We start from the raw sequence: 57,671 nt of genomic DNA on the forward strand, positions 1-57,671 counted from the left end.
ACAGTGTTTTGAGCAACCTGCGGCTAGCTTTCTAGTTTGCTCTTTGATTTTCATTGAGTATTACATATCCTTTATCATACCATATTTCAGAGAAAGTCGCTAATAGCTATTTCAATTGATTAGGGTATAGTTTTATCTTATAGCAAATTTCCTACTAAAAACTCTGGTTATTACCTAGTAGGTGCATTTTTTCTTGAAAAAAGGTATGATAGTTACATCATGAAAAAGTAGGTTTTATTATGAAAATTATCCTTGTCGGAGGGGGAAAAGTTGGTTTTGCCCTCTGTCGCTCCTTGGTTGCAGAAAAGCATGATGTTTTGCTGATTGAGCAAGACGAATCCGTCCTCAATCATATTGTCAATCGCTTTGATATCATGGGTATCCTTGGTAACGGGGCTGATTTTACCATCCTTGAGCAAGCCAGTGTCCAAGATTGTGATATCTTTATCGCCCTGACTGAGTACGATGAAGTGAATATGATCGCAGCAGTTCTAGCTAAGAAAATGGGAGCTAAAGAAACCATCGTTCGGGTGCGGAATCCTGAATACTCTAACTCTTATTTCAAAGAAAAGAATATTCTCGGTTTTTCTCTTATCGTTAATCCTGAACTTTTGGCTGCTCGTGCTATCGCCAATATCATTGACTTCCCAAACGCCCTATCTGTCGAACGCTTTGCTGGTGGACGCGTTAGTCTCATGGAATTTGTCGTCAAATCCACTAGCGGTCTTTGCCAAATGCCCATTTCTGATTTTCGGAAAAAATTTGGCAACATCATTGTCTGTGCTATAGAGAGGGATCATCAAATTATCATCCCAAGTGGTGACATGACCATACAGGATAAAGATAGAATCTTTGTCACTGGTAACCGTGTTGATATGATGCTCTTCCATAATTATTTCAAATCTCGTGCTGTAAAAAGCCTTCTCATTGTTGGAGCAGGTAGAATTGCTTATTATCTTCTAGGTATTCTCAAAGACAGTCGTATCGATACCAAAGTCATCGAGATTAACCCTGAAAGGGCACGTTTCTTTAGTGAGAAATTCCCTAATCTCTATATTGTCCAAGGAGATGGTACCGCAAAAGATATCTTACTAGAAGAAAGTGCTCAAAACTATGATGCAGTAGCAACACTAACAGGAGTTGACGAAGAGAATATTATTACCTCTATGTTTCTAGATAGTGTCGGGGTACAAAAAAATATTAGTAAGGTTAACAGAACTAGTCTCCTTGAAATTATCCATGCGCCTGATTTCTCAAGCATTATCACTCCTAAAATCATCGCTGTAGATACGATTATGCACTTTATTCGTGGTCGAGTTAATGCCCAGTATTCAGACCTTCAAGCCATGCACCATCTAGCAAATGGGCAAATCGAAACCCTGCAATTCCATATCAAAGAAGCCAATAAAATGACTGCCAAACCTCTTTCTCAATTGAAACTGAAAAAAGGGGTTCTTATTGCAGCTATCATTCGAAAAGGAAAGACTATTTTCCCTACTGGGGAGAATACGCTTGAAGTCGGAGATAAGCTCCTAGTAATAACCTTATTACCAAACATCACCAAGATTTATGATTTGATTGCGAGGTAAGAAATGAATAAAAGTATGATTCGTTACCTCCTTTCAAAGTTACTTTTGATTGAATCTGTTCTTCTCTTGGTTCCTGTTGCGATTGCTGTCTATTACCGTGAGTCGAGCCCAGTCTTTACAGCTCTCTTTTCTACCATAGGGATTCTCGTATTCCTAGGCGGTTTAGGAATTTTACAAAAACCAAAAAATCAACGGATTTACGCCAAGGAGGGAATCTTGATTGTTGCCCTCTGTTGGATCCTTTGGTCTTTCTTTGGTGGTCTCCCCTTTGTCTTTGCTGGCCAAATTCCCAGCCTTATCGATGCCTTTTTTGAAATCAGTTCTGGCTTTACAACTACTGGAGCAACTATTCTGAACGACGTTTCTGTTCTCAGTCGTTCCCTCCTCTTCTGGCGAAGTTTTACCCACTTGATTGGAGGGATGGGAGTGCTTGTTTTTGCACTTGCTATTATGGATAATGCCAAGAATAGCCACCTAGAGGTCATGAAGGCTGAGGTCCCAGGTCCTGTTTTTGGCAAGGTTGTATCCAAACTAAAAAACACTGCCCAGATTCTCTATCTCCTTTATCTAGCTCTCTTTTCCCTCTTTGTCATCATCTATTATCTAGCTGGTATGCCCCTATTTGATAGTTTTGTTATAGCTATGGGTACTGCGGGTACAGGAGGATTTACCGTCTATAACGACGGAATTGCCCACTATGGTAGCTCTCTAATTACCTATCTAGTTAGTATCGGAGTTCTAGTTTTTGGAGTAAACTTCAACCTCTACTACTATCTCATGCTCCGTCGCGTCAAGGCCTTCTTTGGAGATGAAGAACTTAGGGCTTACTTAGTCATCGTTCTAATTTCTACAGGCTTGATTAGCCTTAATACACTCTATCTCTACCCGGGATTTTCAAAGAGTTTTGAAATGGCCTTCTTCCAGGTTTCCAACATCATTACAACAACTGGTTTTGGATATGGGGACATTACCAACTGGCCCCTCTTCTCCCAGTTTATCCTCCTCTTCCTCATGGGAATCGGTGGTTCTGCTGGTTCAACCGCAGGTGGACTCAAGGTTATTCGAGGCCTCATCCTTTCAAAAATTGCTAAAAATCAAATTTTATCAATCTTATCTCCCCACCGTGTTTTGACCCTCCATGTTAATAAAACAGTGATTGATAAGGATACCCAGCATAAGATTCTCAAGTACTTTGTCATCTATGCTATGATTTTGCTAGCACTTATCTTTATTGTCAGCCTAGATAGCAATGATTTTCTAGTTGTGACCAGCGCTGTCTTCAGCTGTTTCAATAATATCGGGCCTATTCTAGGAACAACTTCTAGCTTCTCAATCTTTAGTCCTATCTCAAAAATTCTCCTCTCCTTTGCAATGATTGCAGGACGTTTGGAGATTTATCCAATCCTACTTCTCTTTATGAAGAGGACTTGGTCTAAGAGATAAAATACAACCACACCTTGTTTCCTTACAAAGTGTGGTGTTTTTATTTCAGACCACCTTCCAGAATTCAACGAACTCTTTTTATACTCAATGAAAATCAAAGAGCAAACTTGGAAGTAAGCCACAGGCTGTACTTGAGTACGGCAAGGTGAACCTGACGTGATTTGAAGAGATTTTCGAAGAGTATTAAACAAAGTGAGACACTTCAAGGACTGACTAAAGGTTTGCACTCAATAAAAAAACAAAGAGCAAACTAGGAAGCAAGTCGCAGAGTTCTCAAAACTCCTGCTTTAAGTCAGCAGATAAAACTAGTGTGGTTTGAAGAGATTTTGTCAGAGTATAAGAGTCCAAAAAACAACCCTCAGTCGTTTGACCGAGGGTTCCTTTTCATTATTTAAGAACTTGATTAGCTCAATGCGTCATCCATTGAAAGAACTTCGTGGAAGACACGTTGTGTCAATTCAGTTTTTTGTTCTGGAGTGAGGTATTTAGTGTTTACACAGTATCCAGAGATACGTACGATAACGTCTTCACCTGACATGATCTTTTCGTAAACATCGTTCAAGTCCATAACGTTCAAGTTAACGTGTTGTCCACCGTTTTCAAAGTAACCATCAAGGATTGTTACCAAGTTATCAACTTGTTCGTCACGAGTCTTACCAAGAGCGCGAGGTGATACTTGTGTAGTCAATGAGATACCATCAGCTGCATAACTAAAGTCAAGGCTAGAAAGTGAGTTCAAGTTTTGCAACCAACCACCTTTAGCTTTGTTAGATGGGTTAGCACCTGGTGAGAAGAATTCAAGTTTAGACAAGTTCACAGAACCATCTTCGTTGAGGTATACACCTTTGTGGACTGGTGAGTTACCAGTTTGTTTAGAGTAAGCAACGTTAGATGTGATAGTCAAAAGTGATACTGTAGCTTCAGCGTCTTTGTAAAGTTTGTGGCTACGTAGACGAGTTGTGTAAGCTTCGATCAACCATTCTGCCAATTCGTTTGAACGTGGGTCATCTTCACCCCAACGTGGGTATTCACCGATTGTTTCGTAATCGTAGATGTAGCCATTTTCGTCACGGATTGGTTTAACTGTAGCGTATTTGATAGCTGACAATGTATCAACAGTGTTAGCAAATCCACAGATACCGAATCCCATGTTTGCACGTTGTTTAGTTGGCAAGAAGGCCATTTGAACAGCTTCGTAGTTGTACTTATCAGTCATGTAGTGGATGATATTCAAAGCATCTACATAAGTGTCAGTCAACCAGTCAAGAGATTTTTCAAAGTTAGCTTTAACTGATTCGAATTCAAGAACTTCGTCACGGATTGGTTCGATGTCAAATACTTTGTAGTCTTTGTGAACATCGTCGTAACCACCGTTCAAACCAGTAAGAAGGGCTTTCAATACGTTTACACGCGCACCGAAGTACTGGATGTTGTGGCGTTGTTCTTCATTTTCTGGGTCAAGTGGAGACACACAGCATGAGATACAGCTCATTTCACCATATCCGTCTTTAGCCATTGTTGTCACACCTTCGTATTGGATAGAAGAGTGTTTGTGACTCATGTGCATACAGTAGCGACGGAAGTTGTATGGCAATTTGTCAGTCCAAAGAACTGTCAAGTTTGGTTCTGGTGAGTTACCGATGTTATCAAGAGTGTTCAAGAAACGGTAGTCCATCTTAGTAACACGGTGACGACCGTCGTTACCCATACCAGCCATAGAAGTTGTGATGAAAGTTGGGTCACCTGAGTACAATTGGTCGTAAGCTTTTGTACGAGCAAATTTAACTGTACGAAGTTTCATAACGAAATCATCAACGAATTCTTGGATTTCTGATTCAGTAAATGTACCACGAGCAAGGTCACGTTCTGCAAAGATGTCCAATACGATTGGCACACGACCTAGAGATGTAGCAGCACCGTTGATAACACGGCAGACAGACATGAAAGCGATATTAACCCATTGGATAGCTTCTTTAACGTTCATCGCTGGTTTGCGAACATCAACTCCGTAAAGGTCACCCAAGCGAACAACTTGTTGCAATGCTTGGTATTGAAGGTTGATTTCTTCACGAAGACGGATTGTTTCTTCATCGATTTCTTCGATTGCATTCCAGTCGTTTACTTTTTCTTGCATCAAGTAGTCTGCACCGTAAAGAGCAAGACGTGCGTAAACACCGATGATACGTCCGCGTGAGTATGCATCTGGAAGACCAGTTACAGTGTGAGCGTGACGAGCGCGACGGATGTTTGAAGTGTAAGCACGGAAGATACCGTCGTTAACTGTTGTTACGTATTTAGTAAAGATTTCGTGAACAGCTGGATCTGGTTCGTATCCATTTTCTTTCAAAGTAGTTTCAGCCATACGGATACCACCTTTTGGCATGAAATTCAATTTGAAGAGTTCATCGTTTTGGATACCGAAGATAACTTCATTTTCTTTATCGATAAATCCTGCTGGAATGTCAGCAATAGATGTTGGACGAGTGTCCATTGGGAAACGAGTTTCTTCGTAGTGTGCCTTAGTTTCTTCTACAATTTTTTTGATGTGAAGTGAACGTTCTGTTGGTCCTGCAAGGAAGCTTTCGTCTCCATCGTAAGGTGTGTAGTTAGCTTGTACAAAGCGTGATACACTTGCTTTTTCTTTCCAATCTACGCCTTTGAAGCCTTCCCAAGCTTTGTCAAAAATATCTTGTGCTTCAACAACTGTCTTAACAACCATGTTAATGTCCTCTTTTTTCTTTCTAGTAACAGCCATCTGTTACATTCATGAGATAAGTATACCATACAGTAATCGTTTTCAACAAGTGGTAAATCCCTATTTTTACACTTTCTTTTCTAAAACAGTCTGCGTTTTATCCCAAACTGTAGTATATTTTTGAAAAAATAAAGTCCTTTTTTCTTTTTTTCAGAAAAAAGGGTATAATAAAAGAAAATAAGCGGTAAAAAGGGGGCTAGGCATGTTGATTTTTCCTTTGTTAAATGATTTGTCAAGAAAAATCATCCATATTGACATGGATGCCTTTTTTGCTGCGGTGGAAATCAGAGATAATCCTAAACTCAGAGGAAAACCTGTCATTATCGGAAGCGACCCTCGGCAAACAGGTGGACGTGGTGTCGTTTCTACTTGTAGCTATGAGGCGCGAGCTTTTGGTGTCCATTCTGCTATGAGTTCTAAAGAAGCCTATGAACGTTGTCCCCAGGCCGTCTTTATCTCAGGAAATTATGAAAAATATAAAGCTGTGGGACTCCAAATTCGAACTATTTTTAAGCGCTATACAGATTTAATAGAACCTATGAGCATTGACGAAGCCTATTTGGATGTAACAGAAAATAAACTCGGTATCAGGTCAGCGGTCAAAATTGCTCGCCTCATTCAAGAGGATATCTGGCAAGAACTCCATCTGACTGCTTCTGCCGGTGTTTCTTATAACAAATTCTTAGCTAAAATGGCCAGTGATTATCAAAAACCACATGGTCTGACAGTGATTCTACCTGACCAAGCTGAGGATTTTCTCAAACAAATGGATATTGCTAAATTTCATGGAGTGGGGAAAAAGACGGTAGAACGTCTGCATCAAATGGGTATTTTTACTGGCGCTGACCTGCTTGAAGTCCCTGAAGTAACCCTAATAGACCGCTTTGGCAGACTGGGCTATGACCTGTATCGAAAGGCTCGAGGTATCCACAATTCCCCCGTCAAATCCAATCGCATCCGTAAATCAATCGGGAAGGAGAAAACCTATGGGAAGATTCTCCGTGCTGAGGAAGACATCAAAAAAGAGCTGACTCTCCTATCAGAAAGGGTCGCTCTCAATCTCAATCAGAAAGAAAAAGCTGGAAAAATTGTCATTTTGAAAATCCGCTACGAGGACTTTTCAACTCTTACTAAACGAAAAAGTCTTGCTCAAAAAACACAGGATGCTAGCCAGATAAGCCAAATAGCCCTACAACTCTATGAAGAATTAAGCGAGAAAGAAAGAGGTGTCCGCCTGCTAGGGATTACCGTGACTGGATTTTAAAACCTTGAAGAGTTGCCCCTTCAAGGTTTTTCTTATACAAATAAACGGACAAAACTGTAAAGTAGCAAAACACTACCGAGTACGATGCGGTATTTACCAAAAAGGGTAAAGTCATGTTTTTTCACATAGCTGGTCAAGAAGCGAATAGCGACCATGCTGACTGCAAAAGCGACTCCCATTGCAACCAAGAGCAAGAACAATTGCCCAAAGTTCAAGAGTTGTCCTGCTTTTATAAATTTGAAAATCTTTAATGCACTGGCTCCAAACATAACAGGAATCCCTAAATAGAAGGTAAATTCTGTTACAACAGAACGACTAGTTCCATTCAACAAACCACCGACAATCGTTGCTCCAGAACGACTGGTTCCTGGTAAAAGGGCAAGAACTTGGAAGAGGCCGATATAGAAGGCTGTCGTATAAGGAAGCTTGTCCAACTCTGTTACACTTGGCTCGATAGCACGCGCTTTATTGCGCTTTTCCAAATAGATAAAGGCAATCCCGTAGATAATCAACATGAGAGCAACAGAAACCATATTATGGAAGTGGGTATCAAACCAATCATCAAATTTAAAGACGGCAAGCAAAGGTAAAGTGGCAACCAAGACCTTCAACCACAGTCTCCAAGTCTTACGAACTTCCTGCTTATCCTTAGTCGATTTAAAAGGATTGAGCTTGTTAAAGTAAATGACCATAACCGCCAAAATCGCACCCAGCTGAATCACGACATTAAACATGGACATAAAGGCTTCATTCTGATTTTGGTATTGGATAAACTCCTCTGCTAAAATCAAGTGACCTGTACTGGAAATCGGCAACCATTCCGTAATTCCTTCAACAATACCGAAGAAGATAGATTTTAAAATTTCAATAAGATACATAGATTACTCCTTTTTCTATCTTCCATTATAGCATATTTTTTCAGCCAGTGATAGCTCTCTTTAAAAGGCGCCGATACTGCCGCCACCTCCGCCTCCAGAGAAGCCACCACCAGAACTTCCACTTCCAGAAGATACAGAGTAGGTACTTGCTGTATTTGCGACATTGGCATAATGACTCATTTGCGCGCTTGAATGATAAAACATACTGTGCCAGCCATAAGCTACATAGAGATTGATATCTGGATTTTCTACCTGGATGTGATGAACCTTCATCAAATGACTAACCTTGTCCGCATAGCCAAATAAGGTCGCATAGACCAAGAGGCGATTCCAGACCACAATACTTTCCAATTCAGCCTGATCCAATCGTGCAATCTCACGCAACATATTTTCAAAACTGGTCCAGAGATAGTAGACTTCTGCCCCTGCTTCATTTAGGACACCATCACGATTATCTAGTCGAAGCTTCCAATAATAGAAAACAGCCAAAACCAAACCTAGAAAACCAAGTATTGGCAAGAGGAGGTAAAGATAGCCATAAACATCCAAATTGTACAAGAACAAACCAAATCCGATAAATAGAGGCAGGATAGTCAAGGCACCCATACCCACTTGCAAAGCCTTTTCCCCACCAGTTAAAGGACGATAATAATCCGGAAGTCCCCAGAAGGAAACTCGACTTCTCACTCCTTCTTGTATCTGACTCAATACTTCTTCAAAAGAAGATTTGAGCTGACGCCCCTTTGCTTGAATCCGTTTTTCATCAGAAACTTTTGCTCTACGATAAAGACTATCAGATACCTTGTAATCCGCAAACAAATTGGAAAGAGTTTCTTCTTTTTTGCCTGAAAAAGCCAGATTTAGACAGTCCTTCTCAAAGCTTGACAAACCATCTTCTTTTACTAGCCTCAAACCAACTGCATCTCCTTCTGAAATAATAGAAACATTCCCACGGTCTATCACATCTAGCAAGGTAGCTTGAATAAGTTGGTCAAAGGTAAATTTACCTGCTCCTTTGGTTAGAGGACTCACTTCCTCCAAGGAGGTCGAGTAGACAGTCTCTGATAAAACCATAGGCTCTAATTCCATTGGTGGTTCATAGAGACGATGATTTTTGGCATATTTGACTGAAGGAGTGGTCTTTCTTCTATAGATAAAATAGAAGCAGACGCTCAATAACAAGGAGATAGAAAGTATCGAAGGAAAGACCCAAGTAACGAGTTGTTTACTTTGCTCTTTTTCTTTAACAATCGAGTCTTCTATCTTATTAAACTCTTCTAAACGATTCCCTTTCAATCCCTGATCCGTAGCATTAGCAAAATCGGTCCGAGGCCAATAGGCATGCAACTCAACTCCACGCTTAGGCGGAAGATTGTCTAAACGGATAGTATAATCAAGGTTACTCTTTTCAACCGTTCCCTCTCTAAAAAGTTTCCCTGTATGGAAAAAGAGTTTTTCAGCCCCCTTGTCTCCCCTTACATGAAATTCAAACTTCCCAATAGCCCCTGAACTATCTGTCAGAGGTTGCCAATTTAATTCAGCGATGTCATCATATAGGAAAAGCAAATTCTTTAAGTTCCAGACAAGGTCAACTTCAACTGTGTCGCCATCTTGACCTGGATTATAAACTTTAACAGTATAACCATCTGCTCCTTCTATCACTTCGCTCGTAACATCTGTCAGTGCAGCACCGTTTTTCGCGGCCTGAACCTTTGGTTGAGGATCTATCTCAAATCCGCTAGGCATCTTGCCAGCACGTCCAAGTCCCACGATTTGGCCCTTAAAGTCCTCCTCAAACTGATAAACTATCTTTTGTCTAAATTCTGCTGTATTGTCTGCATGAATATACAAATCCCCTTGATAAGAGTTTATCTTGAAATCAATGGCAAAAACAGAGAATGGCAGAAGGCAAAATAAGCCTAACACTAGTAAGAAAAAAGTTTTTTTCATCAAACAAGCCCCCTTTTTATCTTTGCTATCATTATATCATTTTTTCTCAAGTAAGGGCTTACCTATATTGAAAAATAGAGTTTTTTTCGATAAAATAGGAGACAGTTATTTTTTAATAGATTAGAAATAGGAGAAATCATGAGAAAAATATACTTATCTATTTTCACAAGTCTCTTGCTGATGCTGGGACTTGTCAATGTTGCCCAAGCCGATGAATATTTACGCATCGGGATGGAAGCAGCATATGCTCCCTTTAACTGGACCCAGGATGATGATAGCAACGGAGCTGTCAAAATCGATGGGACTAACCAGTATGCTAACGGATACGATGTTCAAATCGCCAAGAAAATCGCTAAGGACTTAGGTAAAGAACCTTTGGTTGTTAAAACCAAGTGGGAAGGTCTAGTCCCTGCCCTTACTTCTGGTAAGATTGACATGATTATCGCAGGTATGAGTCCAACTGCCGAACGCAAACAAGAAATTGCCTTTTCAAGCAGTTACTACACTAGCGAACCAGTTCTACTAGTCAAAAAAGATTCTACTTATGCCAATGCCAAGTCTTTAGATGACTTTAATGGTGCAAAAATCACTTCTCAACAAGGTGTCTATCTTTATGACTTGATTGCACAAATCACAGGTGCTAAAAAAGAAACTGCCATGGGAGACTTCGCTCAAATGCGCCAAGCACTTGAGGCTGGTGTCATTGATGCCTATGTTTCTGAACGCCCTGAAGCTCTGACTGCCGAAGCTGCTAACTCTAAATTCAAGATGGTTCAAGTAGAACCAGGTTTCAAAACTGGAGAAGAAGACACGGCTATCGCCATTGGACTTCGTAAAGATGACAATCGTATTAGCCAAATCAATGCCAGCATCGAAACCATTTCTAAAGATGACCAAGTTACCTTAATGGATCGTATGATCAAGGAACAACCTGCCGAAGCTACAACAACTGAAGAGACTAGCAGTAGTTTCTTTAGCCAAGTCGCTAAAATTCTCTCTGAAAACTGGCAACAACTCTTGCGTGGTGCTGGTATCACTCTTTTAATCTCTATTGTCGGAACCATCATAGGTCTCATTATCGGTCTTGCCATTGGTGTCTTCCGTACTGCCCCTCTCTCTGAAAACAAAGCCATTTATGGCCTACAAAAACTAGTCGGATGGATCCTCAATGTCTACATTGAAATTTTCCGTGGTACGCCAATGATCGTTCAATCGATGGTTATCTACTATGGAACTGCCCAAGCTTTCGGTATCAATCTTGACCGTACACTGGCTGCTATCTTCATCGTTTCGATTAACACTGGTGCCTACATGACTGAAATCGTACGTGGCGGTATCCTAGCGGTTGACAAGGGACAATTTGAAGCCGCGACTGCTCTTGGTATGACTCATAACCAAACCATGCGTAAGATTGTCCTACCTCAGGTTGTCCGTAATATCCTACCAGCAACTGGTAACGAATTTGTCATCAATATCAAAGATACATCTGTATTGAACGTTATCTCTGTTGTCGAACTTTATTTCTCAGGAAATACCGTGGCAACCCAAACTTATCAATACTTCCAGACATTTACAATCATCGCCGTGATTTACTTTGTCCTCACCTTCACCGTAACACGTATCCTACGCTTCATCGAACGCCGCATGGACATGGATACCTATACTACAGGTGCTAACCAAATGCAAACGGAGGATTTGAAATAATGACACAAGCAATCCTTGAAATTAAACACCTCAAAAAATCCTATGGACAAAACGAAGTGCTAAAAGACATTTCTCTGACTGTCCACAAGGGAGAGGTAATCTCTATCATCGGAAGCTCTGGAAGCGGGAAATCAACCTTCCTACGCTCCATTAACCTACTTGAAACACCAACTGATGGACAAATCCTTTATCATGGACAAAACGTCCTCGAAAAAGGCTATGACCTCACGCAATACCGTGAAAAGTTAGGAATGGTTTTCCAATCCTTTAACCTCTTTGAAAATCTCAACGTGCTTGAAAATACAATCGTCGCTCAAACAACTGTCCTAAAACGTGAACGTACAGAAGCTGAAAAGATTGCCAAAGAAAACTTGGAAAAGGTCGGCATGGGTGAACGCTATTGGCAAGCCAAACCAAAACAACTCTCAGGTGGTCAAAAACAACGTGTGGCCATCGCTCGCGCCCTCTCCATGAATCCAGACGCCATTCTATTTGATGAACCAACATCAGCTCTCGATCCAGAAATGGTTGGAGAGGTCCTCAAAATCATGCAAGAACTAGCCCAAGAAGGCTTGACTATGATTGTCGTGACCCACGAAATGGAATTCGCCCGTGATGTCTCTCACCGTGTTATCTTTATGGATAAGGGAGTCATTGCTGAAGAAGGCAAACCAGAAGACCTCTTCACCAATCCTAAAGAAGACCGTACAAAAGAGTTCCTTCAACGTTATCTCATACTCAATGAAAATCAAAGAGCAAACTAGGAAACTAGCCGCAGGCTGCTCAAAACAGTGTTTTGAGGTTGTGGATAGAGCTGACGAAGTCAGCAACATATACCTACGGCAAGGCGACGTTGACGTGGTTTGAAGAGATTTTCAAAGAGTATCAAATAAAAAGAAAAGGCTGCATCAATCGTGCAGTCTTTTTGCTGTCCAAAATGAAAAGGCAGATCCTCTATCTCTACTACTTGAGTGTCAAGAATCCGCCATTATCCAAAGATTAATCTTCAAATTTTTCATGATTTTTTTCATAGAAATCAATTAAACCTAGAGCTGTTTCAAATGAAATATTTTTTACTTTTGCACGACCCTGCGCTAGAGCAATGATAGACATTTCACGCGCATTCGTTTCTTTAGAGATACGGTAGCCTGTGATCTTCTTATCACGAACCCAGCCAACAACTGATTCTACTTTTTCAAAGTTTGACTTAGCCATGTCCTTCTCCTATTTTCTTCTTTACGTTATTTAATTGTATACGTTTTTATGCTTTTTGTCAATAAAAAAACATATATTCAATAAAATTAATGGTTTATTTTTCTGTTACTATCTTATTAAAGCCGATAATATATAGGTTTTTACTTACTATAAACCATTAGTAAATACCTTTAAAATAATTGCATTATTAAACCTATAATATGTAAGAATATCCATATAAACTACATACCAGCTACTCAATAGGATAGACAGGAGTCATATTCAAGTAATTCTATACATTCCTTTAAAATTATTAAAGCTATCAAAGATAATATTTTCCTCTGATTACCTCTTAACTATCTCTTTCCTTTCTCTTTATCTAAGATCCCTTCCTGTCATTATTTAAATATTATTTTCTTTTTCAACTGGTACAATGAACTTATTTCATCAGATTTTACATATTCTTTTCAAACACCACTTCATAGTCAGCATCTAGAATATGACTTCCTAATGTCACAAACTTTTCTACTATTCTCATTTTACAAGTATCAGACCAATTTTATCAATTAATACTCTTCGAAAATCTCTTCAAACCACGTCAACGTCTCCTTACCGTAGGTATATGTTACTGACTTCGTCAGTCTTATTTACAACCTCAAAGCAGTGCTTTGAGCAACCTGAGGCTAGTTTCCTAGTTTGCTCTTTGATTTTCATTGAGTCTAAAATCACTAAATCTGTCTCATAAATACTGATTATTTTTTCTAATCCCTATTATATTTAGTTAAATCTCAGATTTCCTATATATAAAATAGTAGATTTCAAAAAACTCCTTCTATATAACAAGTAATTTTACTCCCTTACTATAAACTGAATCAAAAAATAATAGGTGCTATAGTGAGTTGTAGTAGAAATAGCACGATAGATTTCCTAAGTCCATAGGAATCGCCCCCTTTCTTCACCCTCATTATAACACCTATACATCAGTTGTGCAAATAATATGATATTTTTTTATTAGTCCTCAGACAAGCATATTATAGAGCGTTTCATTACCATTTAAGTTAATATAAGCTGGATCAAAACCTTCCATTCGACGAATCAATCCTGCATAATCATGCTTATCTGCCAAAGCAATCCCAATTAATACTGGACCTGTTCCCTTACTAGCTCGTTTGATATACTCAAAACGTGTGATATCATCGTTTGGTCCCAAAATATCATTTACAAATTCACGCAAAGCTCCTGGACGCTGTGGAAAGTTGACCACAAAGTAATGCTTAATCCCATCATAAATCAAGGCACGCTCTTCCATTTCTGGCATACGGTTGATATCATTATTTCCTCCAGAAATGATACAACAAATGGTTTTCCCCTTGATATATTCAGCTAAAACTTCTAAAGAAGCAATACTAGCCGCTCCAGCAGGTTCTGCGACAATCCCTTGCTTAGAGTAAAGATCAATCAAGGTTTCAGAAATCAATCCCTCATCGACACCTACCAAAGTTTGAACATGTTGGCGAGTTGCTTCATAGGTCAATTGACCTACCTTTTGTACAGCAATCCCATCCGCAAATTTGTCAATTTCTTTAAGTTTGACTGGACCACCAGCTTCAAAGGCAGCCTTCATGGAACGCGCTCCATTAGCCTCTACCCCAATGACTTCAATTTCTGGACTTGTTTCCTTGATATAGGTAGAAACCCCGGCAATGAGACCGCCACCACCAACAGGAACCAAGACAGCATCAAAATCAATCGATTCTTTTCGAGCTTCTTCTAAAATCTCATAAGCAACTGTCCCTTGACCAGCTTGAACATGGGCATCATCAAAGGGATCAATAAAGGTACGATTTTCAGAGACTGTAAATTCTTGAGCTGCCTTAGCAGAAGCATCAAAGGTATCTCCAACTAGTTTAATGGTTACGAAGTCTCCACCAAAAAAGCGAACTTGACCAATCTTTTGTTGCGGAGTAGTAATAGGCATAAAGATAGTAGCAGGAATGTTCATCTCATTACAAGTATAGGCTACTCCCTGCGCATGATTTCCCGCAGAGGCACAGACTACCCCACGTTCACGCTCTTCCTTGCTGAGTTGGGAAATGGCATAATAAGCACCACGAATTTTAAAAGAACGAACACGTTGGGCATTTTCCTTTTTCAAATAAATCTTAGCATCGTACTTCTCCGATAAATAATGGTCATAATCAAGCGGTGTATTAACGACCACACCATTCAAGACCTTATGAGCCTTGATTATATCTTTTGAACTTAACATCATTTTCTCCTAGACTATTTCATACTTATCGCAATCCATCCTCTTAAAAGTGAGATGAATTGATTATAAAAGCGAGTTAGTCCCCCAACTCGCCTTCACCTTAATTTCTATCAATTAGTTATAGATTTTGAATGCATCGTCGTCGTTTTTACCAACGAATGGCATTGCTTTACGCAATTCTGCACCAACTTTTTCAATTTCAAGGTTAGCTGCTTGTTCACGGTAAGCAGTCAATTTTGGACGTCCAGCTTTATAGTCATTTACAAAGTCATTTGCAAATTTACCATTTTGGATGTCTGCCAAGACAGCCTTCATGTTTTCTTTAACTTGTTCAGTGATTACACGTGGACCTGATACATAGTCACCGTATTCAGCAGTGTTTGAAATAGATTGACGCATTTTCTTGAATCCACCTTCGTAGATCAAGTCAACGATCAATTTCATTTCGTGAAGAACTTCAAAGTAAGCCAATTCTGGAGCGTAACCTGCTTCTGTCAAGACTTCGAAACCTGCTTCGATAAGGGCAGTCAAACCACCACAAAGTACAGCTTGTTCACCAAACAAATCTTCTTCAGTTTCTTCTTTATAAGTTGTTTCAAGAAGACCTACACGAGCTGCCCCAACACCTTTACACCAGTCCATGGCAATGTTTTTCGCATTTCCTGTCGCATCTTGGTAAACTGCATAAAGAGCTGGAACACCAAATCCTTCTTCATAAGTACGACGTACCAAGTGTCCTGGTCCTTTAGGAGCACACATGAAGACATCTACATCCGCAGGAACTTTGATAAACTCAAAGTGGATGTTGAAACCATGGGCAAATCCAACTGCATTTCCAGCTTCCAAGTTTGGAGCGATTTCTGCTTCGTACAATTCTTGTTGGATTTCGTCTGGTGCCAAAATCATGATAACATCAGCCAATTTAGTTGCTTCTGCTACTGTGTAAGTGTCAAATCCGTCTTCTTTTGCTTTGTCAAAAGATTTACCTGGACGTACACCGATGATGACATCGCGACCTGAATCACGCAAGTTTTGCGCATGCGCATGTCCTTGTGAACCATAACCGATAACGGCGATTTTTTTACCGTCAAGTGCTGCTACTTTAACATCTTTTTCGTATTCCATTTGAACTGCCATAGTTTTTTCTCTCTTTTCTACTATTTATTGCCTTTTAGGCTGGTTTAACAAATTTAAAATATTTTTATACTCAATGAAAATCAAAGAGCAAATTAGGAAGCTAGCCGCAGGCTGTACTTGAGTACGGCAAGGCAAAGCTGACGTGATTTGAATTTGATTTTCGAAGAGTATTAATCGCGGGTAAATCCAGTTGCACCCGTTCGAGCAATATTGCGAATACCGTATGGTCGAATGACTCGCAACAGGGCTTCGCTCTTTTCTGCATTTCCTGTCATCTGAATGGTAATCGAGCTTGGCGCTACGTCTACTACCGTTGCACGGAAAGGTTGAATAATGGCTAGAATCTCAGCTCGCTTCTCAGCTGGCGCTGACATCTTAACCAAAATCACCTCGCGCTCCAAATGAGGCTTGTCTGTAATATCACGAATGCGAATCACATCAATCTGACGATTGAGTTGCTTAATGATTTGCTCCACCTCATCATGTGAAGCAACATCAATAATAATAGTGATACGCGATACATTCGGATCTTCTGTTGCTCCAACAGAGATACTTTCGATATTAACCTGACGACGAGACAGGACACCAGTAAAGCGATTGAGGACTCCTGAACGATTTTGTAGTTTTGCTGTTAACATTCTACGCATGGAACTTCACCCCCAACATCTCATGATTACTCTTACCAGCTGGTACCATTGGTAACACCTGTTCCTTACGAGAAATATCTACCTCGATTAGCATAGGAACATCCTCAGTGATGACTTCAAGGTCTTGAGCCAAGGTCTCAGGATTGTCAAACTTATAGTTTTTAATGCCATAAGCTTGTGCCATCAATTGGAAATCAGGAAGAGTGTCAAAGACTGATTCTGATGTTCTACCTTCATAGAAGGATTCCTGCCACTGGCGAACCATTCCAAGTGAGTGATTGTTCAGCATAACCACCTTGATTGGCACCTTGTAAATGTTCAAAATAGCCAATTCCTGGTTAGTCATTTGGAAACCACCATCCCCAACAAACAAGACTACTTCCTTATCTGGGTTAGCAATTTTAGCACCGATTGCTGCTGGAATTCCGAATCCCATCGTTCCCAAACCACCTGAAGTCACTAACTGACGTTCATTTTGGTAGGGATAATACTGAGCTGTCCACATTTGATGTTGTCCTACGTCGGTGACAACAATGGCATCTCCATTCGTCAATTCACCAATTCGTTCAATAACAGCTTGCGGTTGGACCACACGCTCTTTCTTATCATAAGAACGAACACGGTTCTTGTCTTTAGTGACTTTTTCAATCCATTTCTCAGTATTGTTATGAACTGTCGGTTCTGCCAGCAACATTTGCAAGGCTTTCTTAGCATCTCCAACTACTGGAATATCTGTACTGATAATCTTGCCAATCTCGGCTGGGTCAATATCAATGTGGGCAACCTTAGCATTCTTAGCGAAAGTCTTAGGATTCCCCGTCAGGCGGTCATCAAAACGGCAACCAATACTAATCATAAAGTCAGCTTCTGTCATAGCAATATTAGCTGCAAATGACCCGTGCATTCCTCCCATCCCAAGGAAGAGTGGATGACTCGTTGCAATCGTTCCTTGCCCCAAAAGGCTGGTTACAACTGGAATTTGATAGCGCTCTACAAATTCATTTAATTCTGCCGCAGCCTCAGCATAGCTAATCCCACCACCAGCTAGCAAGACTGGTTTTTTAGCCTTGGACAATTGCTTCAAGATTTTCTTAATTTGCATATCATTTGGCTCAAGAGTCGGTTGATAGCTTGGTAGATTCACTTCTGGTGAATAGATGAAGTCTGTTTCCAAAGCTGAAACGTCTTTAGGTAGGTCAATGACGACTGGCCCTGGTCGACCTGTAGTTGCGATATGGACAGCTTCCGTAATAATACGAGGAATATCAGCTGTCTCTCGAACTTGGTAATTGTACTTAGTGATTGGCATGGTAATTCCCACGATGTCTGCCTCCTGAAAGGCATCCTTACCAATTCCTGCTCGCGCCACCTGACCTGTAAAGACCAAAAGGGGAACACTGTCGCTCATTGCATCCGCAATCCCTGTAATGGCATTTGTTGCTCCCGGTCCGCTAGTGACGACGGCAACACCCAACTTTCCAGTTGATTTGGCATAACCTTCAGCTTCATGCAAACAACCTTGCTCATGGCGTCCTAGAATGTGACGAATGCCTTTAAAATTATATATCGCATCATAAAAAGGCAAGACCGCACCACCAGGATAGCCAAAGATGGTATCAATTCCTAAATCACGAAGTGTTTCCAAAACTAGGTCCGACCCCGTTTTAGGAGATTCTAAACTGATTTTCTCCATTGTTCCCCTTTCTCTTCTCTTAAAAATAACTTGTTACTATCATACCATTTTTTCAAAATTTTTCAAGACAAAAGAAGAAATTTTCTGAATTTTCTATTTTAACGTTTATTTATGAATATTATTTTTGTTTTTATTAAAAAGATACCGATTTCATTTGCTAAAAAAGAAAAAAGAACTGATTTCTCAGTCCTTTATTAATCTTATTCTACACTAAATAGGTATGGGTAAACAGGTTGTTGGCCTTGGTGAATCTCAACTTCAACGTCTTCGAATTCTTCTGCGATTTCTTGAGCAATTTCATTGGCAAGTTCTTCGCTTCCGTCTTCACCGACATAGAAGGTTACGATTTCACTATCTTCATCCAACATATGTTTCAATGTTTCAGTCAAGGTTTGGTGCATATCAGGGTTTGACACGAGGATTTTCCCATCCACCATACCTAGATTATCGTTTTCATGGATTTCTAAGCCATCAATGGTTGTATCACGAACGGCTGTTGTGACGCTTCCGCTAACGACATCACTAAGAGCAGCAGTCATACGCTCTTGGTTTTCTTCAATGGACTTGCTTGGATCAAAGGCAAGAAGACTTGTCAAACCTTGAGGAAGAGTACGAGCCTCTACCACTACTGCTGGTTGCTCCAAAACTTCTGCTGCAGATTGAGCTGCCATGAAGATGTTCTTGTTGTTTGGTAGGAAGATGATGTTACGAGCGTTGACCTGTTCAACAGCCTTGATAAAGTCTTCTGTTGAAGGGTTCATAGTTTGACCGCCTTCGATAACATAATCTACACCTTGAGAACGGAAGATATCTGCTAGACCTTTACCAGCCACCACAGCAATCAAAGCATACTCTTTTTCTTCAGCTGGTTTGCTAACTTGAGCAGCTTCTTTCTCAACCTGTGCTTCGTGTTGGTTACGCATATTGTCAACTTTCACCTTGACTAAGCTACCATATTTGAGACCTTCTTGCATAACAAGTCCTGGATCTTCTGTATGGACATGGACTTTGACAATTTCATCATCATTAACAACGAGGAGAGAGTCTCCAAGTTCATTCAAGTAGTTACGGAATTCGTCGTAGTCAAAGTCTTTGGCATAGGTTGGACCTTGCTTAAGAGCTACCATAATTTCAGTACAGTAACCAAAGGTGATATCCTCAGTCGCTACGTGACCAGCTACAGACTTGTGATGTTCTGCATTGATCATTTCACTCATGTTAGCAGGAGTCGCTACAAAGTCCTCAGATGCAATATATTCGCCAGTAAGAGCTGAAAGGAAACCTTCGTAGATGAAAACCAATCCTTGACCACCTGAGTCCACAACACCAACTTCTTTCAATACTGGAAGCATGTCTGGCGTTTTAGCTAGAGCTGTTTTAGCACCTTCCAAGGCTGCGCGCATCACTTCAACAGCGTCATCTGTTTGCTCAGCTTTTTTCTTAGCACCGATAGCAGCCCCACGAGAAACTGTCAAAATCGTTCCTTCAACTGGTTTCATCACTGCCTTATAGGCGACTTCCACACCTGACTGGAAGGCAAGGGCCAAGTCTTGACCTGTTAACTCGTCTTTATCCTTGATAGCTTGTGAAAATCCACGGAAAAGCTGAGAGGTAATAACACCTGAGTTACCACGCGCACCCATCAAAAGACCTTTGGCAAGAATGATCGCTACCTCACCAACTGTAGAAGCTGGCTTGTCTGCAACTTCTTTCGCACCATTTTCAATGGTCATTCCCATGTTTGTTCCAGTATCTCCATCCGGAACTGGAAAGACGTTTAATGAATTGACATATTCAGCTTGCTTATTCAAGCGAGTTGATGCAGCTTGCACCATTTCTTGAAATAAGCTAGTAGTAATTTTTGACACGGTTATTCTCCTACAACTTTGATATTTTGAATGTAGACATTTACAGTCTGAGCAGTCATTCCAAGCTGGTTTTCCAAGCTAAAACGAACACGCTCTTGAATGTTTTTTGACACTTCGCTAATCTTTGTTCCGTAGCTCAACACGGTATATACATCAACTGCAATACTGCCATCTTCGGCCGCTTTTACGACGACACCTTTGGAATAATTTTCCTTACCTAGAAGAGCTTGGAAATTATCTTTGAGGGCATTTTTACTAGCCATACCGACCACACCAAAAATCTCAGTTGTTGCTCCACCTACGACGGTTGCAATCACTTCATCCGTTAGTTCGATTTGACCATCTTTTGTATTAATTTTTACAGTCATCCTTTTTACCTCAACTAGTTGATACTCTATTTTATCATATTTCAGCCCAAGTGTAAAAGCAGAATACTGTATCAGCGGATATTTACTCTATTTTTCAAATGATGTCATACCCACAATAAAAGAAAAAAGACCCTAAGGTCTCCTTTACTTTTATATATTAAACGCGTTCAACTTTACCTGATTTCAAAGCACGAGCTGAAGCCCAAACTTTTTTAGGTTTACCATCGATAAGAACAGTAACTTTTTGAAGGTTTGGTTTTACGGCACGTTTTGTTTGGTTCATCGCGTGTGAACGGTTGTTCCCTGATACAGTCTTACGACCTGTAAAGTAACATACTTTAGCCATTGTGTTTTCCTCCTATTAGATCTAATATAGCGGATGTGCTAGCACCACATACCGTACTATGTTATCACACTTTCTTCATTTTTGCAAGGGAATTGGAAGATTTTTTTATTTAACGTAGACAATTCCCAACTTCCCAAAGGCCACATCTCCACGAATAATCAGAGTTTTGCTGGTTGGAGCTAGAGGTGCATCTGCCTTGGCTGCTCCACAGAAAGTTTCCACCTTCAGATCCACTCTCCAGTGTTGAGGCACGTAGATAACTGCATTCCCAAAACCGACTTCGATATTCAGAGTGGCAAAATCACCTAACATCTCTGCATTGTCATAATAAATCTTGGCATTCCCAAAACCAACTTCTACTTGATCCTCTACCAATTCTTGGTCTTGCTTGTAAAATGTACCTGTCCCAAAAGCGACTTCCTTATCTAAAAGAATGGTCTTTTCACCATCGAACCACCATTTTTTCCCATTCCATGTTCTGTTAGAGTGAGTCAAAGAACTAACTCCAAGTACAATTAGAATACTAGCCCAGAACAGTGACTGATTTGGAATCGGTAAAATGTCATAAAAATGATTGGCAATCATGAGGGCTACTAGGGCTGTAAAAGAGGCTGAAGTAAAATGATGACGAAGCAAAGCTCCAACTGATTGATAGGCAAAAAAGCCAATACCAATCAAGGGCCAAATTTTCCCTTCAAGTGAAGGGATTCCAAAATTCCCCTGCAACAATACTAAAGCTGCCAATACTAGCAACACAATACCAAATACTTTCTTTTTCATGTTCTTACCTCATGTTTCTTAGATTTTCTTTTAGGAGGGATTGGTAGTGCCGTGACACATGAACCTCCTTGTGGGTCTGATAAAAGGAAATAGTGCCTGTCCCTGAGAAGGACTTATCCACCGAGTAGACCTGCCGAAGATTGGCAATGGTCGACTTGGATACCCGACTGAAATAGCGGGGCAGGATGGACTCTAACTCATAAAGCTTGAGTCGAACTTCGTAGGCTTCTTTCTGGGTATGGGCGTAAATCTTGTTCCCTTCCGTCTCAAAAAAGAGAATTTCTGACAAGTCTAAGTAGTATTCGCCCGTCCCCTTATAAAAAATTAGCCTAGGAGACTTGGTTTCTTGCAAAAGTCGTTGCAAATCAGCTATTTCATCTGTCAGGGCTGCAGCCTTGATGACAATCTCTGTCTCAGTTAATTCACTATCAATCTCGATTCGTAACTTCATCCTATCTCCTTTCTGCATCTACTATACCAAAGCCCAGAAGACTTTACAAGGGCAAAAAAGCAAGTGGTCATTTTTGCCCCGTAAGTGGTTACGAGGCCAAGCCCACTTGCTTTGCTTTTTACAAAATAAAGAAAAGAATTCCCCAGAGGAGGCCACAGGCGTAGCCAACTAGAACATCCTTGGAATAATGAACACCCCCTAAAACTCGCACAAGACCGAGAAGAGCTGAAAAAACCAACAAAACCAACCCCAAAGGCAAATTTGCATGTAAACAAGCCATGGAGATAATGGTTGCTGAAAAGACATGACGACTGGGCATTGAATGACCAGAACTGTCCTTGTCTAGTAGCGGGACAATTTCCCAAGTCTCATAAGGCCGAGGTTGATTGATCCACTTACGAACGAGCGTCAATAGGACAAACCCCAAAGCTGGCACCAAAATATAAGCATAAAGATTTTGCCCCAAGCCCTTGCTTATAAAGCTTGTTCCCAACAAGGTCATGTAAACTAGGGTCATCAGGACTGTCATCAGGCGATTAAAAATTCGCATCAATTGCAAAAGTTGTGGATGTCGAAGGAGACTTGATTTCCTCTTATCGTACCACTCTTGATAATCTTTCATTTCTATTTCTCATACTTTTCTATGACCTGCTGGGCTGTTTTCCCCTTGGCAAGCCAGTCCACTAATTTGTCCAGACGACGGATTTCCTGCATCAGAGGATCATCAATTTCCTCAATACGAACACCACAAATCTTTCCTGTTATCGTAATCCGTTCAGGAGCATAAGACGGTGCCTGTCGAAAAAAATTTCCATAAGTAAGGTCTTTATTCAGACAAGTGAGGATATCACTCACTTCATAACCTGTCAGCCAACTGGTCACTTGGTGAACGGATTCTGCCCTTCCCCCCTTTCGCTCAACCTTTGCGATCAAAGCTTGATAGACCGCAGAAAATTTCATATTGTATAATTTTTGACTCATACTTCCCTCTCTCTATTATACCAGTATAGAGAAGAAAAAGAAGGCCGTCAAGCCTTCTTAGATTTATTCTTCTTCTTCGTCTTCTGTAAACTGACTGTTGTAGAGGTCAGCGTAGAAGCCTGCTTGCGCCATTAGCTCATCATGATTGCCTTGCTCGATGATATTCCCATCTTTCATGACGAGAATCAAATCAGCATTTCGGATAGTAGACAAGCGGTGGGCGATGACAAAGGAAGTTCTGCCCTCCATCAAACGGTCCATGGCTTTCTGAATCAATTCCTCAGTACGAGTATCAACCGAAGATGTCGCCTCATCCAAAATCAAGAGTGGCGCATCTTTCAGCAAAGCACGAGCGATAGTCAATAGTTGTTTTTGTCCGACAGACAAGGTCACTGTATCGTCCAAGACAGTATCGTAAGCATCTGGTAGGGTCATAATAAAGTGGTGAATCCCTACAGCCTTGCTGGCTTCAATCACGCGCTCATCACTAATACCCTTTTGGTTATAGATGAGATTATCTCGGATAGTTCCTTCAAAGAGCCAGGTGTCTTGCAAGACCATTGAAAAGGCATCATGTACTTCCGAACGCTTCATCTCCTTGGCATCGACACCGTCGATACGGATGCTTCCCTTATCAATCTCATAAAACTTCATCAAAAGATTGACAATGGTTGTCTTACCAGCTCCGGTTGGCCCGACGATGGCAACCTTTTGACCCGCATGAGCAGTCGCCGAAAAGTCATGAATGATGGTTCTCTCAGGAGTATAGCCAAATGAAACTCGGTCAAAGACAACTTGCCCTTTCATATCGCTCAATTGTCTTTCTTTATGAGATTCATCTTCCATTTCCTCTTCAGCTAGGAATTCGAAGACACGTCCCATGGCTGCGCTAGCCTGCTGAAGACTGGTAATCCCTTGAGCGATTTGGGAAAGGGGCTGAGAAAAGATACGAACATAGGCCATAAAGGCAACTATAATCCCGATACTAATCTGCCCATTCAGAGCTAAGGCTGCACCAACGATAATCACCAAGGCATAGCTAAAGTTCCCAATAAACATCATAATCGGCATCATAATCCCTGAAATAAACTGAGATTTCCAGATACTGTCATACAGACGATGGTTTAATTTCGCAAACTCTTCTTTCGTGCTCTCGATAGCATTGTAACTGGTCACTACATTATGGCCAGAGTACATTTCTTCCACATAGCCATTGACAGCTGCCAAATCCTGTTGCTGACTCTTAAAGAAGCCCTGCGATTTGCCCATAAAGACAGACACGAAAGCAAAACCGATAAGGGTTGAAACAACCGTCACCAAGGCTAAAATCCAGTTCATCCCAAACATGGTTACTAAGACTGCTAAAACTAATAAACTAGATGAAAGAACTGTTCCTAGACTTTGATTAAGGGACTGGGCTGCAGTGTCAACGTCATTGGTTACACGAGACAAGGTATCCCCTTGAGAGTGTCCATCAAAATATCTCAATGGTAGGCGATTGATTTTCTCTGCAATGGCTGTTCTCAAACGCTCTGAAAATCGTTGAATAGCTGTTGTAAACAGAAAGGCCTGTAAATAATTTGATAGAAGTCCGATCACATAAATCACGGCCAAAAAACCACCAATAGCTGCAACCGCCGCGACATCCACACTTGTTTCCAGACCACTGGCAATGATATTGGTCATTTCCTTGATGCGGGTTGGACCATATACAGTAATGATATTGGATAGGATTGTTGCTAGAAAGGCGATTAGAAGGGCAAACTGGAGGCCTGCAAGATAGGGTTTACTCTGTTTCCAAAGAGACATTTTCTTATTTTCCATGTTCCAATTCCTCCTTCGATAGTTGTGAATAAGCAATTTCTTGGTAAACTTCATTACTTGCTAGAAGTTCCCTGTGGGTACCTTGTCCCACGACTTTTCCTTGATCCAAGACCAAAATCAAATCTGCATCCATAATCGTTGAAATACGCTGTGCAACGATAAGCTTGGTCATAGACTTGGTTTTCTCTGCTAGCTCTTGGCGTAGGACACGGTCTGTCTTGTAGTCCAAGGCTGAGAAGGAGTCATCAAAGATGAGGATTTCTGGCTTCCGAGCTAAGACACGCGCAATTGCCAGACGCTGTCTTTGACCACCTGAGAAATTGGTTCCTCCTTGGGCTACTTCTGACTCTAAACCCGCTTCCTTGTCTTCGATAAAGTTCTTAGACTGGGCCAATTCCAAGGCTTGCCACATAGCTTGTTCATTCAGTGGTGTTTCTTGACTCTGTCCAAAGTCTAGATTACCCTTGACATCACCTGAAAAGAGAACCGCTTTCTGAGGAATATAACCAACCTTGTTGCGCAAATCATTCAAGTCATAGTCTTGAACATTGACACCGTCTACAAGAATCTCTCCTGCTGACACATCGTAGAATCGTGGAATAAGATTGACCAGAGTTGATTTACCAGAACCTGTTGACCCAATAAAGGCCACTGTTTGACCCACTTCTGCTTTAAAGCTAACATGCTCGATAACCGCCTCCGAATTTGCCGCATAGCGGAAGGTCACATCCTTAAATTCGACCTGACCTTTGAGGTTTTCATCAGCCAGCTGCACTTGAGCAAGATTTTGGATAGAAGAATGCAAATCTAAAACTTGATTAATCCGCTTGGCAGATACCATAGTTCGGGGAAGAACGATGAAGAGTGCTCCCATGAGAAGGAAGCCCATGACAACCTGCATGGCATAAGACATGAAAACAATCATGTCACTAAAGAGAGGCAGACGTGCTATCGGAGCAGCATCGTTAATCACATAGGCCCCAATCCAGTAAATCGCCACACTCAAACCACTTGAAATCCCCATCATGATAGGGTTCAAAATAGCCATAAGACGGTTGACAAACAAATTCAAGCGTGTCAATTCATCATTTGCTGCTGCAAATTTTGCATTTTGGTATTCTTCAGCATTGTAGGCGCGAACGACACGAATACCTGTTAAACTCTCACGAGTGATACTGTTTAGTTTATCAGTCAGCCCCTGAATCAAGGACTGTTTTGGAAAGGCTAGCGTCATCAAAACTGTCGTCATCAAAACGTTGACAATCACCGCCACAAGTACGGCCCAGAGCCAGTATTCTGAATGTCCTAAAATCTTCCCGATAGCCCAGATAGCCATAATCGGACCACGCGTTACCACTTGCAAGCCCATGGTAATCAACATTTGAACTTGAGTAATGTCATTGGTGGTACGCGTCAAGAGACTAGGAATAGAAAATTTCTTAATCTCTATCTGCGAGTAATCCAAAACTCGGTTAAAAATATCACTTCTCAGCCTACTAGTATAAGAAGCCGCCACTCGGGATGCAAAAAAACCAACTGCAACTGCGGATAAGAAGGCTAGAAAGGACATTCCCACCATCATGCTTGCCGGCTGCCATAACTCATCCAAGTTGGTTCCCTGAGTTCCTAGTAAATCAGTGATTTTAGAGATATAGGTCGGCACTTCCAACTCTAGATAAACCGAAAAGCAGGTAAAGAGAATGGCTAGTAAAATCATCCCCCATTCTTTTCCACTAATTCGTTTGGCTAATTTCTTCATTATCTCCTCCTATTCTCTTGATATTTTCCTGTAGTTGAGCAAGGACTTTCTCAAAAATCAGTAATTCATCTTCATCAATGTCTTCCATCAACTGCTTGTCTATGCGTTCAAAAAAGGCCTTAACCTGCTGCATCTGAGAACGTGCTTTGTCCGTCAAACGAACAAATTTTGCCCGCTTATCAACAGGACTCGCCTCCAATTCCACCAAACCATTTTGCACCATACGCTTGACCAAATTACTCGCAACAGATTTGGTAATATTGAGTTCCTGCTCGATATCTTTAATCAAGACCAAGTCTTGGTTTTTCTCACGATTATCCAAAAAACGTACAACCTGACCTTGAGGCCCACCCATAAATTCAATACCACAACGTTTGGCTTCCTTTTGCACCATCAGGTGAATCTGATGACCAAAACGCTTAAAAACTAACATCGGTTTATCCATACTAACTCCTTTCTAACTATCACATTTAGTTCTCCTAGGAACTAAATAAGTTTTCATGAGAACTATTTTATCATTTTCAGAAAAGATGTCAAGACAAAAGTTTCCATGAGAACTATTTTCTTGATTCAAAAAATCCTAAGTGATTTTTTCACTTAGGATCATATTCTCTAGGTTAAATTAGAACCCGTCTACGTTTGTGTAGATTTTTTGTACGTCTTCGTCGTCTTCAAGGACGCTGTAAAGTTTTTCAAAAGTTTCAAGATCATCGCCTGACAATTCCACTTCAGACTGAGGAATCATTTCCAATTCTGTCACTTGGAATTCTTCAATTCCAGACTCACGCAAAGCAACGATAGCCTTGTGAAGGTCAGTTGGAGCTGTGTAAACAGTGATTGTTCCTTCTTCTGCTTCTACATCATCCACATCAACATCTGCTTCCAGCAAGAGTTCAAAGATAGCATCCGCATCTTCGCCAGCAAATACGATCACACCTTTGTTGTCGAAGAGGTATGAAACCGAACCTGAAGCACCCATGTTTCCGCCATTTTTACCAAAAGCTGCACGGACATTGGCTGCTGTACGGTTAACGTTAGAAGTCAAAGTATCAACGATCAGCATAGAACCATTTGGTCCAAAGCCTTCGTAGCGGCCTTCTGTAAAGGTTTCGTCTGTGTTTCCTTTTGCCTTGTCCAACGCTTTATCGATAACGTGTTTTGGCACTTGAGCTTGTTTAGCACGGTCGATAACGAATTTCAAAGCTGAGTTTGATTCTGGATCTGGATCACCTTTTTTAGCTGCTACATAGATTTCTACGCCAAATTTTGCATATACTTTAGAGTTAGCTCCATCTTTAGCCGTTTTCTTGGCTACGATATTGGCCCATTTACGTCCCATTAGGAATCTCCTTTTTTCACATTTTAATCTTTCTTATTATAACACAAGTTTTTTCTATTTTCACTAGAGGAAATGGATTTTATTTTATACTCAATGAAAATCAAAGAGTAAACTAGGAAGCTAACCGCAGGCTGCTCAAAACACTGTTTTGAGGTTGTGGATGGAACTGACAGAGACAGTATCATATACCTACGGCAAGGCTAAGCTGACACGGTTTGAAGAGATTTTCGAAGAGTATTAGCAAATACCGCTAGGAAAGCACTTTGATTGCCAAGATTTCCTTGCCTTCTTTTATCAAGGGGTGACGGAAAAGCGAAAAGTACAGTTGGATGGTCATGGCAACCCAGATAAGGGGTTCGCAAAGGATAACTCCCTTATAGCCTGCCCAAGGGATAATCAAGATTACAAAAGCGATTTTCCCGATTAGTTCTATAAAGCTAGAAACCAGCGGAAGGACTTTTTGCCCCAAACCCTGCAAGCAATTGCGATAAATCAGCAAAAGACTCAAAATAGGATAAAAGGCTGAACTGATTTGCAAGTAGAGACTACCATTTTCTACCAAGTAACCATCCGTCGAACTAGCCAAAAAGGAAACCAAGGCTGGACTGGCAAAAAAGAGGAAGACACAAACAAAAACTGCCCAGGATATACTTAAACGGCTGCCGATTCGAAGACCTTGAACAATGCGGTCTGGGCGCTTAGCTCCTAGATTCTGAGAAACAAAGGTCGTCATCGACGCAGAAATAGCGGTCATAGGAAGAAGGGCGAAAGCCATAATGCGTCGAGCTGCCGTCTGGGCACTAATAATCACTGCACCAAAGGTATTAACAGAAGACTGTAAAATCACACTACCGATGGACACAATTGAACTCATCAAGCCCATAGCCAAACCTTGCTCCAAGAGATCCGCATATAAAGCCTTATTCCACTTAAAGTGTTTGAGCTGAGGAAGTAGCTCAGGTACACTCTTTCGGATATAGTAGAAACAGAGTACCGCTGATAAGCCTTGCGAAATGATGGTAGCAAGTCCCGCGGATTGGACTCCAAGATGCAATTGCGTAATAAAATAGAGATCCAAAACCACATTAACCAAGGCAGAGAAAACCAGAAAGCCAAGCGCAGCCAGACTATCACCAATGGATCTCAACAAACCTGCAAAGAGATTATAGGCAAAGCTGACACCGACACAGGTCACAATCATAGAAATATATTGATAGGACTGAGGAAGGATTTCAGCAGGGGTATCTAGGTACTGTAAAAGAGGATACAAACCAAGAAAGCCCAGCAACATAACCACAATACTCAACAGAGCACCTAAGATCCAGGTAGCTGCTACTGCTTCCTTGATTTTTGTGAAATTCCGAGCCCCGTAATAACGGGCAATAACAATCCCCATGCCATTTCCAACACCAAGAGTAAAACCTACAATCAGGTCAAAAATCGCTGTCGTCGCCCCTACCGCAGCCAAGGATTCTTGACCAAGAAAACGCCCAACAATCAAGACATCAGCAGTGTTATAGAGCTGTTGAAAAATATTTGATAGCAAGATTGGAAAGGCGAAGCTTAAGAGCGAGGGGAGAATCGGACCATGTATCAGGTCCACTGTTCGTTTTTTATTCATAAGGCTATTATATCAGCTTTCTAGAGGAGGAACAAGAAACAGCAAACTATAGTTAATACTCTTCGAAAATCTCTTCAAACTGCGTCAGCGTCGCCTTACCGTAGGTATATGATACTGACTCTGTCAGTTCCATCCACAACCTCAAAACAGTGGTTTGAGCAGCCTGCGGCTAGTTTCCTAGTTTGCTCTTTGATTTTCATTGAGTATAATCTAAAAATTTGAACAAAAAAACGAAAAAGCAGTGGTTTTTCTCCACTACTTTAACAACTTATTCTTCAATTTCGATTTCAAGCTCATCGCCTAGATCAAGCGTTACTTCTTCATTCACAGAATCTGTTTGAACTGCTTCATCTTTTTTGCTTTCAGCAGCTTCTACAGAAGCTTCTTCTCCATCAATCAAACCAAATTGAACACGGACTTGATGGTCAATCTCATCAAAGACTTCTGGGTGATCTGCCAAGTATTTCTTAGCATTTTCAGAACCTTGCCCAATTTTCTCATCCTTGTAAGAGTACCAAGCTCCTGCTTTTTTGATGATATCCAAATCACTTGCAATCTTCAAAAGCTCACCAGTCTTAGAAATCCCTTCTCCGTACATGATTTCAACGAAGGCTTCCTTAAATGGTGGAGCCACCTTGTTTTTCACGACTTTAATTTTAGTTTCTTTACCGACATTGGTATCTTTTTGGTCACCAGTTCCCTTGATTTGTGTGCTTCCACGAACATCCAAGCGAACTGAAGCATAGAATTTCAGAGCACGTCCACCAGGAGTTGTTTCTGGATTTCCAAACATGACCCCAACTTTTTCACGCAATTGGTTGATAAAGATGGCAATTGTTTTGGTTTTATTGATAGAAGCACCAAGTTTACGCATGGCCTGGCTCATCATACGAGCCTGCAAACCAACGTGGCTATCTCCGATATCTCCATCAATTTCCGCACGAGGTACAAGAGCAGCAACTGAGTCGACCACGACAAGATCTACAGCACCTGAGTCAATCAATTTTCCTGCAATTTCAAGACCTTGCTCTCCTGAGTCTGGTTGAGACAAGAGCAATTCGTCAATGTTGACACCAAGAGCCGCAGCATAAGCCGGATCGAGGGCATGTTCCGCATCGATAAAGGCCGCAATCCCACCTTCTTTTTGCGCTTGTGCAACTGCATGAAGGGCAACTGTTGTCTTACCAGATGATTCAGGCCCATAGATTTCGATGATACGTCCCTTAGGATAACCACCTGAACCAAGGGCAATGTCAAGAGCCAAGGAACCTGAGCTCATCACTTGCACCTTTTGCTCGGCACGTTCACCCAAACGCATGATTGATCCTTTACCAAAGTCTTTCTCAATCAATTTAAGAGCATCATTCAAGGCTTTTTCACGTTCAGCCCCGAATTTTTTTGAAATTTCATCTAATTTTTTTGGTTTTTTCGCCATTCTATTCTCCTACATTCTAATAGTCCTCAGACCTGTCTACTATTATATCAAAAGTTAGTCACTTAATAAAGCCTTGCGAACTAGGTTAAAGGCATGCATAACCGCAATGTGACGTACATCTGCTCGGCTTCTGCCTCCAATATTGACCTTGATGACCTCAGTTCCTTGCTCCTGAGCCAAGCCTATGAAGACTGTCCCAGCTGGGTGCCCTTCTAGGCTATCTGGTCCTGCCACGCCAGTCAAACTAATTCCAAAATCAGACTGGGTCTTGATTCGTGCCTGCTCAGCCATCTTCTGAGCTGTAAATTCAGATACCACACCATGTTCTTCCAAATCCTTGGTAGGAATATCCAACATCCTTGATTTTTCCTCCAAGCTATAGGTCACAAAACCACCTTTAAATATACTTGAAGCACCCGGAAAATCCGCTACGCTAGCTTGAAAAAACCCTGCCGTCAAACTCTCTGCAGCCGTGATGGTTTTTCCTTGCCTTTTCAGTTCTTCTACCACAATGCTAGCTAAACTAGTTTCTTCCCCATAGCCATAACAAAGATCTCGTAAAGAAAGTCCTTCAAAGGTTTGGCGATTCAAGATTTGCATTTCCAAGATATCCAGCACTTGATTCGCCTCTTCTTGATTGCTAGCTTTTGTTGACAGACGTAGAGTTACCTCTCCTGTCTTGGCATAAGGTGCCAAGGTCGGATCTGTTTGATTATCAATCAAATCAGCCAAAATCGTAACTAGCTGGCTCTCACCAATTCCAAAGAAACGAAGAACTCTGGAATAGAGCTTTCTCCCTGTCATTAACTTGGGTAGAAGTTGGTTTAAAACCATAGCTTTCAATTCACTTGGTGGACCTGGAAGGACGACGTAGGTCACTCCATTGACTTCCAAAATGCCTCCCACAGCCAGTCCTGTTTCGTTTGGCAGTGGAGTCGCTCCTTCTACAATTTGAGCTTGTCTTTCGTTATTCGGTGTTCGGGCATAGTCTGGTCTCTGGGCAAAAAAGACATCCAACTTCTCCTGTGCCTGAGGATCGAAGACTAATTCTTTCCCTAAAAATTTAGCTAGAGTTTGTTTGGTCAAATCATCCTCAGTCGGTCCCAAACCACCTGTCAAAATCACCAGACTGCTACGTTGACTGGCAATCTCAAGCAGGGATAAAAGACGAGCTTCATTGTCTCCTACAGACGTCTGAAAATATACATCTACCCCAATCTCTGCTAGTTTTTCCGATAAAAACTGGGCATTAGTGTTGACAATCTGTCCTGTCAAAATTTCTGTTCCAACAGCAATGATTTCTGCTTTCATGTTTCCTCCCACCTATCTATTCGTATTTTTTTGAAAAAATCGCAGGAAATTTCCCACGATTGATTTTTTTATTTATAGTAAGAAAGTTAGTTGTCTACGTCACCAACAGGCACCCGTCCAAATAAATCTTCAAATAAGACAACATTTGTTTCAAGCTGAGTGACTTCTTCTTGTTCCAAAGAACGTCTCAAAAGATTCTGCATTTCCAACATGTGGTTTCTCGTAACAATTTGATAAGAAACACCTTGAAGCATCTCTCCTTCACCCTTCAACTGTTGTGTTTCAATAGTTTTAAATGAATCTTTGTAGCCCAATAAGCTTGGAATACTTTTCGCAGATAGATCAATATTAGTCTGCATATTAGTACTTAGGGCTTTTAAGATAGACTGATAGTGACTGACACTATTCAAACTAAGAACCTTTTCAACAACTTTTTGAATGACTTCACGCTGACGCTTTTGACGACCATAGTCTCCTTCTGGGTCTTGATAACGCATACGTGAATAAACAAGCGCTTCTTCTCCATTTATTGTCTGCTCTCCAACACCGATAGAAATGGTGTTAAATTCTTCTTGGTCACTGATAGAGATTGGGAAACCTAGTGTATTATTAACCGTAATACCTCCAACTGCATCTACCAATTGTTGCAATCCTTGCATATTAACCATAATGTAGCGATCAATATGGAGGTTCATCATCTTTTGAATTGTTTCTATCGCAAGTTCTGCTCCACCACCAGCATAGGCAGCGTTTAGCTTCGCTTCTTCAATACTACCATCTTTATGTTGAATTTTAGTCAGGATATCACGTTCCAAACTCATCATCGTCGTTCTCTTTGTGTGAGGGTTAACAGTCAACAGAATCATGGAATCACTATTTCCAGCCCATTGATCTGTACGCTCTACGTTCCCAGTATCAACCCCCATCAAAAGAATAGTTAATGGTTCAGTCGCCTCAATAACATTGGTTTCTTCTCCTATTTTTTTATAGGTTTTTGCCAAAGTCTCTGTACCTTGCTGATAAATAGTATAAGCAAAAACACCGACACCCAAAACTGTCACAGCTAGAAAAGCTAGCACCATTCCAATAATTTTTTTAACCATATTTCTACTAATCTATCAGTTTACCCATCAAGTAAACGTCGATAAAGTCCCCTTCTTCTATGTACGCACCGCGCTCTTGTCTACCTTCAATTACAAAACCATATTTTTGATACAGATGAACTGCAGCTTGATTACGAATTTGGACAGTCAGTTGGAGACGACGCAGAATACCACTAGTCTGCGCCCACTCTATCGCTTCTTCTAGCAAAAAACTTCCCAAGCCATTATTCCAATATCTTTTTCCAATCACAATGAAGAGATCTCCAATATGACGGACTCTCTTGCGCTGGTCAGCTGTAATATTTACAATACCAGCAATTTTATCATTTAAAAATGCAAGTAAGGTTATCTGATTGTTCGAACTAGCTTGCTTGTTGAGGAATATTTCCATCTCCTCACTGGTCAAGAGAATACCATCTCTGTCCAGGCTGGTAAAATCTGTTTCTACACTGACACGATTTAAAAATGTCACTAATTCAGCAGCATCTTTAGGCTCTGCTTCCCTAATGAGCAATTCATACTCCATGTTGAAGCTCCTCTAACAATTTCTCAGCACGCAATCCCTTTGCCTGAAAATTTAAACGGCGTCCGTCTCCTTCTTTTAGAATTTCCAATTCTAAATAATCATCTGGCAAGGCATCTCCTAAGAGATTGCCCCACTCAATAACAGTCGCGCCTCCACCAAAGAGAAACTCATCCAAATCAATAGAATCAGCATCCCCCTCAATACGATAAACATCTAAATGATAAAGCGGAAGACGTCCCTCATATTCTCTCACGATAGTATAGGTTGGACTTTTAATCATCTGAGAAATCTGTAAGCCTTTTGCAAGTCCTTTAGTAAAGGTCGTTTTACCTGCGCCCAGTTCTCCAGTTAAGATTAAAACATCATTCTTTTCTAATAAATAACCCAAACGCTCCCCTAAGGACTGTAACTCTTCTTCGTTTTTAGTGTACATATTTCTATTATACCAAAAAGTTTTATTTTGTGTCTATTTTCCTGCTAAACTTACCATCATAACATCCATAAAAACAGGCTTTCCCTAAAAGAAAATGAGCGTAGCAATGACCAATACAAGATCTCGGAAAATATGACCATAAAAGGAAACTTCCTTTTTAACAGAATTTGGGACAAGATAGGCTGCAAAAAACAAACCCAGTCCAATATAAATCAGAAGTGAGACAATAGTCATTGGATTTCTTAAGAAGAGAAGTGTTGCTAAAATAGTCACCAAAACTGTCTTTTTTCTATCTAGCATAGCAAGCAAATCGCGCATGTATTTTTTCAAGGGTAAAAAAATCAGCAAATCTAGTCCAAATAGGAAAAAGAAGGATGGCAATAAAAAGTCAACTAATTCTTGCTGCAGCGTATTTTTGATGAACAAGTTATCTGACAAGACAAGAACAGCTCCTAACAAATTAATTAAGAGCAGGATACTGTAAAAAAGCTTCACTGACTGCTTACTGGCTAGGACACTATGGACTTCTTGCTTACGAGTATAAAGATAATTTACTCCAGCACAGATTCCTGAAACGAAGACCATACTTCCGATGAAAAAAGCTGTACTTTGTTTAAAGGACAAGATGCATTCTTTCCATAGGAAACAGCTACTCAAACTGATTTGAATTAAAGCTAACAAAAATAAGATTCTCATTGATTTCATCTTTTCTCTCCCTTCCTACCAATCATTATACTAGGAGAAAAGAGAGAACTGTTTCCAATCTTCTCAAATGTCTCTTTAAGACGCTAAACAAACACCAGAGACTAATACTCAATGAAAACCAAAGAGCAACCTGCAGCTAGAGCTGACGTGGTTTGAAGAGATTTTAGAAGAATATAAACTTGAAATAAGACTGATAGTATTAATTTCACTATCAGCCTTACAGGTTATTTAACGTTTCAGAAAAACTATAATATCAAGATTAACTAAACAGTATCTAATTCCTTCAAATAATTTTCTATCTTCATCAACATTAAAGGATTGTTATAAATCTTACATAACTCTCTTGCTTCTAAATAATAATTTTTGACTTGTTCTTTGTCTAGAAATTTGGCTCCAGCATTTCCTATAAGAATAAGTAGGGGAGCCAGTTGGTAGCTTGTCTGTCTTTGTTTACAGAGTTCAATCGTCTCAAGAGCTTCTTGGATGGCTTCGTTATATTTTTCCTTTGACACTAGGTAGTGAGCGTAGTTGTAACGAACTCTGATGTAGCCAAATAAAAACTCTTGATGCTCAAAATTTTTTGTCTGATATAACTCCATCAAATGAGAGTAGTTTGCCTCATATTCTTGTTCACGACCCACTAAGGAATAGAAATTAGATAGAGTATTCAACGCCTTTAAATAAATCAGAGTATTTGAGGAGACTTTTAATAATATATTTTCCAATGAAGAAATTGCCTCACACTTACTGTCATATTGATAGAAGTCAATAATAGCTTTAATCCATTCAAGGTAAGTTCGGTCTTCTAGTGTTAGAAAAGTACTTCGTTCAATCTCTATTCTATAAATATATTCCAAATCGTCATAATTTCTATCATCTAATAGACGAGCAGATAATTGCTTGAAATTAGAGAGGTTAGATTTAATTTCAATTTGTTCATTAAAAAAATAATCTAATGGCACTTCGAGTCGTTGTGAGAGTTTGAACAAAAGGTCTGCGGATGGAATGAAATGCCCTCTCTCAATTTTACTAATCTGACTTTGTTCACAAATTCCTTCTGCAAGAGTTTGTTGGGAGAGACCTAACTCTTTTCTTTTCAATCTGAATTTCTCTGCGAGTGTATTCATTAAAGATAATAATCCTTCCTATTTGCTTAATTTCATTATAAAATTTTTAGTTCAAAATAGCAAGTTAAAGGAATAAAAAAATTCTTCATGGTAATAAACTGTAAAAAAAGTCAAAAATTACATAAAAATGCTTGGCTAAATAAAATATATCTGTTAAAATAATGATAATGAAAAAGAAAAGGGTTTCACGAATGAAGAAAAATTGTGGAATTCAAAAATTAGCTATATTAGCATTACTATGTGTTTTTACATTTAGTAACACAATTCCTTACCAACAGTTTATTCAGAAGAATAAACAATTGGAGATTCGAGTGCAATCGCAAAAGAAGTCCAATGGTCTTGATGTTGGGAAGGCAGATTGATTTCGTATTACTTTAAAATTCAACTATTTAGAGAAAGGTATTCTGATGAGAGCTTGTAACAATACCAGATAGATATAAGAAGGGAGATGTTTGATAAAATGCTTTCATAGCTAACCAACTGTTGAAAATTATGAGTTACAAAATCTAAAGTATTTAAGATTAGTTTATAAAATTAGGTCTCTGCCTGTAGAAAGGAACGTGCAGTTAGAAAGGAGGAAAAAATAGGATACTATAATTCAGACTGAGATTTCTAATTAAAATATGTAGTTGCATCATCCCTTGCCGTTTTGGCATTTAGTTTGGCTCTTCCTGTTTTGGTAGCTTCTCACCGTGGTGGCGAGTGGACCTATGGAGGCTATCATGATCCAAATAATTGGGGAGCAAGTTACATTTGATGCGGGATGGTAAAGAATAATTGAAGAAGATTCTTTTATCAATAGTTTAGTAAGCTTGTTAGTTTATAGAGGGCAGGGGTATTTCTGCCCGCTGTTTTAGAATAAGGAATGCACTATGAAAAAATTATTTATACTCATATCCAACCTGCTTGCTAGTTTGTTCTTTGTTTGGGTATTTACCATTTGGACTGATACATATGTCTCCTATTATTACCCCAACGTTGTTGTACGTGATTCTTCCCCTGAAACAACTTTTCAGCATGTTGCTACACGCTTGGAAAAACTAGCAGAAGAAACGGATAGCTTTATTGCGATTCAACACCAGGATCCTAACTCAGAAGGTACTCCAGTGTTTTCTTATACGACCTTTGGGGACGGAAAGTTGCCTGATGGGCTACAGGAAAAAAATCTAGAAGATGCTCAAAGTAGTAGTGTTGAAACAAACTATTTTGTATTCGATGGGAACCTAGATATTCACTTGCTAAGGGAGGAGCTAAGTCAACTTGGCTTGACTAACATGCACCTGACAATTCCATCTAAACTATCTACGTTAATGGCTATCTTTAGTAACGGATTTCAGTTAATCAGTTTATTGATTTTCATCTTAACCTTTGGAGCACTGACTTTAATTAGTCAAATTAGCCAATTACGGTCGTCGGGCATTCGCCTCATTTCAGGAGAGAAACGGTGGTCCATTTTCCTTAGACCAGTTGGTGAGGATTTGAAAGGGATAGCTGTTGGTTTCAGTTTAGCTGGCGTGCTCGCCATTCTTATGCAAAAAATTCTGTCGCTTCCAACGCAATCCCTAATGACCATAGGAGAAGGCTTGCTCAGTTATAATCTCATCTTGTTGTTGATCTCCCTGTTTTTCGCTCAACTCTTCGCAGTTGGGATAAAAAAGATACACCTGATGCAGATTATAAAAGGGCAAGTGCCTGTCAGAGGAATCATTAGTTTGATTTTAATCGGTCAACTATTAGCGATTATTATTGTAACGCTGGGAATAGGGAGTAGCTTAAAGTATTCCCAAGCCTGGCAACAGCATCGGATTGGACAAGAGGCTTGGAGCCAGGAAAGGCAACTGATTACCCTATCATTCAGCCGTGAAGGAACGAGTCCTGGTTTTGATGAACAAGCTCAAAGGAAACTCAGAACTTGGTATCAATTGATGGATCTGGCTGTTTCAGAAAAAAAGGCTTTCTTATCTAGACACCAGTTAATTGACCGTTCTTTGCAAAATGGCATGGCTTCCTCCAAAAACTTTATAACCTCTACAGAATGGCACGATTACAACCCGAATGGCAATGTCCTTATCGTCACACCGCAATACTTGGAGCGTCAAAACATTCCTGTAGATACAACTATTGAGCAAAAGATGAATCACCTTGATGTAGGGGAGTTTGTCTTATTGCTGCCTGAACACCTCCGTTCAGAGGAAGAACATTATAAATCTGTTTTTGAAGACGACTTAACCAGTCGCATGTCTAGTAAAGATGAACGACAGCAAATGACTGCTACGGTAGGTTATTTGGAATCAGGTCAGGATCGTTTTGTGTATAATACGACCCCTATTTCTTACCAGCAGTTTTTGAAAGATCCAATCATCATTGTTATAACACCCCAATCAGCTGGTCCACAGTCCGTTTTGTTTTGGGTAGACGCAGTACAGAACTACGTTCTCTTTAATCAATTGTCTGATGCCCAGGAGCTTATCCAGAGACAAGGCACTGAAAATTGGGTCTCAGAAATGCAAACAGGTTACCACAACTACATCACATTATTGGATAATATCCAGAGGGAACGTTGGGTAATGCTAGCAGGAGCTGTGCTTGGGATTGCAACTTCAATCTTGTTGTTTAACACTATGAATAGGCTCTACTTTGAAGAATTTAGACGTGCCATTTTTATCAAACGCATTGCAGGTCTCAGGTTCTTAGAAATCCATCGCACTTATCTCTTTGCTCAACTGGGTGTGTTTTTACTTGGATTTATTGCGAGTGTATTTCTTATGGTAGAGATAGTAGTTGCTTTCTTAGTCTCGTTACTCTTTACTGGTCTATCTCTTTTACAGTTACATGTCCAAATGCAGAAAGAAAACAAGATGTCCATGCTTGTTTTGAAGGGAGGTTAATATGATTGAACTTAAACAGGTGAGTAAATCATTTGGAGAACGAGAGTTATTTTCGAATCTTTCAATGACATTTGAGGCTGGAAAAGTCTATGCCTTAATTGGTTCAAGTGGTAGCGGAAAAACAACCTTGATGAACATGATTGGGAAATTAGAATCTTATGATGGGACGATTTTTTACCGAGGTAAAGACTTGGCCAATTATAAATCGAGTGATTTTTTCCGTCAAGAATTGGGCTACCTCTTCCAGAACTTTGGCTTAATTGAAAACCAAAGTATTGAAGAAAACCTTAAGCTAGGTCTCATTGGTCAAAAGTTGAGTCGGTCGGAACAGCGGTTGAGGCAAAAGCAGGCTTTAGAACAGGTCGGCCTGGCTTATCTTGACCTAGATAAGCGCATCTTTGAGTTATCGGGCGGAGAATCGCAACGGGTTGCCTTGGCAAAAGTTATCTTAAAGAATCCACCCCTTATTCTGGCAGATGAGCCAACAGCTTCAATAGACCCAGCAACCTCTCAGTTGATTATGGAGATTTTGCTATCTCTTCGAGATGATAATAGGCTAATCATTATCGCAACACATAATCCGGCAATTTGGGAGATGGCTGATGAAGTGTTCACGATGGATCGTCTGAAATAAAAATCCTTGTTTTTAATTGCACGATGAGTTACTGAAATATTATCATGAATCAATAATTGGAGTTAATTTAGAATTGTACTTTATTAATATTGAGGTAACTTTTTCTTGATAAAGGAAGAAATAGTGGAGAGAAAGTTAGAATGAAAAAATTCGACAATTATATTATTGAGAAGCCTTGCGATTCTAATTCAGATAAACTGCAAAAATCTTAATAATTGAAAGTTTGGTAGATGATATTTTGCAATTTTCTCTCAGAATCAATAATAGTGTAGGAGAGATTTTCCTCCTACAACCGTTTCAAAAGAAAACTATCTTTATTCCATGTTATTTTGAGGAAGATATTGTGAAAGTCAAAGATGATGATGAAGTTGAGTGGGATTTGTTAGAATTTCAAAAATTTAGAGCATTTTTGGCTTAGTAATCTGTGTTGAAGGTTCAAAACCTATGGTAAAAAAGTAGCTTTGAAAACGTATTGCCTCCAAAGATTTAGTTAAATAATGATTTAACACAAAAAGAAATTATTGAAGGTCTGGAAAGATGTTGTTTCAGTATTGAGAAAAGGTGGGAAAAACTTGCGATTTTCACAGAGAAAGGAAGAAAAAGTATAGAAATATAATCAATTGAAACAAGAACAGGACAACAGAACCTTTTGTGCCATATTTTTCTCCTTTCGCTTTACAATTGGCTTGAACACCTTTATTGTATCGCGTTTGGAGTTTTTTTGGTATAACCTTCGACGCGCACCCGCATAGCGGGTGTTTTTTTGTCTCGCACCTAACGGAGCGAGATGAACTAATAGTCACTTAATCAAAAAACGCACCATATCAAAGACTAAAAAGTTTGATATCATGCGTCATGTCTTAAAATACTTGACTATACTTTCTATCCAAATGAACTTTTAACCAATCTCTTTGGCCAATCCACTCTTAAAACCAAAGAGCAATTTCTCGCTTAGCTGACTCTTCTGAATCTGAACCATGTACAACATTTTGGATAACCTCATTTTCTCCAGCAGCTTTTGCAAAATCACCTCGAATCGTTCCTGGTAAAGCTTCTTCTGGACGAGTTGCCCCCATCATAGTTCGCCAAGTTTCAATTACTTTGGGACCAGAAATGATACCTACAAGAACCGGTCCTGAAGTCATAAATTCACGAATCGGTGGGTAAAAACTCTGACCAACCAAGTCCTGATAGTGCTGATCAATCAACTCTTCTGAAACCTTTGTACGCAACTCCAATTTTTCGATTGTAAATCCACGTTGTTCGATGCGTTTCAACACTTCACCTACTAGTCCTCTTTTTACACCATCTGGTTTAATGATAAAAAATGTTTGTTCCATACCCGTCTCCTTTGTCAGCTTTTTTCTTTTATTTTACCACATTTCATGGAAAAATGGAGAAAGTTTTCAGAAAAGAGAAAGAGAACCCGAAGGCTCTCTCATCTGCTTTTATTCTACTGTTTCTTCCACAGTTTCAACGGCAGTATCCACAACTACTTCTGTTGTTTCTTCATTTCCTTCTTCCTCTACTGGAGGATTAAGGTATTCTTCTTCGTTGATAGCATGTGGTTCAAGGTTGCGGTAACGAGCCATACCAGTACCTGCTGGGATGATCTTACCGATGATAACATTTTCTTTAAGTCCAAGGAGATGGTCTTTCTTACCGCGGATAGCTGCATCTGTAAGGACACGAGTTGTTTCCTGGAAGGAAGCAGCTGACAAGAAACTATTTGTTTCAAGTGAGGCTTTGGTAATTCCCATAAGGACTGGACGACCAGTCGCTGGAACTCCACCTGCGATAAGGACATCTTTGTTGGCATCTGTAAAGTCATTGATATCCATGAGAGTACCCATGAGAAGATCTGTGTCACCTGGATCCATGACACGGACTTTACGGATCATTTGACGAACCATTACCTCGATGTGTTTGTCACCGATTTCTACCCCTTGGCTACGGTAAACTTTTTGTACTTCACCGAGAAGATAAGTTTCAACTGACAAGACATCACGGACTGCAAGGAGACGTTTTGGTTGGATAGAACCTTCCGTAAGAGCAGCACCACGCGCTACTTGGTCTCCAACTTCAACACGCATACGAGCTGTAAATGGAACAACATATTCACCTTCGCCAGTTTCACCCTTAACAAAGACTTTCTTGGTACGAGTTGATGCATCTTCTTCGATAGCGGTAACTTGTCCTTTAACCTCTGTGATAACCGCTTCCCCTTTAGGATTGCGGGCTTCAAAGATTTCTTGGACACGAGGAAGACCCTGAGTGATATCGGTATTTGAGGCAACCCCACCCGTGTGGAAGGTACGCATTGTAAGCTGTGTACCAGGTTCCCCGATAGATTGGGCAGCGATTGTACCAACTGCTTCACCAACTTCAACTGCATCACCAGTCGCCAAGTTGATACCATAACAGTGACGGCAGACACCGTGACGAGTGTTACATGTAAATACAGAGCGAATAGTTACTTCTTCCACACCAGCATTAACAATTTCACGCGCTTTGTCTTCTGTAATCAACTCATTTGGACCGATAATCACTGCACCAGTTTCTGGATGTTTAACAGTTTTCTTAGTGTAACGACCATTGAGACGTTCTTCTAGAGACTCGATCATCTCTTTTCCTTCCGCGATAGAACGGATCAAGAGACCACGGTCTGTTCCACAGTCATCCTCACGGATGATAACGTCTTGGGCAACGTCAACCAAACGACGAGTCAAGTAACCTGAGTCGGCTGTCTTAAGGGCCGTATCGGTCATACCTTTACGCGCACCGTGAGTTGAGAAGAACATTTCCAATACCGACAAACCTTCGCGGAAGTTTGAAAGGATTGGCAATTCCATGATACGTCCGTTCGGAGCTGCCATCAGACCACGCATACCGGCAAGCTGTGAGAAGTTTGAGATGTTACCACGGGCTCCAGAGTCCATCATCATAACGATTGGGTTCTTAGGATCTTGGTTGGCAATCAAGCGTTTCTCAAGTTTTTCACGGGCAGCACGCCATTCAGCTGTAACGGCATTGTAACGCTCGTCGTCTGTAATCATACCACGACGGAATTGTTTGGTGATTTGTTCTACACGTTTGTGTGATTCTTCAATGATTTCAGCCTTGTCATCAACGACTGGGATATCGGCAATACCCACTGTCAATCCTGCAAGAGTTGAGTGGTGGTAACCGAGGTTTTTCATACGGTCAAGTAGGGCAGAAGTTTCTGTCGTACGGAAACGTTTGAAGATTTCAGCGATGATATTTCCAAGGTTTTTCTTCTTGAATGGAGGGTTGAGTTCAAGTTTGCTGATTGCTTCCTTGATATCTCCACCAAGTGGCAAGAAGTATTTGGCTGGAACGCCTTCTGTCAAGTTGGCATTGTTTGGTTCTTGCAAGTATGGTAGGCCCTCTGGCATGATGTCGTTGAAGAGGATTTTACCAACTGTTGTAAGCAAGACCTTGTGTTTTTGCTCTTCTGTCCAAGGCTTGTTGAGGCTGTCTGTTGCGATACCAACACGTGAGTGAAGGTGAACATAACCATTACGGTAAGCCATAACCGCTTCGTCACGGTCTTTGAAGACCATTCCTTCACCTTCACGACCAGCTTCTTCCATAGTCAAGTAGTAGTTACCCAAAACCATGTCCTGAGATGGAGTAACAACTGGTTTACCATCTTTCGGGTTCAAGATGTGCTCAGCAGCGAGCATCAAGATACGAGCTTCTGCTTGAGCTTCTTCTGAAAGCGGTACGTGGATGGCCATTTGGTCTCCGTCAAAGTCGGCATTGTAGGCTTCACAGACAAGCGGGTGCAAGCGAAGGGCCTTACCATCAATCAAGACTGGCTCGAAGGCTTGGATACCCAAACGGTGAAGGGTCGGTGCGCGGTTCAAAAGTACTGGGTGTTCTTTGATCACTTCTTCAAGGATATCCCAGATACGCTCGTCTCCGCGTTCCACCAAGCGTTTAGCTGCTTTGACGTTTTGTACAATATCACGGGCAACGATTTCACGCATAACGAATGGTTTAAAGAGCTCGATCGCCATTTCACGTGGCACACCACATTGGTACATCTTAAGAGTTGGACCAACGGCGATAACGGAACGTCCTGAGAAGTCAACACGTTTACCGAGCAAGTTTTGACGGAAGCGTCCTTGTTTACCTTTAAGCATGTGGCTCAATGATTTAAGTGGACGACTACCTGGTCCTGTGATTGGACGACCACGACGACCATTGTCAATCAAAGCGTCAACCGCTTCTTGAAGCATACGCTTCTCATTTTGAACGATGATACCTGGTGCATTCAACTCGAGCAAACGAGCCAAACGGTTGTTACGGTTGATAACACGGCGGTAAAGGTCATTCAAGTCAGATGAGGCAAAACGGCCACCATCCAACTGCAACATTGGACGAAGATCTGGTGGAATAACTGGAAGGATGTTGAGAATCATCCATTCAGGTTTGTTTCCAGACTTGTAAAAGGCATCCAAAACATCCAAACGACGGATGGCTTTGACACGTTTTTGTCCAGTCGCTGTTTTCAACTCTTCTTTGAGTTCAGCAATTTCTTTTTCAAGATCTACTTGTTTTAAAAGGTCTTGGATAGCTTCAGCACCCATCTTGGCAACGAATGATCCATAACCATACTCACGCAAGCGCTCACGGTATTCGCGCTCTGTCATGATAGACTTGTGCTCAAGTGGTGTATCCTTTGGATCAATCACCACATAAGCCGCAAAGTAGATAACTTCCTCGAGGGCACGAGGACTCATATCAAGGGTCAAGCCCATACGGCTTGGAATCCCCTTGAAGTACCAGATGTGAGATACAGGAGCTTTCAACTCAATGTGCCCCATACGCTCACGACGAACTTTCGTACGCGTTACTTCAACCCCACAACGGTCACAAACAATTCCTCTGTAACGAATGCGTTTGTACTTACCACAAGCACATTCCCAGTCTTTTGTAGGACCAAAGATAACTTCATCAAAGAGTCCTTCACGTTCTGGTTTCAAGGTACGGTAATTGATTGTTTCAGGTTTTTTGACTTCTCCATAAGACCATGAACGGACTTTACTTGGAGAAGCTAGGGTGATTTGCATACTTTTAAAACGATTTACATCAACCACTATTTCTTCCCTTTCTATTCTAAGTGAACTGCTTATTCTTGTTCAGCAGCTTCTTCTGTTGCTTCCGCTTTTGTTGCTTTTTCAGCTTCTTCAGCTTCAAAGGCTGCTTTAGCCTCTTGTGCTGCTTTTTCGCGGGCTTTTTCAAGGTCATCTACGTGGATGACATCTTCGTCCATTCCTTCATCCAAGTCGCGAAGTTCCACTTCTTGGTCATCTTCGTCTAGGACACGCATGTCAAGACCAAGAGATTGCAATTCTTTGACAAGAACTCGGAAGGATTCTGGAACACCTGGTTTTGGAATTGGTTTTCCTTTTGTAATAGCTTCATAAGCTTTCAAACGTCCGTTGATATCGTCAGACTTGTAAGTCAAGATTTCTTGAAGGACATTTGACGCACCGTAGGCTTCAAGAGCCCAAACCTCCATCTCACCAAAACGTTGTCCACCAAACTGAGCTTTACCTCCGAGTGGTTGTTGAGTAACGGTTGAGTATGGTCCGACTGAACGCGCGTGCAATTTATCGTCAACCATGTGGTGGAGTTTGATCATGTACATGACTCCGACAGAAACACGGTTATCAAACGGTTCACCAGTACGTCCATCGTAAAGGATTGTTTTGGCATCGCTATCCATACCAGCTTCTTTAACAGTTGACCAAAGATCTTCAGAACTTGCTCCGTCAAAGACTGGTGTTGCGATGTGGATTCCAAGAGTACGAGCCGCCATACCAAGGTGGAGCTCCATAACCTGACCGATATTCATACGTGATGGCACCCCAAGTGGGTTCAACATGATATCGACTGGAGTTCCGTCTGGAAGGTAAGGCATATCTTCTACAGGAACGATACGAGAGACAACCCCTTTGTTTCCGTGACGTCCAGCCATCTTATCTCCGACCTTGATCTTACGTTTTTGAGCGATGTAGACGCGAACCAGCATATTAACACCTGATTGCAATTCGTCTCCATTTGCACGTGTAAAGATCTTAACATCACGAACGACACCATCGGCACCGTGTGGTACACGAAGAGAAGTGTCACGCACTTCACGAGATTTGTCACCGAAGATAGCATGCAAGAGGCGTTCTTCAGCTGAAAGGTCTTTCTCACCCTTAGGCGTTACTTTACCTACAAGGATATCACCTTCTTTAACCTCAGCACCGATACGGATAATCCCCATTTCGTCAAGGTCTTTGAGGGCATCTTCCCCAACGTTTGGAATTTCGCGAGTGATTTCTTCAGGCCCAAGCTTTGTATCGCGTGTTTCTGATTCGTATTCTTCAAGGTGAACAGATGTATAGACATCGTCTTTCACCAAGCGTTCGCTCATGATAACGGCATCCTCGAAGTTGTAACCTTCCCAAGTCATGTAGGCAACGATTGGGTTTTGTCCAAGCGCCATTTCCCCATTTTCCATAGAAGGTCCGTCAGCGATAAAGTCACCTTTTTCTACAAGATCACCAACTCGAACAAGGGTACGTTGGTTGTAGGCAGTACCTGAGTTTGAACGACGGAATTTTTGAATATGGTAAACATCCAATGAACCATCTTCACGACGAACTTCTACCTTGTCCGCATCCGCATAGGTAACCTTACCGTCATACTGAGCAATTACAGCCGCTCCTGAGTCATGGGCCGCTTGGTATTCCATACCAGTACCAACGTAAGGTGCTTGAGGATTGATCAACGGCACAGCCTGACGTTGCATGTTGGCTCCCATGAGGGCACGGTTGGAGTCATCGTTTTCCAAGAAAGGAATACATGCTGTCGCAACGGCAACTACCTGTTTTGGTGAAACGTCCATGTAATCAACAATATTAGCTGGATACTCTTGGTTGACCCCTTGGTGACGTCCCATGACAACTTTCTCAGCAAATGTTCCATCTTCATTCAGACGAGAATTAGCCTGCGCTACAGTAAATTCATCTTCTTCATCGGCTGTCAACCAAACGATTTCGTTTGTGACAACACCTGTTTCACGATCAACCTTACGGTATGGTGTTTGAACAAAACCATATTTGTTCAAGTGTCCGTAAGATGACAAGTTATTAATCAAACCGATGTTAGGTCCTTCAGGTGTCTCGATTGGACACATACGACCATAGTGAGTGTAGTGCACGTCACGGACTTCATATCCAGCGCGGTCACGTGTCAAACCACCAGGTCCTAAGGCTGACAAACGGCGTTTGTGAGACAACTCAGAAAGCGGGTTGTGTTGGTCCATGAACTGTGACAACTGTGATGAACCAAAGAATTCTTTAACCGCAGCTGTTACAGGACGGATATTGATAATTTGTTGTGGTGTCAAGACTTCGTTGTCTTGAACAGACATACGTTCACGGACATTACGTTCCATACGAGAAAGTCCAAGACGTACTTGGTTGGCAAGCAATTCACCAACCGCACGGATACGACGGTTTCCAAGGTGGTCGATATCATCTACACGGCCAAGTCCTTCAGCCAAGTTGAGGAAGTAGCTCATTTCAGCAAGAATATCTGCAGGAGTGACGATACGAACCTTGTCATCTGGATTAGCATTACCGATGATCGTTACGACACGGTCTGGATCAGTTGGTGCAACAACCTTGAATTTTTGAAGAACAACTGGCTCAGTCACAACGGCTGCATCATTCGGAATGTAAACAATCTTGTTCAAATCACCATCCAAATGGCTTTCAATACTTTCAATCACGCTACGAGTCATGATTGTACCAGCTTCTACCAAGATTTCTCCTGTTTCAGGATCTACCAATGGCTCTGCAATGGTTTGGTTGAGCAAACGTGTTTTAACATTGAGTTTTTTATTGATCTTATAACGACCAACTGCTGCCAAGTCATAGCGACGCGGGTCAAAGAAACGAGCCACAAGCAAGCTACGTGAGCTTTCAGCAGTCTTAGGCTCACCTGGACGAAGGCGTTCATAAATTTCTTTCAAGGCTTCGTCTGTACGAGAGTCCATTGGGTTCTTGTGGATATCTTTTTCAACAGTGTTGCGAACCAATTCACTATCACCAAAGATATCAAAGATTTCATCATCACCTGAGAAACCAAGCGCACGAACCAAGGTCGTAAATGGAATCTTACGAGTACGGTCGATACGAGTGTAGGCAATATCTTTTGAGTCGCTTTCAAGTTCCAACCAAGCTCCACGGTTGGGGATAACAGTTGAACCGTAGCCCACTTTACCGTTTTTATCTACTTTATCATTAAAGTAAACACCTGGTGAGCGGACCAACTGAGATACGATGATACGTTCACCACCATTGATGATGAAGGTACCCATTTCTGTCATGATTGGGAAATCACCAAAGAAAACTTCTTGGGTTTTAATTTCGCCTGTTTCTTTATTGATCAAGCGGAAGGTTACAAAAATTGGTGCCGAGTAGCTAGCATCGTGGATACGAGCTTCTTCTAGCGTGTATTTTGGTTCCTTGATTTCATATCCAACAAATTCCAACTCCATTGTGTCTGTGAAGTTTGAAATTGGCAATACATCTTCAAACACTTCCTTAAGACCGTGGTCTAGGAAAGCTTTGAATGAATCAGTTTGAATTTCAATCAAATTTGGTAAGTCAAGAACTTCTTTGATTCTTGAAAAACTACGACGGGTACGATGTTTCCCGTATTGAACGTCATGTCCTGCCAAGATGATTCTCCTTTGTAAATAAGTTCCAAGCCTTGTCAATCAGGCTTTCTAATCGTCATATGGTTGTAAAACCCTTATCACCGTGTCCTATTGACGAATTTTCAGAATCTTTAAGTCTTTGTTACAAATTCTTGAAATCCTGAAAAAAAGCACAAAAAGAGCAGCTAAATCTGACTTTTTCAGAAGATTTAACTGCTGTGAGCCTTGTCTGGACAATATTTCAGACAAAACCTACGACAAATGATTACTCATATTATACCCTATTTAGCTAGATTTTTCAAGGGGATTGACGATTTTTTGACGAAATCTTTTCCTATAGAAAACTGAGTTTTTCTTTTAAAAATGTGATGAGTTCCATTTGCTCTTTGTAAATGTCATTTTTCCTATACCTATTTTATAAAAAATATAATAAATCTCTATTTTGATATTTTATCATATGTTGTTTTTCTTGACTTTACTTGGTTTTTATTTTAATATATATGTATAAATATAAAAGAATTTTAGTTCAATTACTTCAAAAACTTCCCAAAATTCGTGTTTTGGTCATTAGTCATCTAGATAGTGAGCACGCACAAAACCTAATTGACACCCTTTCCCACTACGGTAACAATCTCTATCTGTTTGACTCTTGGGAAAAGTCCAGTATCTCTTCCTCAATCTTCAATCAAATTCCACACGATATTGTTATCACTACCTTCCCTGTTTCCAACTGTCCGAAACCCATTATTTGTAGTCGGAATCTTTCTACTGTAGAACTATTTCACCACCTCCACCTTTTGGGTTCACAAATTCATAAAGAAAGACTAGCTTAGTCGTAACAGAAAACCTGTTGCGATTTTCTTTTGTTTTAATTTTGAGAAAACGCTTGCATATTATTTTACTACATGCTATACTGATATAGAAATTTATTGATTGGAGAATCATCATGAGAAAAACACCAGCTCAAACTGAGAAAAAAATGGTCTACAGCATCCGTTCCCTCAAAAATGGAACTGGTTCTGTCCTTATCGGCGCAAGCCTTGTCCTACTTGCTATGGCTACGCCAACTATCTCAGCCAACGAAAGTACACCAACCACTAACGCAAGTAATAGTGAAACTACTACTGCCCTTGCCCAACCTCTTACTGATGCAACAAACATCGCTGGCAAGAACGAAAGCGATTTTTCTTCACCTAACAATGCAAACGCTTCCCTAGAGAAAAAAGAAGAAAAACCTGCAACAGAGCCAACCACTCCTGTTGCAAGCCCAGCCGATTCAGCACCACAAACTGGACAAGATCGTTCAAGTGAGACAACTACTTCTACGAGTCCAGTAACGACTGAAACTAAGGCAGAAGAGCCAATCGAAGACAACTACTTCCGTATCCATGTCAAAAAACTTCCTGAAGAAAACAAGGATGCTCAAGGACTATGGACTTGGGACGATGTTGAAAAACCTTCTGAAAATTGGCCAAACGGAGCCCTGTCCTTTAAGGATGCCAAAAAAGATGACTACGGCTATTACCTAGATGTCAAATTAAAGGGAGAACAAGCCAAGAAAATTAGCTTCCTCATCAATAATACAGCTGGAAAAAATCTAACCGGCGATAAATCGGCCGAAAAACTAGTTCCAAAAATGAACGAGGCTTGGTTAGACCAAGATTACAAGGTTTTCTCTTACGAGCCACAACCTGCAGGAACTGTTCGCGTCAACTATTACCGTACAGATGGCAACTATGACAAGAAATCTCTCTGGTACTGGGGAGATGTGAAAAATCCAAGTAGTGGTGAATGGCCTAACGGAACAGACTTTACGGCCACAGGCAAATACGGTCGCTATATCGATATTCCACTCAAAGATGCAGCTAAAGACCTTGGATTTTTATTATTAGACAGAAGCAAGCAAGGAGATGACGTGAAAATCCGTAAAGAAGATTATAAGTTCACAGATTTGAAAAACCATAGCCAAATTTTCCTAAAAGACGATGATGAATCGATTTACACAAATCCATACTATGTCCATGATATCCGTATGACAGGGGCTCAGCACGTAGGCACTTCTAGCATTGAGAGTAGTTTTTCAACACTTGTCGGTGCCAAAAAAGAGGATATCCTCAAGCACTCCAACATCACTAATCACCTAGGAGAAAAAGTAGCTATTACCGATGTCGCAATCGATGAAGCCGGCAAGAAAGTGACCTACAGCGGAGATTTCTCTGACACACAACATCCTTATACAGTTAGCTACAACTCTGACAAATTCACTACCAAAACAAGCTGGCGTCTTAAAGATGAGACTTACAGCTATGATGGTAAACTTGGAGCTGACCTCAAAGAAAATGGAAAACAGGTTGATTTAACTCTCTGGTCACCAAGTGCTGATAAGGTTTCTGTTGTTGTCTACGACAAGAATGACCCTGAAAAAGTGGTTGGAACTGTCGCTCTTGAAAAAGGGGAAAGAGGAACTTGGAAACAAACTCTAGATAGCACAAACAAACTAGGCATCACAGATTTCACTGGCTACTATTATCAATACCAAATCGAGCGTCAAGGTAAAACTGTTCTTGCACTCGATCCTTACGCTAAATCTCTCGCTGCTTGGAATAGTGACGATGCTAAGATTGACGATGCCCATAAAGTGGCTAAAGCTGCCTTTGTAAATCCAGCTAAACTAGGACCTCAAGACTTGACTTATGGTAAGATTCACAACTTCAAGACTCGTGAAGATGCCGTTATCTACGAAGCTCATGTGCGTGACTTCACTTCAGATCCTGCCATTGCAAAAGACTTGACCAAACCATTTGGTACCTTTGAAGCCTTTATTGAAAAACTAGACTATCTCAAAGACTTGGGTGTGACCCACATCCAGCTCCTTCCAGTCTTGTCTTACTACTTTGTCAATGAATTGAAAAACCATGAACGCTTGTCTGAATATGCTTCAAGCAACAGCAACTACAACTGGGGATATGACCCTCAAAACTACTTCTCCTTGACTGGTATGTATTCAAGCGATCCTAAAAATCCAGAAAAACGAATCGCAGAATTCAAAAACCTCATCAATGAAATCCACAAACGTGGCATGGGAGCTATCCTGGACGTAGTTTACAACCATACAGCCAAAGTCGATATCTTTGAAGATTTAGAACCAAACTACTACCACTTTATGGATGCTGATGGTACACCTCGCACTAGCTTTGGTGGTGGACGTTTGGGAACAACCCATCATATGACCAAACGACTCCTAGTTGACTCTATCAAATATCTAGTTGATACCTACAAAGTGGATGGATTCCGCTTCGATATGATGGGAGACCATGATGCAGCTTCTATTGAAGAAGCTTACAAGGCCGCACGCGCCCTCAATCCAAACCTAATCATGCTTGGTGAAGGTTGGAGAACCTATGCTGGTGATGAGAACATGCCTACTAAAGCTGCTGATCAAGATTGGATGAAACATACCGATACTGTCGCTGTCTTTTCAGATGACATCCGTAACAACCTCAAATCTGGTTATCCAAACGAAGGTCAACCTGCCTTTATCACAGGTGGCAAGCGTGATATCAACACTATCTTCAAAAATCTCATTGCTCAACCAACCAACTTTGAAGCAGACAGTCCTGGAGATGTCATCCAATACATCGCAGCACATGATAACTTGACCCTCTTTGACATCATCGCTCAGTCTATTAAAAAAGACCCAAGCAAGGCTGAGAACTATGCTGAAATCCATCGTCGTTTGCGACTTGGAAATCTCATGGTCTTAACAGCTCAAGGAACTCCGTTTATCCACTCCGGTCAGGAATATGGACGTACTAAACAATTCCGTGACCCAGCCTACAAAACTCCAGTAGCAGAGGACAAACAACCAAACAAATCTCACTTGTTGCGTGATAAGGACGGCAATCCATTTGACTATCCTTACTTCATCCATGACTCTTACGATTCGAGCGATGCTGTCAACAAATTTGACTGGACTAAGGCTACAGATGGAAAAGCCTATCCTGAAAATGTCAAGAGCCGTGACTATATGAAAGGGTTGATTGCCCTTCGTCAATCTACAGATGCCTTCCGACTTAAGAGTCTCCAAGATATCAAAGACCGTGTCCACCTCATCACTGTTCCAGGCCAAAATGGTGTGGCAAAAGAGGACGTGGTAATTGGCTACCAAATCACTGCTCCAAATGGGGATATCTACGCAGTCTTTGTCAATGCGGACGCAAAAGCTCGTGAATTTAATTTAGGAACTGCATTTGCACATCTAAGAAACGCTGAAGTTTTAGCAGATGAAAACCAAGCAGGACCAGTCGGAATTGCCAACCCTCAAGGCCTTGAATGGACTGATAAAGGATTAAGACTGAACGCTCTTACGGCTGTGGTTCTCCGCTTGTCCCAAGGTGGTGCCATTGTCGCTCCAACTGTGGAAGAAAAGCCAGAATTTGATCTTTCTAGCTTAAAACAAGAACAAGGTCACAATAATGGTCAAGACAATATTTCAAATCGAGTAGACAAACCTGAACATCAAGATCCAGCTCCACAAGCTAGACCTGATTCTACTAAACCGGATGCAAAAGTAGCTGATGCGGAAAATAAACCTAGCCAAGCTACAACTGATTCACAAGCTTCACAACCAGAGCAAGAAGCACAAGCATCATCTGTAAAAGAGGCGGTTCAAAACGAATCGGTAGAAAACTCTAGCAAGGAAAATATACCTGCACCCCTAGCTAAACAAGCTGAACTTCCAAATACAGGAATCAAAAACGATAACAAACTCCTGTTGGCAGGAATCAGTATCCTTGCCCTTCTAGGTCTCGGTTTCTTACTAAAAAACAAAAAAGAGAACTAAACTAGCCCTCCTATAGAAAAATCCCCCAAGCCTTAACGCACGGGGGATTGATTTTTGTACAATATTTATTGTCCTAATAAGCCTGATTAGGATTTTTTATTAAGTCTCTTTCATAGCAAAGTAAGCCCGTACTTTTGGAGCCACTTGCGTGCCGAAGAGTTCAATAGCTCTCAGAACCTGGTCATGAGGCATGGAACCAAGCGGTAGATGGAGCATGAAGCGGTCCAATCCTAAATCCTCTATCATGCGAACCAATTTTTCTGCCACCTGATCTGGATTGCCCACAAACATAGCGCCATTTGGCCCAACTTGCTCCAAATATTGCTCATAATGCAACTCCTGCCAATGCGGACGGTCTTTGGAAATAGCATCCACCACTTGCTTGGTCGGATGGAAATAATCTTTCACAGCCTGCTCGCCATCTTCAGCAATCCAGCCCCAAGAATGGGCTCCAACCTTTAGTTCATGACTGGCATGACCCGCTTCGCTCCCAATCTCACGATAAGCCTGAATCAACTTTTTAAAATAACGCGGATTGCCACCAATAATGGCATAAACAATCGGTAGGCCTGCCTGAGCAATCTTCACTGTTGATTCGACATGACCACCTGTCGCTATCCACAAGGGTAATTTGTCCTGAACTGGACGAGGATAGACTTCTTTGCCAGAAATTGTTTGGGTCAATCGACCTTGCCAATCTAACTTGGTCTTTTCATTGACTAACTGGAGCAAGTCTAATTTCTCATCAAAAAGGGCTTCGTAGTCTTTCAAATCATAGCCAAACAAGGGGAAAGATTCCGTGAAAGAACCCCTCCCAGCCATAATCTCCGCTCGTCCATTTGACAAAGCATCGATAGTGGCATACTGTTGAAACAAACGAATAGGGTCCATACTCGAGAGAATGCTGACTGCACTGGTCAAACGGATTTTCTTGGTATTGACTGCCCCAGCTGCCAGAACAATCTCTGGGGCTGATACTGCAAAATCCGCTCGATGGTGTTCATCAATCCCATACACATCCAAACCAACCTTGTCAGCCAGTTCAATCTCTGTCAGCAACTGGCGAATGCGTTCGGCATGACTGTAAGTCTGCCCAGTTCCTTCAAGCTCCGTTGTTTCACCAAATGTTGAAATTCCCAATTCTATCACTGTGATTCCCCCTGTCTATTTCTGCCCTTCAATTTGAAAAATTATTCTAACACGAATCTTGACTACAAGCAACCAATCTGCTCACAAGAAAAAGCCTAGATAACTAGACTTTTTTAGCTTATTCTACCGTTACTGACTTAGCAAGGTTACGTGGTTTGTCCACATCAAGTCCACGGTGGAGTGTTGCAAAGTAAGCGACCAATTGCGTTGGTACAACCATTGAAATTGGTGAGAGGTAAGGGTGTACAGCTGTAAGGACGATATCGTCTGTCTCTTTAGCAACATTTTCTTCTGCGATAGTGAGAACCTTAGCACCACGAGCTGCCACCTCTTGGATATTTCCACGAGTGTGGTTGGCAAGAACTGGGTCTGACAAGAGCGCTAAGACAGGCGTTCCTTCTTCAATCAAGGCAATGGTTCCGTGCTTAAGTTCTCCTGCCGCAAATCCTTCACACTGAATGTAAGAAATCTCTTTGAGTTTGAGACTTGCCTCCATGGCTACGTAGTAATCTTGACCACGTCCGATATAAAAGGCGTTACGAGTTGTTTCGAGAAGCTCACGAACCTTAGCTTCAATGGTTTCTTTCTCTGAAAGAGTTGATTCGATAGACTGGGCTACAATTGACAATTCATGAACCAAATCAAAGGCTTGCGCTTTGACATTGCCATTTGCTTCTCCAACTGCTTTTGCCAGGAAGGCAAGGGCTGCAATTTGTGCTGTATAGGCTTTAGTTGATGCCACGGCAATTTCAGGACCCGCGTGAAGAAGCATAGTATGGTTAGCTTCACGTGACAGAGTTGATCCTGGCACATTTGTCACTGTCAAACTTGGAATACCCATTTCATTGGCCTTAACCAAAACCTGACGGCTATCCGCTGTTTCACCAGACTGACTGATAAAGATGAAGAGTGGTTTCTTGCTGAGAAGTGGCATACCATAGCCCCACTCAGATGAGATTCCAAGTTCAACTGGCGTATCTGTCAATTCTTCCAGCATCTTCTTAGAAGCAAATCCTGCGTGGTAAGATGTTCCAGCTGCAAGAATATAGATGCGGTCTGCGTCTTGAACAGCCTTGATGATAGCTGGATCAACGACTACTTGACCAGACTCATCTGTGTAGGCTTGGATGAGTTTACGCATAACCGTTGGTTGCTCATCAATTTCTTTAAGCATGTAGTAAGGGTAAGTTCCCTTACCGATATCTGACAAGTCTAGCTCAGCAGTGTAGCTAGCACGCTCACGACTATTGCCTTCATAGTCTTGCACTTCGACGCTATCAGCCTTGACGATTACCAACTCTTGGTCATGAATTTCCATGTACTGGTTGGTTTCACGAATCATAGCCATGGCATCTGAGCAGACCATGTTGTAGCCTTCCCCAAGACCAATCAAAAGTGGTGATTTATTCTTAGCCACGTAGATGACTTCAGGATCTTGTGAGTCAACCAAGGCAAAGGCATAAGAACCACGAATGATATGAAGGGCTTTTTTGAAGGCTTCAAGAACAGAAAGACCTTCTTCTTCAGCAAATTTTCCAATTAAGTGAACAGCGATTTCAGTATCTGTTTGCCCTTTGAAGTGGTGACCTGCAAGGTATTCTTCCTTGATTTCAAGATAGTTCTCAATCACCCCATTGTGAACCAAGACAAAACGTTCTGTCTCAGAGCGGTGTGGGTGAGCATTGTCTTCCGTTGGTTTCCCGTGAGTCGCCCAACGAGTATGTCCGATACCAGTTGTTCCCTCAACACCAGCTGTCTTGGCAGACAATTCTGCAATACGACCAACAGCCTTCACCAAATGGTTCTCAGCACCACCTAGGACAAAAATTCCCGCAGAATCATAACCACGGTATTCGAGCTTTTCAAGCCCTTGAATCAAAATATCAGTTGCATTTGTGTTTCCAACAACACCAACAATTCCACACATAGTATATACGACACAGACCAGCTGTGCTTTCTCCTTAAAATTGGTATAGTCTAATTCCTCTTTTGTAGAATCAGCAAAAACAGTATATACTTGTTTCTTTCACTTGTCAAGAGTAAAAATTGGTATAGTTCAAATTAAGCACCTGCAAAAAACTCTGACCAATTATAATAATCAGTCAGAGTCCTTTTTTAAAATCCATTATTATCGCTTAATTCCTTGAACCAGTGCCCTGATTTTTTCAGACGACGTTCTTGCGTTTCCAAGTCTAGTTCGACCAAACCATAGCGATTTTTATAGCTGTTGAGCCATGACCAGCAGTCAATAAAAGTCCAAATCAAGTAGCCCTTACAATTGGCCCCATCTTCAATAGCACGGTGCAGTTCACGAAGATGACCTTTTACAAAGTCAATACGATAATCATCTTGAATCATTCCATCTTGACGGAATTTTTCCTCTCCTTCAACACCCATACCATTCTCAGTCAACATCCACTCGATATTACCATAATTTTCCTTAATATTTTGAGCAATGTCATAAATCCCCTGCTCATAAATCTCCCAGCCACGATGAGGATTGATTTTACGCCCAGGCATCACATAAGACTCATAAAAATGTTCTGGCAAGAGTGGACTCTCTGGATGCTTAGCAAATCGAGGCGCCATAACACGCAAAGGTTGATAGTAGTTGACACCAAGGAAGTCCACTGTATTGTCACGAATGAGCTCCAGCTCCTCCTCTGTAGCATCAGGCAAGAGACCATGTTCATGCAAGATTTCTACCAACTCCTGTGGATAAGTCCCCAAAACAGACGGATCTAAGAAAGATTGGGCCTGAAAAAGATCCGCAATACGAGCAGCTTTGACATCAGCAGGATGCTGGCTACGTGGATAAGCCGGTGTCAAGTTTAAGACAATCCCAATCTTGGAATCAGGTAAAAGTTCATGACAGGCCTTAACCGCCCGACTGCTGGCCAATTGTGTA

The 57,671-nt window shown here is 41.1% G+C and carries 43 protein-coding genes and 2 pseudogenes (1 of these 45 running past the window's edge); 12 read left to right on the top strand and 33 right to left on the bottom strand.

From position 1 onward, the window contains the following. Nucleotides 1-239: 239 nt before the first annotated feature. Complete coding sequence (gene trkA, locus ADI86_RS07745) at nt 240-1,589, top strand: Trk system potassium transporter TrkA (protein ID WP_049532475.1); 1,350 nt, start codon at nt 240-242, stop codon at nt 1,587-1,589. 3 nt (nt 1,590-1,592) lie between these two features. Further along, on the top strand, nt 1,593-3,032 hold the full coding sequence (locus ADI86_RS07750; RefSeq protein WP_049532476.1) for a TrkH family potassium uptake protein: 1,440 nt from the start codon (nt 1,593-1,595) through the stop codon (nt 3,030-3,032). Nucleotides 3,033-3,435: 403 nt separating this feature from the next. Here the strand turns inward: ADI86_RS07750 and pflB are convergent, their stop codons facing one another. Then, nucleotides 3,436-5,751 (bottom strand): formate C-acetyltransferase, encoded by a 2,316-nt coding sequence (gene pflB / locus ADI86_RS07755; RefSeq protein WP_049532477.1) that lies wholly within the window; start codon nt 5,749-5,751, stop codon nt 3,436-3,438. A gap of 238 nt (nt 5,752-5,989) precedes the next feature. Here pflB and dinB point away from each other — a divergent pair, with 238 nt between their 5' ends. Then, nucleotides 5,990-7,051: a DNA polymerase IV gene (gene dinB / locus ADI86_RS07760; RefSeq protein ID WP_049532478.1), complete on the top strand. Its 1,062-nt coding sequence runs from the start codon at nt 5,990-5,992 to the stop codon at nt 7,049-7,051. Between the two features lie 32 nt (nt 7,052-7,083). Here the strand turns inward: dinB and ADI86_RS07765 are convergent, their stop codons facing one another. Together ADI86_RS07765 and ADI86_RS07770 are read right to left on the bottom strand one after the other, a co-directional pair. Next, entirely contained in the window at nt 7,084-7,929 is an 846-nt protein-coding gene (locus tag ADI86_RS07765; protein WP_049532479.1) for an undecaprenyl-diphosphate phosphatase, read from the bottom strand. Nucleotides 7,930-7,989: 60 nt separating this feature from the next. After that, the gene (locus ADI86_RS07770; protein WP_049532480.1) at nt 7,990-9,879 is read right to left on the bottom strand and encodes a DUF2207 family protein; all 1,890 of its coding nucleotides are present in this window, start codon (nt 9,877-9,879) and stop codon (nt 7,990-7,992) included. A gap of 138 nt (nt 9,880-10,017) precedes the next feature. Here ADI86_RS07770 and ADI86_RS07775 point away from each other — a divergent pair, with 138 nt between their 5' ends. The 3 genes from ADI86_RS07775 to ADI86_RS12470 are packed head-to-tail and all read left to right on the top strand — an operon-like array spanning nt 10,018 to nt 12,450. Then, nucleotides 10,018-11,583 (top strand): ABC transporter substrate-binding protein/permease, encoded by a 1,566-nt coding sequence (locus tag ADI86_RS07775; RefSeq protein ID WP_049532481.1) that lies wholly within the window; start codon nt 10,018-10,020, stop codon nt 11,581-11,583. Next, nucleotides 11,583-12,347 carry an amino acid ABC transporter ATP-binding protein gene (locus tag ADI86_RS07780; protein ID WP_000189479.1) on the top strand — a complete coding sequence of 255 codons (765 nt, stop codon included), beginning with the start codon at nt 11,583-11,585 and terminating at the stop codon, nt 12,345-12,347. Before ADI86_RS07775 ends, ADI86_RS07780 begins: the two co-directional genes overlap by 1 nt. Continuing rightward, nucleotides 12,325-12,450, top strand: a complete 126-nt coding sequence (locus ADI86_RS12470; RefSeq protein ID WP_275043694.1) for a hypothetical protein — start codon at nt 12,325-12,327, stop codon at nt 12,448-12,450. Before ADI86_RS07780 ends, ADI86_RS12470 begins: the two co-directional genes overlap by 23 nt. 132 nt (nt 12,451-12,582) lie before the next feature. Here the strand turns inward: ADI86_RS12470 and ADI86_RS07785 are convergent, their stop codons facing one another. From ADI86_RS07785 to ADI86_RS07900, 24 genes are all read right to left on the bottom strand, one after another. Continuing rightward, a complete protein-coding gene (locus ADI86_RS07785; protein WP_001130036.1) occupies nt 12,583-12,798 on the bottom strand; it encodes a hypothetical protein in 216 nt (71 codons plus the stop codon). Between the two features lie 997 nt (nt 12,799-13,795). Beyond that, complete coding sequence (gene ilvA / locus ADI86_RS07790; protein WP_049532482.1) at nt 13,796-15,046, bottom strand: threonine ammonia-lyase IlvA; 1,251 nt, start codon at nt 15,044-15,046, stop codon at nt 13,796-13,798. Nucleotides 15,047-15,160: 114 nt separating this feature from the next. Next, nucleotides 15,161-16,183: a ketol-acid reductoisomerase gene (gene ilvC / locus ADI86_RS07795; protein WP_000290683.1), complete on the bottom strand. Its 1,023-nt coding sequence runs from the start codon at nt 16,181-16,183 to the stop codon at nt 15,161-15,163. A gap of 170 nt (nt 16,184-16,353) precedes the next feature. After that, nucleotides 16,354-16,830 carry an acetolactate synthase small subunit gene (gene ilvN, locus ADI86_RS07800; protein ID WP_001253803.1) on the bottom strand — a complete coding sequence of 159 codons (477 nt, stop codon included), beginning with the start codon at nt 16,828-16,830 and terminating at the stop codon, nt 16,354-16,356. After that, nucleotides 16,823-18,523, bottom strand: coding sequence for an acetolactate synthase large subunit (locus ADI86_RS07805; RefSeq protein ID WP_049532483.1), 1,701 nt, complete (start codon nt 18,521-18,523; stop codon nt 16,823-16,825). The genes ilvN and ADI86_RS07805 overlap by 8 nt, the downstream gene beginning before the upstream one ends. A 200-nt stretch (nt 18,524-18,723) precedes the next feature. Continuing rightward, the gene (locus ADI86_RS07810; protein WP_049532484.1) at nt 18,724-20,391 is read right to left on the bottom strand and encodes a DAK2 domain-containing protein; all 1,668 of its coding nucleotides are present in this window, start codon (nt 20,389-20,391) and stop codon (nt 18,724-18,726) included. A gap of 2 nt (nt 20,392-20,393) precedes the next feature. Beyond that, nucleotides 20,394-20,759: an Asp23/Gls24 family envelope stress response protein gene (locus ADI86_RS07815; RefSeq protein ID WP_049532485.1), complete on the bottom strand. Its 366-nt coding sequence runs from the start codon at nt 20,757-20,759 to the stop codon at nt 20,394-20,396. A 157-nt stretch (nt 20,760-20,916) separates the two neighbouring features. Next, nucleotides 20,917-21,105 (bottom strand): 50S ribosomal protein L28, encoded by a 189-nt coding sequence (gene rpmB / locus ADI86_RS07820; protein WP_001140948.1) that lies wholly within the window; start codon nt 21,103-21,105, stop codon nt 20,917-20,919. Between the two features lie 105 nt (nt 21,106-21,210). Beyond that, nucleotides 21,211-21,885 (bottom strand): LiaF transmembrane domain-containing protein, encoded by a 675-nt coding sequence (locus ADI86_RS07825; RefSeq protein ID WP_049532486.1) that lies wholly within the window; start codon nt 21,883-21,885, stop codon nt 21,211-21,213. A gap of 4 nt (nt 21,886-21,889) precedes the next feature. Beyond that, on the bottom strand, nt 21,890-22,336 hold the full coding sequence (locus ADI86_RS07830) for a LytTR family DNA-binding domain-containing protein (RefSeq protein WP_049532487.1): 447 nt from the start codon (nt 22,334-22,336) through the stop codon (nt 21,890-21,892). 118 nt (nt 22,337-22,454) lie between these two features. Beyond that, the gene (locus ADI86_RS07835) at nt 22,455-22,958 is read right to left on the bottom strand and encodes a phosphatase PAP2 family protein (protein WP_049532488.1); all 504 of its coding nucleotides are present in this window, start codon (nt 22,956-22,958) and stop codon (nt 22,455-22,457) included. A gap of 2 nt (nt 22,959-22,960) precedes the next feature. Then, entirely contained in the window at nt 22,961-23,317 is a 357-nt protein-coding gene (locus tag ADI86_RS07840; protein WP_049532489.1) for a DUF2200 domain-containing protein, read from the bottom strand. A gap of 63 nt (nt 23,318-23,380) precedes the next feature. Next, the gene (locus ADI86_RS07845; protein ID WP_049532490.1) at nt 23,381-25,141 is read right to left on the bottom strand and encodes an ABC transporter ATP-binding protein; all 1,761 of its coding nucleotides are present in this window, start codon (nt 25,139-25,141) and stop codon (nt 23,381-23,383) included. Then, nucleotides 25,131-26,900 carry an ABC transporter ATP-binding protein gene (locus tag ADI86_RS07850; protein WP_049532491.1) on the bottom strand — a complete coding sequence of 590 codons (1,770 nt, stop codon included), beginning with the start codon at nt 26,898-26,900 and terminating at the stop codon, nt 25,131-25,133. The genes ADI86_RS07845 and ADI86_RS07850 overlap by 11 nt, the downstream gene beginning before the upstream one ends. Beyond that, a complete protein-coding gene (locus ADI86_RS07855; protein ID WP_049532492.1) occupies nt 26,875-27,345 on the bottom strand; it encodes a MarR family winged helix-turn-helix transcriptional regulator in 471 nt (156 codons plus the stop codon). The genes ADI86_RS07850 and ADI86_RS07855 overlap by 26 nt, the downstream gene beginning before the upstream one ends. Before the next feature lie 177 nt (nt 27,346-27,522). Next, a complete protein-coding gene (locus ADI86_RS07860) occupies nt 27,523-28,239 on the bottom strand; it encodes a YebC/PmpR family DNA-binding transcriptional regulator (protein WP_049532493.1) in 717 nt (238 codons plus the stop codon). A gap of 250 nt (nt 28,240-28,489) precedes the next feature. After that, the gene (locus ADI86_RS07865; RefSeq protein ID WP_049532494.1) at nt 28,490-29,860 is read right to left on the bottom strand and encodes an MATE family efflux transporter; all 1,371 of its coding nucleotides are present in this window, start codon (nt 29,858-29,860) and stop codon (nt 28,490-28,492) included. Between the two features lie 268 nt (nt 29,861-30,128). Next, nucleotides 30,129-31,295: a recombinase RecA gene (gene recA, locus ADI86_RS07870; RefSeq protein ID WP_049532495.1), complete on the bottom strand. Its 1,167-nt coding sequence runs from the start codon at nt 31,293-31,295 to the stop codon at nt 30,129-30,131. Between the two features lie 54 nt (nt 31,296-31,349). Then, entirely contained in the window at nt 31,350-32,606 is a 1,257-nt protein-coding gene (locus ADI86_RS07875; protein ID WP_049532496.1) for a competence/damage-inducible protein A, read from the bottom strand. An 86-nt stretch (nt 32,607-32,692) separates the two neighbouring features. After that, nucleotides 32,693-33,709: a biofilm formation/cell division transcriptional regulator BrpA gene (gene brpA, locus ADI86_RS07880; RefSeq protein WP_049532497.1), complete on the bottom strand. Its 1,017-nt coding sequence runs from the start codon at nt 33,707-33,709 to the stop codon at nt 32,693-32,695. A gap of 7 nt (nt 33,710-33,716) precedes the next feature. Further along, a complete protein-coding gene (locus tag ADI86_RS07885) occupies nt 33,717-34,235 on the bottom strand; it encodes a GNAT family N-acetyltransferase (protein WP_049532498.1) in 519 nt (172 codons plus the stop codon). After that, nucleotides 34,225-34,668: a tRNA (adenosine(37)-N6)-threonylcarbamoyltransferase complex ATPase subunit type 1 TsaE gene (gene tsaE / locus ADI86_RS07890; protein WP_049532499.1), complete on the bottom strand. Its 444-nt coding sequence runs from the start codon at nt 34,666-34,668 to the stop codon at nt 34,225-34,227. Before tsaE ends, ADI86_RS07885 begins: the two co-directional genes overlap by 11 nt. 84 nt (nt 34,669-34,752) lie before the next feature. Then, nucleotides 34,753-35,373, bottom strand: a complete 621-nt coding sequence (locus tag ADI86_RS07895) for a hypothetical protein (protein ID WP_049532500.1) — start codon at nt 35,371-35,373, stop codon at nt 34,753-34,755. 263 nt (nt 35,374-35,636) lie between these two features. After that, the gene (locus tag ADI86_RS07900) at nt 35,637-36,500 is read right to left on the bottom strand and encodes a helix-turn-helix domain-containing protein (RefSeq protein ID WP_049532501.1); all 864 of its coding nucleotides are present in this window, start codon (nt 36,498-36,500) and stop codon (nt 35,637-35,639) included. A gap of 191 nt (nt 36,501-36,691) precedes the next feature. Between ADI86_RS07900 and ADI86_RS12475 the strand changes: the two genes are divergently transcribed. The 4 genes and pseudogenes from ADI86_RS12475 to ADI86_RS12350 form a co-directional block, all read left to right on the top strand. Then, the gene (locus ADI86_RS12475) at nt 36,692-36,862 is read left to right on the top strand and encodes a PhrA family quorum-sensing system peptide (protein WP_049532502.1); all 171 of its coding nucleotides are present in this window, start codon (nt 36,692-36,694) and stop codon (nt 36,860-36,862) included. Between the two features lie 510 nt (nt 36,863-37,372). Further along, on the top strand, nt 37,373-39,388 hold the full coding sequence (locus ADI86_RS07910) for a DUF1430 domain-containing protein (protein ID WP_049532503.1): 2,016 nt from the start codon (nt 37,373-37,375) through the stop codon (nt 39,386-39,388). A 1-nt stretch (nt 39,389) separates the two neighbouring features. Next, nucleotides 39,390-40,022, top strand: a complete 633-nt coding sequence (locus ADI86_RS07915; protein WP_049532504.1) for an ABC transporter ATP-binding protein — start codon at nt 39,390-39,392, stop codon at nt 40,020-40,022. Nucleotides 40,023-40,162: 140 nt separating this feature from the next. After that, nucleotides 40,163-40,320, top strand: a pseudogene (locus ADI86_RS12350) (competence protein ComA); the annotation flags it as partial. A 628-nt stretch (nt 40,321-40,948) separates the two neighbouring features. On the opposite strand, the gene ndk reads toward ADI86_RS12350, so the two are convergent. From ndk to rpoB, 3 genes are all read right to left on the bottom strand, one after another. After that, on the bottom strand, nt 40,949-41,362 hold the full coding sequence (ndk, locus tag ADI86_RS07925; protein WP_000438297.1) for a nucleoside-diphosphate kinase: 414 nt from the start codon (nt 41,360-41,362) through the stop codon (nt 40,949-40,951). Between the two features lie 108 nt (nt 41,363-41,470). Beyond that, nucleotides 41,471-45,148 carry a DNA-directed RNA polymerase subunit beta' gene (rpoC, locus tag ADI86_RS07930; RefSeq protein ID WP_000228740.1) on the bottom strand — a complete coding sequence of 1,226 codons (3,678 nt, stop codon included), beginning with the start codon at nt 45,146-45,148 and terminating at the stop codon, nt 41,471-41,473. A gap of 32 nt (nt 45,149-45,180) precedes the next feature. Continuing rightward, nucleotides 45,181-48,792: a DNA-directed RNA polymerase subunit beta gene (gene rpoB / locus ADI86_RS07935; RefSeq protein WP_049532505.1), complete on the bottom strand. Its 3,612-nt coding sequence runs from the start codon at nt 48,790-48,792 to the stop codon at nt 45,181-45,183. Nucleotides 48,793-49,286: 494 nt separating this feature from the next. Between rpoB and ADI86_RS11335 the strand changes: the two are divergent. Both ADI86_RS11335 and ADI86_RS07945 read left to right on the top strand, forming a co-directional pair. Then, nucleotides 49,287-49,604, top strand: a pseudogene (locus ADI86_RS11335) (hypothetical protein); the annotation flags it as partial. Nucleotides 49,605-49,717: 113 nt separating this feature from the next. Then, entirely contained in the window at nt 49,718-53,614 is a 3,897-nt protein-coding gene (locus ADI86_RS07945) for a pullulanase (protein ID WP_049532507.1), read from the top strand. Nucleotides 53,615-53,713: 99 nt separating this feature from the next. On the opposite strand, the gene ADI86_RS07950 is transcribed toward ADI86_RS07945, so the two are convergent. The 3 genes from ADI86_RS07950 to bglA all read right to left on the bottom strand — a co-directional run. Continuing rightward, nucleotides 53,714-54,763: an LLM class flavin-dependent oxidoreductase gene (locus tag ADI86_RS07950; RefSeq protein ID WP_049532508.1), complete on the bottom strand. Its 1,050-nt coding sequence runs from the start codon at nt 54,761-54,763 to the stop codon at nt 53,714-53,716. 118 nt (nt 54,764-54,881) lie between these two features. Beyond that, nucleotides 54,882-56,690, bottom strand: coding sequence for a glutamine--fructose-6-phosphate transaminase (isomerizing) (gene glmS / locus ADI86_RS07955; protein WP_049532509.1), 1,809 nt, complete (start codon nt 56,688-56,690; stop codon nt 54,882-54,884). A gap of 188 nt (nt 56,691-56,878) precedes the next feature. Then, on the bottom strand, nt 56,879-57,671 hold the 3' portion of the coding sequence (gene bglA / locus ADI86_RS07960; protein WP_049532510.1) for a 6-phospho-beta-glucosidase. 587 nt of this gene lie beyond the right edge of the window; the window shows 793 of its 1,380 coding nt (coding positions 588-1,380); the start codon falls outside the window, past its right edge; its stop codon occupies nt 56,879-56,881.

The sequence above is a fragment of the Streptococcus pseudopneumoniae genome, from assembly GCF_001074975.1.
Lineage (GTDB): Bacteria > Bacillota > Bacilli > Lactobacillales > Streptococcaceae > Streptococcus > Streptococcus pseudopneumoniae_D.

Coding starts and splice junctions, on each gene's coding strand:
- ADI86_RS07805 (WP_049532483.1), bottom strand. CDS start 18,523: ATGGAGAAAATCAGTTTAGAATCTCCTAAAACGGGGTCGGACCTAGTT.
- ADI86_RS07885 (WP_049532498.1), bottom strand. CDS start 34,235: ATGGAGTATGAATTGCTCATTAGGGAAGCAGAGCCTAAAGATGCTGCT.
- ADI86_RS07860 (WP_049532493.1), bottom strand. CDS start 28,239: ATGGGACGTAAATGGGCCAATATCGTAGCCAAGAAAACGGCTAAAGAT.
- brpA (WP_049532497.1), bottom strand. CDS start 33,709: ATGGTTAAAAAAATTATTGGAATGGTGCTAGCTTTTCTAGCTGTGACA.
- ADI86_RS07900 (WP_049532501.1), bottom strand. CDS start 36,500: ATGAATACACTCGCAGAGAAATTCAGATTGAAAAGAAAAGAGTTAGGT.
- ADI86_RS07750 (WP_049532476.1), top strand. CDS start 1,593: ATGAATAAAAGTATGATTCGTTACCTCCTTTCAAAGTTACTTTTGATT.
- ADI86_RS12470 (WP_275043694.1), top strand. CDS start 12,325: ATGAAAATCAAAGAGCAAACTAGGAAACTAGCCGCAGGCTGCTCAAAA.
- ADI86_RS07910 (WP_049532503.1), top strand. CDS start 37,373: ATGAAAAAATTATTTATACTCATATCCAACCTGCTTGCTAGTTTGTTC.
- rpmB (WP_001140948.1), bottom strand. CDS start 21,105: ATGGCTAAAGTATGTTACTTTACAGGTCGTAAGACTGTATCAGGGAAC.
- ilvN (WP_001253803.1), bottom strand. CDS start 16,830: ATGCGTAGAATGTTAACAGCAAAACTACAAAATCGTTCAGGAGTCCTC.
- ADI86_RS07780 (WP_000189479.1), top strand. CDS start 11,583: ATGACACAAGCAATCCTTGAAATTAAACACCTCAAAAAATCCTATGGA.
- glmS (WP_049532509.1), bottom strand. CDS start 56,690: ATGTGTGGAATTGTTGGTGTTGTTGGAAACACAAATGCAACTGATATT.
- ADI86_RS07850 (WP_049532491.1), bottom strand. CDS start 26,900: ATGAAGAAATTAGCCAAACGAATTAGTGGAAAAGAATGGGGGATGATT.
- ilvC (WP_000290683.1), bottom strand. CDS start 16,183: ATGGCAGTTCAAATGGAATACGAAAAAGATGTTAAAGTAGCAGCACTT.
- ndk (WP_000438297.1), bottom strand. CDS start 41,362: ATGGAACAAACATTTTTTATCATTAAACCAGATGGTGTAAAAAGAGGA.
- ADI86_RS07840 (WP_049532489.1), bottom strand. CDS start 23,317: ATGAGTCAAAAATTATACAATATGAAATTTTCTGCGGTCTATCAAGCT.
- ilvA (WP_049532482.1), bottom strand. CDS start 15,046: ATGTTAAGTTCAAAAGATATAATCAAGGCTCATAAGGTCTTGAATGGT.
- pflB (WP_049532477.1), bottom strand. CDS start 5,751: ATGGTTGTTAAGACAGTTGTTGAAGCACAAGATATTTTTGACAAAGCT.
- ADI86_RS07895 (WP_049532500.1), bottom strand. CDS start 35,373: ATGAAATCAATGAGAATCTTATTTTTGTTAGCTTTAATTCAAATCAGT.
- dinB (WP_049532478.1), top strand. CDS start 5,990: ATGTTGATTTTTCCTTTGTTAAATGATTTGTCAAGAAAAATCATCCAT.
- ADI86_RS07945 (WP_049532507.1), top strand. CDS start 49,718: ATGAGAAAAACACCAGCTCAAACTGAGAAAAAAATGGTCTACAGCATC.
- ADI86_RS07855 (WP_049532492.1), bottom strand. CDS start 27,345: ATGGATAAACCGATGTTAGTTTTTAAGCGTTTTGGTCATCAGATTCAC.
- ADI86_RS07845 (WP_049532490.1), bottom strand. CDS start 25,141: ATGGAAAATAAGAAAATGTCTCTTTGGAAACAGAGTAAACCCTATCTT.
- ADI86_RS07830 (WP_049532487.1), bottom strand. CDS start 22,336: ATGAAGTTACGAATCGAGATTGATAGTGAATTAACTGAGACAGAGATT.
- ADI86_RS07835 (WP_049532488.1), bottom strand. CDS start 22,958: ATGAAAGATTATCAAGAGTGGTACGATAAGAGGAAATCAAGTCTCCTT.
- tsaE (WP_049532499.1), bottom strand. CDS start 34,668: ATGTACACTAAAAACGAAGAAGAGTTACAGTCCTTAGGGGAGCGTTTG.
- ADI86_RS07875 (WP_049532496.1), bottom strand. CDS start 32,606: ATGAAAGCAGAAATCATTGCTGTTGGAACAGAAATTTTGACAGGACAG.
- ADI86_RS07915 (WP_049532504.1), top strand. CDS start 39,390: ATGATTGAACTTAAACAGGTGAGTAAATCATTTGGAGAACGAGAGTTA.
- recA (WP_049532495.1), bottom strand. CDS start 31,295: ATGGCGAAAAAACCAAAAAAATTAGATGAAATTTCAAAAAAATTCGGG.
- trkA (WP_049532475.1), top strand. CDS start 240: ATGAAAATTATCCTTGTCGGAGGGGGAAAAGTTGGTTTTGCCCTCTGT.
- ADI86_RS07865 (WP_049532494.1), bottom strand. CDS start 29,860: ATGAATAAAAAACGAACAGTGGACCTGATACATGGTCCGATTCTCCCC.
- ADI86_RS07825 (WP_049532486.1), bottom strand. CDS start 21,885: ATGAAAAAGAAAGTATTTGGTATTGTGTTGCTAGTATTGGCAGCTTTA.
- ADI86_RS07765 (WP_049532479.1), bottom strand. CDS start 7,929: ATGTATCTTATTGAAATTTTAAAATCTATCTTCTTCGGTATTGTTGAA.
- ADI86_RS07775 (WP_049532481.1), top strand. CDS start 10,018: ATGAGAAAAATATACTTATCTATTTTCACAAGTCTCTTGCTGATGCTG.
- ADI86_RS12475 (WP_049532502.1), top strand. CDS start 36,692: ATGAAGAAAAATTGTGGAATTCAAAAATTAGCTATATTAGCATTACTA.
- ADI86_RS07815 (WP_049532485.1), bottom strand. CDS start 20,759: ATGACTGTAAAAATTAATACAAAAGATGGTCAAATCGAACTAACGGAT.
- ADI86_RS07785 (WP_001130036.1), bottom strand. CDS start 12,798: ATGGCTAAGTCAAACTTTGAAAAAGTAGAATCAGTTGTTGGCTGGGTT.
- ADI86_RS07770 (WP_049532480.1), bottom strand. CDS start 9,879: ATGAAAAAAACTTTTTTCTTACTAGTGTTAGGCTTATTTTGCCTTCTG.